This is a genomic window from Thioalkalivibrio sulfidiphilus, assembly GCF_000377945.1.
Classification (GTDB): domain Bacteria; phylum Pseudomonadota; class Gammaproteobacteria; order Ectothiorhodospirales; family Ectothiorhodospiraceae; genus Thioalkalivibrio_A; species Thioalkalivibrio_A sulfidiphilus_A.
The window spans coordinates 56,142-111,202 of the sequence record NZ_KB898925.1; the positions used below are offsets into that span (position 1 = coordinate 56,142).

General features: G+C 64.1%; 59 protein-coding genes (2 of these 59 cut by a window edge). 21 read left to right on the forward strand and 38 right to left on the reverse strand.

What is annotated here, in order from left to right:
* Together D580_RS0102975 and D580_RS0102980 are read right to left on the reverse strand one after the other, a co-directional pair.
* Positions 1–373: the 5' end (the start) of an endonuclease MutS2 gene (locus tag D580_RS0102975; RefSeq protein WP_018952954.1), read on the reverse strand. The gene continues 1,196 nt to the left of window position 1, outside the view; 373 of the gene's 1,569 nt are visible here — the first part of the coding sequence; it begins with the start codon at positions 371–373; the stop codon falls past the left edge of the window.
* Between the two features lie 85 nt (positions 374–458).
* The gene (locus D580_RS0102980) at positions 459–1,616 is read right to left on the reverse strand and encodes an aldo/keto reductase (protein WP_231363480.1); all 1,158 of its coding nucleotides are present in this window, start codon (positions 1,614–1,616) and stop codon (positions 459–461) included.
* Between the two features lie 128 nt (positions 1,617–1,744).
* Between D580_RS0102980 and D580_RS0102985 the strand changes: the two genes are divergently transcribed.
* A complete protein-coding gene (locus tag D580_RS0102985; protein ID WP_018952956.1) occupies positions 1,745–3,040 on the forward strand; it encodes an HD-GYP domain-containing protein in 1,296 nt (431 codons plus the stop codon).
* On the opposite strand, the gene D580_RS15120 is transcribed toward D580_RS0102985, so the two are convergent.
* The 4 genes from D580_RS15120 to D580_RS0103005 form a co-directional block, all read right to left on the reverse strand.
* Positions 3,027–4,235: an acetoin utilization protein AcuC gene (locus D580_RS15120; RefSeq protein ID WP_018952957.1), complete on the reverse strand. Its 1,209-nt coding sequence runs from the start codon at positions 4,233–4,235 to the stop codon at positions 3,027–3,029. The two genes, D580_RS0102985 and D580_RS15120, sit on opposite strands and share 14 nt — an antisense overlap.
* A gap of 171 nt (positions 4,236–4,406) precedes the next feature.
* Positions 4,407–6,935: a nitric oxide reductase activation protein NorD gene (locus tag D580_RS0102995; RefSeq protein ID WP_018952958.1), complete on the reverse strand. Its 2,529-nt coding sequence runs from the start codon at positions 6,933–6,935 to the stop codon at positions 4,407–4,409.
* 109 nt (positions 6,936–7,044) lie between these two features.
* The gene (locus D580_RS0103000) at positions 7,045–7,896 is read right to left on the reverse strand and encodes a CbbQ/NirQ/NorQ/GpvN family protein (protein ID WP_018952959.1); all 852 of its coding nucleotides are present in this window, start codon (positions 7,894–7,896) and stop codon (positions 7,045–7,047) included.
* A 96-nt stretch (positions 7,897–7,992) separates the two neighbouring features.
* Entirely contained in the window at positions 7,993–8,394 is a 402-nt protein-coding gene (locus tag D580_RS0103005) for a hypothetical protein (RefSeq protein ID WP_018952960.1), read from the reverse strand.
* 110 nt (positions 8,395–8,504) lie between these two features.
* Here D580_RS0103005 and D580_RS0103010 point away from each other — a divergent pair, with 110 nt between their 5' ends.
* Positions 8,505–8,822: a hypothetical protein gene (locus D580_RS0103010; protein ID WP_018952961.1), complete on the forward strand. Its 318-nt coding sequence runs from the start codon at positions 8,505–8,507 to the stop codon at positions 8,820–8,822.
* Between the two features lie 162 nt (positions 8,823–8,984).
* Here the strand turns inward: D580_RS0103010 and D580_RS0103015 are convergent, their stop codons facing one another.
* The 3 genes from D580_RS0103015 to D580_RS0103025 form a co-directional block, all read right to left on the reverse strand.
* On the reverse strand, positions 8,985–9,374 hold the full coding sequence (locus tag D580_RS0103015) for a hypothetical protein (protein WP_012638725.1): 390 nt from the start codon (positions 9,372–9,374) through the stop codon (positions 8,985–8,987).
* Positions 9,375–9,412: 38 nt separating this feature from the next.
* Complete coding sequence (locus D580_RS0103020; RefSeq protein ID WP_018952962.1) at positions 9,413–10,447, reverse strand: lipoate--protein ligase family protein; 1,035 nt, start codon at positions 10,445–10,447, stop codon at positions 9,413–9,415.
* Positions 10,448–10,639: 192 nt separating this feature from the next.
* Positions 10,640–11,050 carry a hypothetical protein gene (locus D580_RS0103025; RefSeq protein WP_018952963.1) on the reverse strand — a complete coding sequence of 137 codons (411 nt, stop codon included), beginning with the start codon at positions 11,048–11,050 and terminating at the stop codon, positions 10,640–10,642.
* 302 nt (positions 11,051–11,352) lie between these two features.
* On the opposite strand from D580_RS0103025, the gene D580_RS0103030 reads away from it, so the two are divergent.
* Together D580_RS0103030 and D580_RS0103035 are read left to right on the forward strand one after the other, a co-directional pair.
* Positions 11,353–12,954: a histidine kinase gene (locus tag D580_RS0103030; RefSeq protein ID WP_018952964.1), complete on the forward strand. Its 1,602-nt coding sequence runs from the start codon at positions 11,353–11,355 to the stop codon at positions 12,952–12,954.
* Positions 12,951–13,634, forward strand: coding sequence for a response regulator (locus D580_RS0103035; protein ID WP_018952965.1), 684 nt, complete (start codon positions 12,951–12,953; stop codon positions 13,632–13,634). Before D580_RS0103030 ends, D580_RS0103035 begins: the two co-directional genes overlap by 4 nt.
* 144 nt (positions 13,635–13,778) lie before the next feature.
* Here D580_RS0103035 and D580_RS0103040 read toward each other — a convergent pair whose 3' ends face one another.
* From D580_RS0103040 to D580_RS0103050, 3 genes are read right to left on the reverse strand one after another with little or no spacing between them, the layout of a single operon-like run.
* Positions 13,779–14,159, reverse strand: a complete 381-nt coding sequence (locus D580_RS0103040) for a S24 family peptidase (protein WP_018952966.1) — start codon at positions 14,157–14,159, stop codon at positions 13,779–13,781.
* Positions 14,156–15,625 carry a siroheme synthase CysG gene (gene cysG, locus D580_RS0103045; RefSeq protein ID WP_018952967.1) on the reverse strand — a complete coding sequence of 490 codons (1,470 nt, stop codon included), beginning with the start codon at positions 15,623–15,625 and terminating at the stop codon, positions 14,156–14,158. Before cysG ends, D580_RS0103040 begins: the two co-directional genes overlap by 4 nt.
* Before the next feature lie 2 nt (positions 15,626–15,627).
* Entirely contained in the window at positions 15,628–16,098 is a 471-nt protein-coding gene (locus D580_RS0103050; protein WP_018952968.1) for a tetratricopeptide repeat protein, read from the reverse strand.
* 226 nt (positions 16,099–16,324) lie between these two features.
* Here D580_RS0103050 and D580_RS0103055 point away from each other — a divergent pair, with 226 nt between their 5' ends.
* Both D580_RS0103055 and D580_RS0103060 read left to right on the forward strand, forming a co-directional pair.
* Complete coding sequence (locus D580_RS0103055) at positions 16,325–17,446, forward strand: anthranilate phosphoribosyltransferase (RefSeq protein ID WP_018952969.1); 1,122 nt, start codon at positions 16,325–16,327, stop codon at positions 17,444–17,446.
* A 52-nt stretch (positions 17,447–17,498) separates the two neighbouring features.
* The gene (locus D580_RS0103060; RefSeq protein WP_018952970.1) at positions 17,499–17,699 is read left to right on the forward strand and encodes an Alvin_2107 family globule sulfur oxidation protein; all 201 of its coding nucleotides are present in this window, start codon (positions 17,499–17,501) and stop codon (positions 17,697–17,699) included.
* An 81-nt stretch (positions 17,700–17,780) separates the two neighbouring features.
* Here the strand turns inward: D580_RS0103060 and D580_RS0103065 are convergent, their stop codons facing one another.
* From D580_RS0103065 to D580_RS0103095, 7 genes are all read right to left on the reverse strand, one after another.
* Positions 17,781–18,419, reverse strand: coding sequence for a hypothetical protein (locus D580_RS0103065; protein WP_018952971.1), 639 nt, complete (start codon positions 18,417–18,419; stop codon positions 17,781–17,783).
* Positions 18,419–19,198, reverse strand: coding sequence for a DUF3050 domain-containing protein (locus tag D580_RS0103070; RefSeq protein ID WP_018952972.1), 780 nt, complete (start codon positions 19,196–19,198; stop codon positions 18,419–18,421). The genes D580_RS0103065 and D580_RS0103070 overlap by 1 nt, the downstream gene beginning before the upstream one ends.
* Positions 19,199–19,317: 119 nt before the next feature.
* Positions 19,318–19,521, reverse strand: coding sequence for a hypothetical protein (locus tag D580_RS0103075; RefSeq protein WP_012638738.1), 204 nt, complete (start codon positions 19,519–19,521; stop codon positions 19,318–19,320).
* Between the two features lie 224 nt (positions 19,522–19,745).
* Positions 19,746–20,087 (reverse strand): TusE/DsrC/DsvC family sulfur relay protein, encoded by a 342-nt coding sequence (locus tag D580_RS0103080; RefSeq protein WP_026289659.1) that lies wholly within the window; start codon positions 20,085–20,087, stop codon positions 19,746–19,748.
* A gap of 44 nt (positions 20,088–20,131) precedes the next feature.
* Positions 20,132–20,821 carry a type I-MYXAN CRISPR-associated protein Cas6/Cmx6 gene (cas6, locus tag D580_RS0103085; RefSeq protein ID WP_018952974.1) on the reverse strand — a complete coding sequence of 230 codons (690 nt, stop codon included), beginning with the start codon at positions 20,819–20,821 and terminating at the stop codon, positions 20,132–20,134.
* Between the two features lie 13 nt (positions 20,822–20,834).
* On the reverse strand, positions 20,835–21,026 hold the full coding sequence (locus D580_RS0103090; RefSeq protein WP_018952975.1) for a hypothetical protein: 192 nt from the start codon (positions 21,024–21,026) through the stop codon (positions 20,835–20,837).
* A gap of 17 nt (positions 21,027–21,043) precedes the next feature.
* Positions 21,044–21,988, reverse strand: coding sequence for a TauD/TfdA family dioxygenase (locus D580_RS0103095; RefSeq protein WP_026289660.1), 945 nt, complete (start codon positions 21,986–21,988; stop codon positions 21,044–21,046).
* 360 nt (positions 21,989–22,348) lie between these two features.
* Between D580_RS0103095 and dsrA the strand changes: the two genes are divergently transcribed.
* From dsrA to D580_RS0103170, 15 genes are all read left to right on the forward strand, one after another.
* A complete protein-coding gene (dsrA, locus tag D580_RS0103100; RefSeq protein WP_018952977.1) occupies positions 22,349–23,614 on the forward strand; it encodes a dissimilatory-type sulfite reductase subunit alpha in 1,266 nt (421 codons plus the stop codon).
* A 69-nt stretch (positions 23,615–23,683) separates the two neighbouring features.
* Entirely contained in the window at positions 23,684–24,763 is a 1,080-nt protein-coding gene (gene dsrB / locus D580_RS0103105; RefSeq protein ID WP_018952978.1) for a dissimilatory-type sulfite reductase subunit beta, read from the forward strand.
* An 86-nt stretch (positions 24,764–24,849) separates the two neighbouring features.
* A complete protein-coding gene (gene tusD / locus D580_RS0103110) occupies positions 24,850–25,242 on the forward strand; it encodes a sulfurtransferase complex subunit TusD (RefSeq protein WP_018952979.1) in 393 nt (130 codons plus the stop codon).
* Positions 25,243–25,313: 71 nt separating this feature from the next.
* Positions 25,314–25,706, forward strand: a complete 393-nt coding sequence (gene tusC / locus D580_RS0103115) for a sulfurtransferase complex subunit TusC (protein ID WP_026289661.1) — start codon at positions 25,314–25,316, stop codon at positions 25,704–25,706.
* 20 nt (positions 25,707–25,726) lie between these two features.
* A complete protein-coding gene (gene tusB, locus D580_RS0103120) occupies positions 25,727–26,029 on the forward strand; it encodes a sulfurtransferase complex subunit TusB (protein WP_018952981.1) in 303 nt (100 codons plus the stop codon).
* A gap of 55 nt (positions 26,030–26,084) precedes the next feature.
* Complete coding sequence (locus D580_RS0103125) at positions 26,085–26,417, forward strand: TusE/DsrC/DsvC family sulfur relay protein (RefSeq protein WP_018952982.1); 333 nt, start codon at positions 26,085–26,087, stop codon at positions 26,415–26,417.
* Positions 26,418–26,487: 70 nt separating this feature from the next.
* Entirely contained in the window at positions 26,488–27,237 is a 750-nt protein-coding gene (locus tag D580_RS0103130) for a respiratory nitrate reductase subunit gamma (protein WP_018952983.1), read from the forward strand.
* A gap of 42 nt (positions 27,238–27,279) precedes the next feature.
* Positions 27,280–28,770 (forward strand): sulfate reduction electron transfer complex DsrMKJOP subunit DsrK, encoded by a 1,491-nt coding sequence (gene dsrK, locus D580_RS0103135; RefSeq protein ID WP_018952984.1) that lies wholly within the window; start codon positions 27,280–27,282, stop codon positions 28,768–28,770.
* Positions 28,771–28,827: 57 nt separating this feature from the next.
* Positions 28,828–30,774 (forward strand): NAD(P)-binding protein, encoded by a 1,947-nt coding sequence (locus D580_RS0103140; RefSeq protein WP_018952985.1) that lies wholly within the window; start codon positions 28,828–28,830, stop codon positions 30,772–30,774.
* 30 nt (positions 30,775–30,804) lie between these two features.
* The gene (locus tag D580_RS0103145; protein WP_018952986.1) at positions 30,805–31,266 is read left to right on the forward strand and encodes a hypothetical protein; all 462 of its coding nucleotides are present in this window, start codon (positions 30,805–30,807) and stop codon (positions 31,264–31,266) included.
* Positions 31,263–31,997: a sulfate reduction electron transfer complex DsrMKJOP subunit DsrO gene (gene dsrO, locus D580_RS0103150; RefSeq protein WP_018952987.1), complete on the forward strand. Its 735-nt coding sequence runs from the start codon at positions 31,263–31,265 to the stop codon at positions 31,995–31,997. The genes D580_RS0103145 and dsrO overlap by 4 nt, the downstream gene beginning before the upstream one ends.
* An 18-nt stretch (positions 31,998–32,015) precedes the next feature.
* Positions 32,016–33,260, forward strand: a complete 1,245-nt coding sequence (gene nrfD / locus D580_RS0103155; protein WP_038043077.1) for an NrfD/PsrC family molybdoenzyme membrane anchor subunit — start codon at positions 32,016–32,018, stop codon at positions 33,258–33,260.
* A 31-nt stretch (positions 33,261–33,291) separates the two neighbouring features.
* Positions 33,292–34,710, forward strand: coding sequence for a cobyrinate a,c-diamide synthase (locus D580_RS0103160; RefSeq protein ID WP_018952989.1), 1,419 nt, complete (start codon positions 33,292–33,294; stop codon positions 34,708–34,710).
* 35 nt (positions 34,711–34,745) lie between these two features.
* Entirely contained in the window at positions 34,746–35,111 is a 366-nt protein-coding gene (locus tag D580_RS0103165) for a HesB/IscA family protein (protein ID WP_018952990.1), read from the forward strand.
* A gap of 147 nt (positions 35,112–35,258) precedes the next feature.
* Complete coding sequence (locus tag D580_RS0103170; protein ID WP_018952991.1) at positions 35,259–35,933, forward strand: Fe2+-dependent dioxygenase; 675 nt, start codon at positions 35,259–35,261, stop codon at positions 35,931–35,933.
* 250 nt (positions 35,934–36,183) lie between these two features.
* Here the strand turns inward: D580_RS0103170 and D580_RS0103175 are convergent, their stop codons facing one another.
* The 19 genes from D580_RS0103175 to D580_RS0103270 form a co-directional block, all read right to left on the reverse strand.
* Complete coding sequence (locus D580_RS0103175) at positions 36,184–37,272, reverse strand: Sfum_1244 family protein (protein WP_018952992.1); 1,089 nt, start codon at positions 37,270–37,272, stop codon at positions 36,184–36,186.
* 306 nt (positions 37,273–37,578) lie between these two features.
* Positions 37,579–38,520, reverse strand: coding sequence for a hypothetical protein (locus D580_RS0103180; RefSeq protein ID WP_018952993.1), 942 nt, complete (start codon positions 38,518–38,520; stop codon positions 37,579–37,581).
* A 117-nt stretch (positions 38,521–38,637) separates the two neighbouring features.
* Positions 38,638–39,972, reverse strand: coding sequence for an OmpP1/FadL family transporter (locus tag D580_RS0103185; RefSeq protein WP_018952994.1), 1,335 nt, complete (start codon positions 39,970–39,972; stop codon positions 38,638–38,640).
* Positions 39,973–40,790: 818 nt separating this feature from the next.
* Positions 40,791–42,065: an OmpP1/FadL family transporter gene (locus tag D580_RS0103195; RefSeq protein ID WP_018952995.1), complete on the reverse strand. Its 1,275-nt coding sequence runs from the start codon at positions 42,063–42,065 to the stop codon at positions 40,791–40,793.
* 249 nt (positions 42,066–42,314) lie between these two features.
* Positions 42,315–43,466, reverse strand: coding sequence for a radical SAM protein (locus tag D580_RS0103200; RefSeq protein WP_018952996.1), 1,152 nt, complete (start codon positions 43,464–43,466; stop codon positions 42,315–42,317).
* A gap of 156 nt (positions 43,467–43,622) precedes the next feature.
* Entirely contained in the window at positions 43,623–44,717 is a 1,095-nt protein-coding gene (locus tag D580_RS0103205) for an NAD(P)/FAD-dependent oxidoreductase (RefSeq protein WP_018952997.1), read from the reverse strand.
* 1 nt (position 44,718) lies between these two features.
* On the reverse strand, positions 44,719–45,801 hold the full coding sequence (locus D580_RS0103210) for a lipoate--protein ligase family protein (RefSeq protein ID WP_018952998.1): 1,083 nt from the start codon (positions 45,799–45,801) through the stop codon (positions 44,719–44,721).
* Positions 45,802–45,805: 4 nt separating this feature from the next.
* Positions 45,806–46,996, reverse strand: a complete 1,191-nt coding sequence (locus D580_RS0103215; RefSeq protein WP_018952999.1) for a radical SAM protein — start codon at positions 46,994–46,996, stop codon at positions 45,806–45,808.
* Between the two features lie 91 nt (positions 46,997–47,087).
* Positions 47,088–47,525, reverse strand: coding sequence for a glycine cleavage system protein H (locus D580_RS0103220; RefSeq protein ID WP_081617228.1), 438 nt, complete (start codon positions 47,523–47,525; stop codon positions 47,088–47,090).
* A gap of 62 nt (positions 47,526–47,587) precedes the next feature.
* Positions 47,588–47,989: a DsrE family protein gene (locus D580_RS0103225; RefSeq protein WP_018953001.1), complete on the reverse strand. Its 402-nt coding sequence runs from the start codon at positions 47,987–47,989 to the stop codon at positions 47,588–47,590.
* Positions 47,990–47,995: 6 nt separating this feature from the next.
* Complete coding sequence (locus tag D580_RS0103230) at positions 47,996–48,442, reverse strand: glycine cleavage system protein H (RefSeq protein ID WP_018953002.1); 447 nt, start codon at positions 48,440–48,442, stop codon at positions 47,996–47,998.
* A gap of 121 nt (positions 48,443–48,563) precedes the next feature.
* Complete coding sequence (locus D580_RS0103235) at positions 48,564–49,475, reverse strand: CoB--CoM heterodisulfide reductase iron-sulfur subunit B family protein (RefSeq protein WP_018953003.1); 912 nt, start codon at positions 49,473–49,475, stop codon at positions 48,564–48,566.
* The gene (locus D580_RS0103240; protein WP_012638770.1) at positions 49,468–50,184 is read right to left on the reverse strand and encodes a 4Fe-4S dicluster domain-containing protein; all 717 of its coding nucleotides are present in this window, start codon (positions 50,182–50,184) and stop codon (positions 49,468–49,470) included. Before D580_RS0103240 ends, D580_RS0103235 begins: the two co-directional genes overlap by 8 nt.
* Positions 50,185–50,220: 36 nt before the next feature.
* Positions 50,221–51,066, reverse strand: a complete 846-nt coding sequence (locus tag D580_RS0103245) for a hypothetical protein (protein ID WP_018953004.1) — start codon at positions 51,064–51,066, stop codon at positions 50,221–50,223.
* A complete protein-coding gene (locus D580_RS0103250) occupies positions 51,041–52,090 on the reverse strand; it encodes a CoB--CoM heterodisulfide reductase iron-sulfur subunit A family protein (protein ID WP_018953005.1) in 1,050 nt (349 codons plus the stop codon). The genes D580_RS0103245 and D580_RS0103250 overlap by 26 nt, the downstream gene beginning before the upstream one ends.
* Positions 52,090–53,502, reverse strand: coding sequence for a heterodisulfide reductase-related iron-sulfur binding cluster (locus D580_RS0103255; protein WP_018953006.1), 1,413 nt, complete (start codon positions 53,500–53,502; stop codon positions 52,090–52,092). Before D580_RS0103255 ends, D580_RS0103250 begins: the two co-directional genes overlap by 1 nt.
* A 62-nt stretch (positions 53,503–53,564) precedes the next feature.
* Positions 53,565–54,239, reverse strand: coding sequence for a 4Fe-4S dicluster domain-containing protein (locus D580_RS0103260; protein WP_018953007.1), 675 nt, complete (start codon positions 54,237–54,239; stop codon positions 53,565–53,567).
* A 284-nt stretch (positions 54,240–54,523) separates the two neighbouring features.
* The gene (locus D580_RS0103265) at positions 54,524–54,754 is read right to left on the reverse strand and encodes a sulfurtransferase TusA family protein (protein ID WP_012638775.1); all 231 of its coding nucleotides are present in this window, start codon (positions 54,752–54,754) and stop codon (positions 54,524–54,526) included.
* Between the two features lie 150 nt (positions 54,755–54,904).
* On the reverse strand, positions 54,905–55,061 hold the end of the coding sequence (locus tag D580_RS0103270; RefSeq protein WP_018953008.1) for a rhodanese-like domain-containing protein. 200 nt of this gene lie beyond the right edge of the window; the window shows 157 of its 357 coding nt (coding positions 201–357); its start codon lies beyond the right edge, outside the window; its stop codon occupies positions 54,905–54,907.

The window sequence follows — 55,061 nt, forward strand, 5'->3', positions numbered from 1 at the left end:
CCTGGGGCGGCTTCAGTTCATCCAGGCTGCCAGGATAGATATCCGGCGTTTCGTCCAGCGCCCCGGCCAGCTGGCCGGCGGCACGCATCACCACCTGGATGTTGTGCATGGCCTGGGTGGAGAGCCGCGCGCCCGGAGAAGACGCCTGACGCAGGGCCGCACGGATGTCCGGCAGCTGTCCCATGAGCGGCATGCGCCCCGCATCGATGCGGGTGCGGGCCGCCGTGACCGCCCGCTGCATCTGACGGGCCACCGCCAGGGTCGGCGCCGGCTCCAGGGCACGCGCGGCATCGGCCCCATAGGGTGTGTGGGTCAGGCGTTCCAGCAAACGCCGGATGGAGTCGAACTCAAGGGGTTTCAGATCGGCTTGCATGAAATCAGTCTCAAGTGGCTAGTCTCAAGTGGCAAGGTAGAGCGGCTTTTCCTTGCCACTTGAGACTTACCACTTGCCACTGGTTTTATTCGGCCTTCTTATACATGGACAGGTAATCCTTGCGCTCCAGCGGCGGCAGCTTCGCCACCGCCAGCATGTCGTCCAGGTGCTCGGGCGTGCTCATGCCCACCAGGGAGGTGCCCAGGCCTGGGGTGGAGCGGTTGAACTGCATGGCCCGCTGGGCAGGGGGCAGGTCCGCGAAACGCTCCGCCACCACGTCCACGGACTGGCTGCCCAGGTGACCCTTGAATAGGGTGTGAGAGGCCATCATGTAGACCTCCAGCTGGTGGGCCGCCTGGATGGGGGAGCCCACATTGCCCTGGCCGGTGGCGGTGTTGAAGCGGGTGAAGCCCTCCAGCATCACCTGGTTGAAGGGCATCATCACGATCTTGAAGTGATGCCGGGCGTGATCGTCTCCGGTCACCTCCCGGGCGGCACCCTCGGCCAGGCCGATCATGGAGGTGATGGACTGGAACATCTTGGCGTCAGTCTCCACCCTGAAACCCTCGAAGGTGGTGATGCCGTAGGCGCGGATGCGCTTTTCATTGGCCGCTCTTTCCAGCACCTGGAAGACCTTGGCGAGCTTGCGGTTGGTGACCTCCTTGCCGATCACCGGGATGTGCACCTCCGGCTGGTCAACCAGGAAGGCGTCCAGGGTCTCCACGCCCATGAGACTGCGCGACAGCTCGATCTGGTAGTTGATGTACTCGGGCGCCAGTAGGTGCGCGCCCTTGGCCAGGTCGTCCTGGGTACCCAGACCCTGGGCGACGATCTCGGACTCAAACCAGGCGTTCATGTCCGCCGGCGGACCGCCTCGCAGGGTCAGGAAACCGCCCTTGGACATGAGGAACATGGCCTCCCGTGGCACCCCCACCTCGATGGCCGCGCGCACTCCCGCCCCCACCGCGGCCAGGGAGCGGCCGTAGCGGTAATGGGCGCCGGTGTCGATGACGTTGATGCCCCGGGTGAGTGCCTTGGTCACGATGGCGCTGATGGCCGCGTCGACCTGCGGGCTCGCCTCGCCGCCGAAGGTGCCCACACCGAGGCTGGAGAGCTGCATGCGCGCGCGCAGGAATTCACTGTAATGGCCCGGGGAGGCGTCACCGGAGGCGATGTGGGCCTCGGCGTAGGCGCGCGTGGCCTTGGCATTGGCGTAACCGGGGATCAGGGAGGCTGTGTTCATGGACTGTGACATGATTGAGTTCAAAGGTCGGAAATGCTACCAGAATCCGTGGCGGGACGGCGACCTGCCGGACGTCCCGTAGTACACTTCGAGACATATCGGATCTACGCACACAGCAACAGGATTCCATGTCATCCATCGCCGGCGAAACCATGCAGGATATCCGGGACTCACTCCCGGAAAACTGCGATGAAATCTACACCCGCCATGTCACGGAACTCGGTGAACAACGCCAGATTCAGGCCAGCGAGGACATCTTCAGCGCGACGGGGCACAAGCTGCTCGCCCGCCAGGCTCGAATCGACCGGGGCGTATTCGAAAAACTCACGCGTCACAAACTGCTGCGCCCGCTGGATCACAGCCTGTCCATCGAAGGCGCCGTTCAATCACCGGAACTGGTGACTGTCGGGCAAGAACTGGCGGAGCAGGACCCCCTGCTCCAGGCCCTCCACACCACCCTGAAAAATCCCCAGGCACCGCTGAATCACCTGGGCAAGGTGATCCTCGTACCGCCCCTGGCCGCGAAACTGACCGTATTCAGGGAACGGATGCCCGATCACTATCGCCACGCCGTGCGGGTCGCCCTGACCGCCTGTGCGCTGGCGGAGTCCGGCGGCGCCGAGACCGCGGTCCTGTCACGGACCGTCTGCACGGCGGGGCTGTTCCATGACCTCGGGGAATTGCACATCAGCCCAGAGATCTTCACCTTGCGTCGCCCCCTTGAACCGTCCGAGGAGCGGCAGGTGCGTGCCCACCCGGTGATCGCCTACCTGCTGCTCAGGGAGTTTCCGCAATACCACCCCGAAGTCAGCCGGGCCGTGCTGGAACACCACGAACGACTGGACGGCAGCGGCTATCCCCAGGGCCGCTCCGGCGACAGGCTGGCCATGGCAGGGCGCATCCTGGCGGTGGCGGAACTGTCCGTGGCCCTTTGCGATCGCGGCGGTGGAGAAAACCTGGCGGCCATCCTGAAAGGCCAGCCGGAAAAGCTCGATGCCCTGCCAGTGGGGCGTCTGCTGCTGGCCCTGCAGCACTGCCCCACATCAAATAAGCAGTCTAAACCTGCCATGCCGGAGATGATCATCGCCGATCTGCGCGAAGTGCTGGATCTGGTCCAGCAGGGCCTTGAGGCGACGCGGACCGACACCGGCGCCGCCGCGCGCTTGATCCATGAACGCCTCACGGATCTGGCCCGCTCACTGGATCGTGCGGGGATGCGTGCCGCCGCACCCGATCAGTGGCTGGAAGATTTACAAGAGTCGCCCGAGTTGAGTGTCGAACTGGCAGCCCTCACCCGCGAAGCGAGCTATCGGCTCAAAGGCATCGCCGCAGAAATCCAGCATCAACAGGTGGCAGTCAACGGCGATACCCGTAGTGCCACTCCCGCCCTCTCGGACTGGCTTGATCGCATCAGCCGGCTGTGACCGTCTTCTCGAGCATGATACCGCCACGGACCAGCGCCGGATGTGCCGACAGGAGGACATCGACACGCTCGCGCACTTCCCGTCGCACCTCCCCTTCCACCGGTCTGTCTAGCCGAGAGTTGAACAGGCCCTCGAAGTAATCCTCTTCCTCGTCCTGATCCCAGTCCACGGCGCGCAGCAGGGCCTCGCCCTCGGGCGGTATGGCCTCAGGCAGTTCGCGCCCCGAGAGCAGGCCCCAGACACCGGCCCAGCAGCGGGCGAGCATCAGGGGGTGGTAACCGCCGCCGCCCACCACCAGCAGCCGCGGCGTACCATCGGCGTGCCTGGGCGCATCGTTGATGACCCGCTCCACCACTTCCAGGAACAGCTGGGTGGAGATGTGGAACTTGCCGAGCGGATCCGGGCCAAGGATGTCGGTGCCTGCCTGGAGCACGATCACCTCCGGCCGGAAGGCCTCCAGCACCGCGGGCCAGAGGCGCCCGAACACGTGGCGGTACTCGTCGTCGTTCATGCCCTTGGGCAGGGGCAGGTTCACGGCATTGTTGAGCGGCCCGGTGTCCTCGATGCCACCGCCCTTGAAGGGATAGGCGTAGCTCGTGTCCATGTGCAGGGAACAGGTCATCACCTGGTCATCGCTGCGGAAAGCCGCCTCCACCCCGTCGCCGTGGTGGGCGTCGATGTCGAGATACAGGACGCGCAGGCCTTCCCGACGCAGCCGCAGGATGCCCAGCACCGGATCGTTGAAGAAGCAGAAACCCTGGGCCGCGTCCGGCGCCGCGTGGTGCATGCCGCCCGCCGGGTTGAAGGCCATGAAGCCGTCCAGCACCCGCTCGGCGCCCTGGATGCTGCCGTAGGTGGCGGTGGCGGGGGTGGCGAAGAAACCGGGGAAGTACGGGTTTTCGAAGTTGCCGATGTTGTGCCGCTGGCGGTAGCGGTCATAGACCTTGCCCAGGGCCTCGCAGCGCTGCATGGCCGAGACGTATTCGCGGGTGTGAAACCACTCAAGCTCTGCCGGCGTGGCCTTGCGCGAGACCTGGAATTCCTCCTCCGTGAGCGCGCCATAGGCCCGGATCAGATCCAGGGTCAGGGACACGCGCGGGATGCCCAGGGGGTGGTTATCCCCGTAGCTATGCCGCCGGTAGCGGGACGCGCCGATCAGCAGTGCCTTGCGGGTGGGTTCGGTGGCTATGGGCACTTGGTTCAAACCTTCAACGCAAAGGCGCGAAGACGCAAAGGACGCGAAAATTCTTTTGAATGAAAAAAAGCTTCAACATGACTCACCAATACCTGTTCATGAACTTCATACATAGACTTTTTGCGCCCTTTGCGTCTTCGCGTCTTTGCGTTGAAATCTTTTCAACCCCGATCACCGCCGCAGCCGCAGGTAGATCTCCGGCAGCCGCCGCGGCAGGTCGTCCACGTTGTCCAGGACCAGGTAGTGTCCCGGGCCGAAGATGGCCGGCAGGTATTCGGAGCCCGAGGTGTCCAGAGTGATGCAGAAGGGATGCACGCCCGCGTCCACCGCCTCCTTCATGGCCATGCGCGTGTCCTCGTGCAGGTAGCGGGAGTCACCCCCATCGTCGTAGTCCGCCGGTCGTCCGTCGGAGAGGATCAGCAGCAGGCGGTGATGGGCATCGGCCTGTTCGAAGCGCCGGATGCCGTGGCGGATGGCCGCGCCCATGCGCGAGGCTAGACGACCGGAGACCGCGGCGATACTGGCACGCACGTCGGGGCCGGTGTGCTCGTGGAAATCCTTGAGCACGTAGAAGTTCACGTTGTCGTGATGGCGCGAGGCGAAGCCGCAGATGGCGTAGGGGTCGCCCACGCTCTCGATGGCCTCGGCGAACATCATCAGCCCGGCGCGCAGCCGGTCCACCACCTTGCCCTGGCCGCTGGGATGCTTGGCCATGATGGAGGTGGACATGTCGGCCAGCAGCAGCACAGCGGTGTCCCGGTGCTGCACGGTGCGGCGCCGATAGATGAAGGGTTTGGGCGAGAGACCCGCCTTCTTGTCGGCGATGAAGCCGGTGACCGCCTCCAGGTCCAGTTCGTCGCCGTCCAGCTGTTTGCGCAGCGGCGCCACCCGGCTGGGGCGCTGCAGTTCCAGGGCCCGGCGCAGACGCTTGAGCATGGGCGCGTGTTCGGCCAGCAGCAGCTCGGCCCGATCCGGGTCGCTTTCCTCCAGGCGCTTCTCGTGCACCCGCGCCCAGTCGCTGAGGTAGCGCTGCTCGCGATAGTCCCACTCGGGATAGGGCACGCCCTCCAGGGTCTGCTGATGGGCGACGCCGCGCTTGTCCACCTGGGCAGGCATGGGGATGCCCACGCCGATGCGCCCGCCGCTGCCGGAGGTATTCTCCTGGGGCACGTTGATGTCCGGGTCCGGGTCGTTCTGGCGCTGCTCCGGGGCCTGGGGCGGCGGCAGCTCCGCCTGCTTCTCCTGCACCGCCTTCTGGTCGGCGTGGGCGTCGGTGTCCTCGTTGTAGCCGCCCACCGGCTCGCCCCGCTTGCGGGGATACACAGCCCGGGCGGTGTTCATGGACAGGCCCGGCAGGTAGGCCTGCTCCCTGCCCTCCACGTCGATCTCCGGGAAGGCCGCGTCCTCGAACAACGCGCAGGCAATGCGGAAACTGTCCTGGATGGTCGCGCCTTCGGACAACAGCGGTTGCAGGCGGGCATCCAGACCCTGCCCCGTGATCAATGACTCGTGCGCGGCCAGGGCGATCCGGTAGTACTCGCCAGCCGCGCCCTCGGGCGCAGGGTGGTTTCGCGCCAGGCGCAGCAAACGGGACAGGAACCCGGGCACCAGTCCCTGCAGGCGATGGTTCACCCGCAGGTCCTCGCACAGGTCGAACAGGAGCTGGAAGCGGAACATGCGCTCGGCGTAGGCGGCGAACAGGGGCCGCCAGGTAATGCGCTGGTCCTCGTCCAGGGGCGGGTGCGCCATGCCCATCGTTTGGAACAGGGCCTCGATATCCTCGCCGCAGTAGGTGTCGAAGTGCAGATGCCCGGCGGCATGCAGCACGGAGACCACTGCCTCGTCGCGGCTCTCCAGCACCGCCGGCAGGAACAGGCGCACACCGTCGGTCTCCACCATGGGACGGCCGCGCCCCGGGCGCCAGTTGCCGTCCTCCAGGGACACGTGGGCGCCGAACCAGGCCACCTGGATCAGGCGCAGGAAACGGCTGTGGGCCCGGGGCCGATAGCCCGGCAGGGTGTCCAGCAGGTGCTTGAGGCTCTCCTCGCTCTCTAGCCTAAAGTAGGCCTCGCCCCGGGAACGCCCGGTCTGCAGGATGTCGGCGCCGCGCCGCGCCCAGGCCTCCAGGCCCCGGCTTCCCACCATTGCCCGGGCGATGGTGGCACCGGCCAGGAACACGTCCAGGTTGAGCTTGCGTTCCGTGTACAGGGTCTCGGCGGGTTGCATGAGGCCTCTCAAGCCCTCGATGCCCTCGCCCCCGGCCAGCTCCCGGAAACCGGCCTCGAAGTAGGCACGCCCTTCTGGGATGCCCCGCTCACACCAGCGGATGCCCAGTTGATACCAGGCCTGCTCGCCCTCGGCGCCCCAGGCCTGCCAGACCTCTCCCGCCTGGGCCAGGAAACCCTCCAGGGCCCGCCAGCCGTTGACCCATTTGCCGAAGGTCGCCGCCTGTTCCACCCAGGGGCGCACCGTGCCGGTCTGTTCCACCATGTGCGGTGTGTGGCGCAGGAAGCTCTTGCCCCCTTCCCGGTCCCGGAAGAACAGGTCCCGGGCGGTCTCGATCCACAGCAGGGTGTCGGCGGCGCCATGGGGCTCCACCGACGGCATGGCCTCCTTCGTGTCCCGGTGGGCCACGAAGCTCACATGCTCCAGGTGCTGCAGCACCTCCTGGATCTGGACGAGTGTTTCGGCTTCGGTCATGGATTCAATCCGCAAGGATTTCGCCGCGGAGGCGCGGAGACGCAGAGAAGAACTGAAAGACTTTTCTCCATTTCCTCTGCGCCTCCGCGCCTCTGCGGCATGCCGTTTTCTACGATTCCGCCCCGAAGTGCGCCCGGAAGATCTCCTCCAGGGCCTCCACCAGTTCCGGGTCGTCGGTGATGGGGTGGATGAGCGCGGCGCGGCAGGCGTCCATGGGGGAGAGGCCGGCGTTCATGAGTTCGGCGGCGTAGCACAGGGCGCGGGTGGAGGTGGCCTCTTCGAGACCGTGGTCCTTCAGCCCCCGGGCCTTGCGGCCGGCGGCCACCAGCTTGTCCACCAGGGCCTCATCCAGGCCGCCGGACTCGGTCTTGACGATCTGGCGCTCGATATCCTCCTTCGGATAGTCGAACTGCAGGCCCACAAAGCGCTGCTTGGTGGAGGGTTTCAGGTCCTTCAAGACCGTCTGGTAGCCGGGGTTATAGGAGATCACCAGCATGAAGTCCTCGTGGGCGTCGATGATCTGGGACTTCTTGTCGATGGGCAGCTGGCGGCGGTGGTCGGTGAGCGGATGGATCACCACGGTGGTGTCGGTGCGCGCCTCGACGATCTCGTCCAGGTAACAGATGGCGCCCTCCTTCACCGCCCGGGTCAGCGGTCCGTCCTGCCACACGGTCTCCTCCCCTTCCAGCAGGAAACGGCCCACCAGGTCGGAGCTGGTCAGGTCCTCGTGGCAGGAGACGGTCACCAGGGGCCGGCCCAGCACGTGGGCCATGTGCTCCAGGAAGCGGGTCTTGCCGCAGCCGGTGGGGCCCTTGAGCATCACCGGCAGGCGCTTGGCATAGGCGGCCTTGAACACCTCCACCTCGTTGCCCTGGGGCAGGTAGAAGGGGGCCTCGCCCTCGACGGGCTTTTGCACGGCGTCCCGTTCCACGCCGCGCAGCTTGTTGAACAGGTTTTTCATCGGTCGGTGTTCCTTGGTCGGTCAGTCTGGGTCGGGCCGGTGCGTCTAGGAGCCTGTCGGACCTAGGTGCTCAGGGCATCTCGGTCCGACAGACTCCTAGAGGCGATGTTCCTGTTCGCAGCGGGAATGCAGGTACAGGTAAACGTGCCGCAGGGTATGCACCGCCATGCGCTGGGGGTTTTGCGGCAGGGCGTCGGCCCGGTCCATGGCCAGGCAGTTGCCGTAGTAGACCAGTTCGCGCACGTTGTCCCGCACGGCATTGAGGCTCGGGTCGCCCTTCACGAAGGCCTTGAACACCTCCAGCAGGTCGTCGGTGTCCGGGATGGCCTTGCCGGCGTGCTCGGCATAGGCCGTGAGCAGGCCCTTCATGATCCCGCCTGCCTCCCCGAGCAGATCGGCAAGGTCTGGCAACTCGCCGCCACGCACGGCGGCCTCCAGGGCGCCGATACGCCGGTCCAGGTCATCGAAGGCGGCGGCAAGCCGGGCGTTGGGATCCATGAAAGTCCTCTGGGTACAGAATCGAATTTGCAACCGGGATAGTATATTATTAATCTCTTAATCAAATCCTAGCAGAATACTCAGGTATAACCCAAGTCCGGGGAGCGGAGATGAAACTCGTGAAACTCATCAAACTGAACAACCTGCAGTACAACCTCAACCGTGATCCCGAGGTGTACCGCCGTCCGGTCAATCAGGAATTCCGGCTGCAGGCCCTGCTCAACGGCAGCGGCAGCGCCAAGGCCCGCTTCGAGGCCGAGGGCAAGGTCCTGGGTGAGGCGACCGTGAATCTGCCCGGCACCTTCGAGTGCAAGTTCAGCTACGACACCGCCGGCACCCGCGTGGGCAAGCTGGTGATCGAAGGCAACGGCGAGACCTTCCGCCAGAACATCCGCATCGACGTCACCGAGCACGCCTGGATCGGCTGAGTCCCGAACCGAACTGAACCGCGACGCAAAGACGCGGAGACGCAAAGGGGCGCAACCCCCCCTGCACAGAAAAAGAAAGAGCGGCCCCAGGCCGCTCTTTCTTTTTTCACTCTATAAAGCTTTGCGTCACTTCGCGCCTTCGCGTCTTTGCGTCGCGGTTATTCATTCCCCCCACCGATACTGCTCGAAGAAGCGCGGCAGCATCTCCAGCATCTCCTCGCGACTGAAGAACCGGTCCGCCCGGGCCAGGCGCATCTCGTCCTGGATATCCTCATCACCGCCGAAGCAGAACACCGGGATGTTGATCTGGTGTTCCCGGCGCAGGATACGGATCACGTCCAGGGGATCGAAGGCATCGAACTCGTCCAGGTCCATGACCAGGAAACGGTGCAGGAGCACCTCGTTCCAGGCGCCCAGGTCCTCCAGGTCCGTCACCACCACCGCCGTCCAGCCCTCCGGGGTCAGCGCCCGAAAACGTGCCAGCATGTCCTGATCCGTGGTCATGAGAATATAGCGGCGCTGCATGCGCGCCTCGATGGTGGGTTCAGCCATGGCGGGACTTCCTGATGTTCAGATGAGACATGAATGGATTACGAAGGAATGGAGGCATGCAGGGCCTCCAGACGGGATGCCAGATCGCTCGCCCTGGCCGCAGGCAGGGCATCACCCAGGACGGCCCGCAACCGCCCTGAGTGCGCCGGTTCGCCCTCGCAGGCCCGCAGTGCGGCCTGGCTGGCAGGATCGGCGCTGGCCACCCGGCGAATGATCCCGTCGTCCAGCAGCACCCGCAACCAGTCCCCCTCCCGATCCTGCTCCAGCAGGTAACGCAGGCCGTTGATCCGGATGCCCTCGGGCACATGGCGCCTGCCCGGCGATGGGTCCAGGGGCTCCGAGAGTTCTTCCCGGGCCTCGGACATGGACTCACGGGTGCGCGGGTCCGGCAGCCAGTCCGTGAAGCGCCAGCCGGCCTGGCCTTCGCAGGTCTCGCGCAGTCCCGCCTGCAGCAGCCCGGTGTCGGGGTCCATGCCCTGGCTGCGCCAATCGGTCATGCCCTCGGCCAGGGCCTCGGCCAGCCAGTCCCGGAAACCGTCACTGGGTGCCCGTATGCACTCGGCGAAGGACCGGGCGGGAAAATGCCGCAGCACGCTGGCGCCGAACACCAGGGCCTCTCCCTGGCTGGCCGCGCCGCTGCCCAGGATCTTGCGGGCGCCCAGCCACAGGTCCTGGCCACCCACGCGCCGCACCCCGAGGCCCATAGCTGCGAACCAGTGGGCCACCAGACCCAGACACCGATCGAACAGCCCGCGATGTCCGCCCGGCACCCGCTGGCGGGGCAGGATGAAGAAGAAGCACTCCTGGTCGCCGTCCACCCACACCGTACCGCCCCCCAGGGGCCGCTGGATCACCGGGATGCCCAGGGCCTCGCAACGGCCCAGGTCCAGGTCCGCCGCCGCATACTGGCTGGCCCCGATGCTCAGATGGGGCCGGTCCGATCTGGCCCAGAGCAGGACCGGCGCGTCCTCCGGCCCCATGGCCCGTGCCACGCCGGTGTAGGCGGCATGCAGCTCGACGTGGGCCAGATCGCCCAGATCCAGCCAGCGCCAGTGGGTCGGGAGGGTGGTCAAGAAGCTCAACTCTGAATGGACAGGATGAACAGGATTTCTGAGGATCTACAAGATCATAAAGAAATCGGACAGGATTAACATGATGTACATGATTTGAAAGCGTTTTTTATCATGTGAATCATGTTAATCCTGTCCGATCCCTTGCCCTTGATGTTTTATTATCCTGTTCATCCTGTCCATGATTCAGGGAAGTCAGTTACCCGACTCGCCCTCGGGGGCCTTGTCGGCGTCGGACTTGTAGAAGTGGCGGAAGTAGAAATCACTGCGGGACAGGTCCTGGTACAGGCGGGCGCGTTCCTCGACGCCCATGCGCAGGATCTTGATCAGGGCCTCGCCCTGCTCGCCGTCGACGATGTGCATCTGCCCCACCAGGTCCTGGTCCAGGTTCAGAAAATGGGCGGCCAGCTCGTCCGGGTGGTCGCAGTAGACCAGGAAGGAACTGCATTCCTTGTCTTCCGGATCCAGAGGCTGCATCACCAGCTTGCCCAGCCAGGCCAGGCGCGCCACCTGGTTGAACTGGTTGATGTCGAACTTCTTGCCCTTCTTGTACTTGTTGAGCTCGTTGCGAATCTCGCCCAGATTGCTGATCTTGAGTGATTTCATAAGGTTCCGGATTGGACTGGGGTCCGACGGACTGCCGGACCGCACAAAGTTGATTGGTTTAGTTGGTTATTATCCACCAGACCGAACCGGGAAGCAAAGCCCGGCGGGCTCGCCCGGGCGCACGCCGGGGGAGACACGCCAGCGGCGCCGTAATATGCTTAGGAATTACCAAATATTATAAGGTCACCGGGAATGTCCGTGGCCACAGGGCGTTCACCCCGCTGCGGGGCATGGGCGCACAGGAGGTTGAGATGAGGAAAGTTCACGCCAAGTCATCGCGTGGACCTGGTCTGGCCACGTGGATGATCCGCCCGGCCGATGGCTGGCGCCACAAGACCCGCGGTCTGGTCAAGAACCGCATGTTCCTGCTGCTAGGCCTGATCGGCGTGGCCTTCGCCGCGTCCCTGGCCATCAACGCCTGGATCCTGCTGTTCTTCTGGCCCCATCCCCTGCTCGGCATCCAGTCGCTGTTCCTGGTGGCGGGCCTCGCCGTGACCCTGACCTTGCCGGTGCTCATCTACCACCACCTGATCACCCCCCTGTTCCACCTGCGCCACTGGGCCCAGCGCGCCCGGGGCGGCAACCTCGCCGCGCGCATCCCCATCCCCAGCACCGGTGAATTCGCCGAACTGGCCCAGGACGTGAACGCCCTCACGGAGCAACTGCAGCGACTCACCCGGGAGATGCGCGACGAGGTCAGTGCCCAGACGGAACGCCTGGAGCAGAAGTCCCATACCCTGGAAGTGCTCTATGACGTGGCCGCCAGCATCAACACCTCCCGGGACCTGGACGACCTGTTGACACGCTTCCTCACCAGCCTCAAACACACCCTGGGCGCCCAGGCGGCCACGGCCCGCCTGATGACCCCCGACGGTCACATGCGCCTGGTGGCCAACCTGGGGTTTGAACCTGACGATCAGCGCTGCCGCCAGGTCCTGCCCCTGGGCAAGTGCATGTGCGGGCGGGTGGCCGACGGCGGTGATCTCAGCTGGAAGGCGGACATCCGGCAATGCGGCCGGGTGACCTCGGACTGCGACACGCAGGAAGACGAGCCCGCCATGATCACCATCCCGCTGCAGCATCGCGGCAAGACCCTGGGCGTCTACAGCCTGTTCCTGCACGAATGGCCGGAACACCTGAACGAGGACATGGACAACCTGCTCACCAGCATCGGCCGCCATCTGGGCATGGCCATCGAGAAGGCCCGGGTGGACGAGGAGGCCCAGCGTCTGGGCATCATCGAGGAGCGCACCCACCTGGCCCACGAGCTGCACGACTCACTGGCCCAAACGCTGGCCACCCTGCGTTTTCGCGTGCGCGCCCTGGACGAGACGGCCCAGGATGCCTCGGCGGAGTCACGACGCGAAATCGATCAGATCAAGGATGTGCTGAACCGCGCCAACGTGGAACTGCGGGCCTTGATCAGCCACTTCCGCGCCCCCATGGAGCCTCAAGGCTTCGTCGCCGCGGTAGAGAAGATGGTCGAGACCCTGCGCAGAGAGACCGGTATCAGCGTCTACCTGCAGAAGGAATGGCGGCCCCGCAAACTGCCCGCAGAGATGGAAGCGGAAGTGCTGCGCATCGTCCAGGAGGCCCTGTGCAATATTCGCAAGCATGCCCAGGCACAGCATGTGCGCGTGCTGCTGCGCAACGATGCCGACGGCGAATGCATGGTGATGGTGGAGGACGATGGCCAGGGCCTGCAGCCTGCCGAGCAGGGCGCGCCGGGTGAGCACATCGGCCTGAGCGTGATGACGGAACGCGCTGCCCGCCTGGACGCCGATTTCCGCATCGAGAGTGAACCGGGCGAGGGCACCCGCATCAGCCTCGCCTTCCGTTATCCCAAGCCACGGGTGGTGGAATTCACGTCCCGCAACGACCCGCCCGTGCAGGTGGCCCGATGACGCGCCGGGTCCTGCTCATCGATGATCACACCCTGTTCCGCGAGGGCCTGCAGGAGCTGCTCAAGCGTCACGGCATCGACACCGTCGGCGCCGTGGGCGACGGCGAGACCGGCATCGAACTGGCCAGGGACCTGCTGCCCGACGTCATCCTGCTGGACATGCGCATGCCCGCCATGAACGGCCTGGAGGTGCTGCGCCGTCTGCGCCAGGCCGGGCTCAAGATGCCCATCGTGATGCTCACCACCAGCACCGAGGAGCAGGACCTGGTGGAATGCCTGCGCAATGGCGCCCAGGGCTATCTGCTCAAGGAGATGGAGCCCGGCGACCTGGTGGATGCCCTGGAGGAGATCCTGCAGGGCAAGACCGTGGTGGCCCCCGATCTGGCTCAACTGCTGGTGCGGGTGGTGCAGGGAAAATCCAGCTCCGCCAACGAGCCCAGCCCCTTCGACGAACTGACCCCGCGGGAGGGCGAGATCCTGGCCCTGTTGGCGGAAGGTCAGAGCAACAAGGTGATCGCCCGTAACCTGGGCATCTCCGACGGCACGGTCAAACTGCACGTGAAGGCGATCCTGCGTAAACTCGGAGTGCACTCCCGGGTGGAAGCGGCGGTGCTGGCGGTGCAGCAGGGACTGCGCGGAGGCGGTCAACCGGACAGCGGCGAGGCCTCGGGGGAAAGGTGAGGTGGTCAGTTGTCAGTTGTCAGTTGTCAGTTGTCAGTTGTCAGTTGTCAGTTGTCAGTTGTCAGTTGTCAAAAGCCTGAATCAGGCTGACGCCGCGTCAAGAGGGTTTTCAACAACTGACCACTGACAACTGACAACTGACAACTAAACATAATGCTTGCGCTGTGAGCGCCGCGTCCCGGCCCGCTGGGAGACCACGCCGGCGATGGCATCCACGCCGCTGATCTCCAGCTTGCGGTGATCATCCTTGAGCGCCACCAGGTAGTAACGCCCCTCCTCGATCAGCAGCTGGCGGAACAGGTATTCCTCCTCGTGCTGAGCCACCACGTAGCTGCCCGACTCCACGTGCCCGGCGGGGTCGACGATGATGATCACGCCGTGCTCGAACTCCGGCGACATGCTGTCGCCCAGCACCCGCAGGGCGAAGGGCTCGCTGGTGGCGCAGCCGCTGCCCATGCCGGGGTCCACGTCCGGCGTCTCCACCCTGATCCGCTTGGGATCGAAAATACCGTAAGCGTCGCTCATGCCTCGGCTCCCTCGGTAGAGGATCGGGCTTCCACCACCTGACCCTGGCTGCTGAACAGGCTCTTCACGGTGTGGTCGGTGCCCGGCTGGAACCACTTCAGCCGCTCGTGCAACTTGACCACTTCGCCGACGATGATCAGGGTCGGCGGCTGCACGTCATAGTCCTTCACCAGGTCCGGCATGGTGGCCAGGGTGCCCACGATGACCCGCTGGTTCTGGGTGGTGCCCTGCTCCACCAGGGCCATGGGCATGTCCGGCGACACGCCGTGGGCCATCAGCTCACGGCAAATAATCGGCAGCCCAAGCAACCCCATGTAGAACACCACCGTCTGGCGCGGCTGGGCGAGCATCTTCCAGTTGAGATCGATGCTGCCGTCGCGCAGATGGCCGGTGGCGAACACCACGGCCTGGGCGTAGTCGCGATGGGTCAGCGGAATACCCGAGAAGGACGCACAGCCGGCGGCGGCGGTGATGCCCGGCACCACCTGGAAGGGGATGCCCTCCTGCATCAGGGTGTCGATCTCCTCGCCGCCACGGCCGAAGATGAACGGATCGCCGCCCTTGAGCCGCAGCACACGCTTGCCCTCCTTGGCAAGACGCACCAGCAGCTGGTTGATCTCCTCCTGGGGCAGGGTATGCAGGTTGCGCTTCTTGCCCGCGTAGATCATCTCCGCGTCGCGGCGCACCAGCTCGATGATGGCCGGCGAGACCAGGTTGTCGTAGACCACCACGTCCGCCAGCTGCATAAGGCGCAGGGCGCGGAAGGTGAGCAGGTCCGGATCACCGGGGCCGGCACCCACCAGGAACACCTCGCCGCCGGCATCGCGCGTATCGAGGCCCGTTTCGAGCGCCTTCTCAAGGGTCTCCCGGGCGGCGTCCTCGCGACCCGACATGAACAGTTCCGTGACCGGCCCTTCCAGCAGGCGCTCCCAGAAACGCCGCCGCAGTTCGGTGTCCGGGATACGCGCCTTGACCTTGAGCCGGTAGCCCTCCACCAGCGCGGCCAGGCGCCCGTAGGCGGCGGGGATGAAGCTCTCGATGCGTGAGCGCAGCAGGCGCGCCAGCACCGGCGAGGAGCCGCCGGTGGAGACCGCCACCTGTATGGGCGAGCGGTCGATCATGGAGGGGGTGATGAAGCCGCACAGTTCCGGCTGGTCCACCACGTTCACCGGGATGCAGCGCTCGGTGCACAACTCGGAGACGTGCCGGTTCAGGTCCTCGTCGTCGGTGGCGGCGATGACCAGCACGCGGGCGTCCACGTCGGCGTCCTCGAAGCCCCGGGGCAGATGCTCGATGGCATCACGGGCCTTCAGCGCGGCCAGCTCCGGACACAGCGCCGGGGAGACCACGGTGACACGGGCGTGGGCCTTGCGCAGCAGTGACACCTTGCGCAGCGCCACGGGGCCGCCACCCACCACCAGGCAGGAGCGGTCCTTGAGTCTCATGAATACGGGAAAGAAGTCCACGGTCAGTCGTTGCGACTGAAGGCGTCCAGTTCCGAGACATCGAAACCGGCCTTCTGGTACCAGCGGCGCGCGACCTCGGGATCACGCTCCACCCCGTTGCCTTCCTGGTACATCATGGCCAGGGTGGTCTGGGAGCCGGCCAGGCCCTGGTTGGCGGCCTTCTCGAACCACACGGCGGCCTGGCGCGGATCCTTCTCCAGGCACTCGCCTTCCAGGTACATGAAGCCCAGGCCGTGCTGGGCCATGGGATGGCCCTGCTCGGCGGCCACCCGCATCCAGCGCGCGGCGGCCTCGGGATTGGGGGCGCCGGCCAGACCGTTCTGGCACATGATGGCCACGCGATACTGCGCCTCCGCGTTGCCGGCCTCGGCAAGGGGGCTGAGCAGCTGCATGGCCCGGGAGAAATGCTTGGCCTCGAAAGCGGAGATGCCGCTTTGAAGATCCATGTGGTCATCGTCTTGCGAATGCATCATTGTTCTATGACACCCATGGTCGTGCAGCAGAGACACAAAGCAATAGGAGGCCTCCGGCTGATTATGCTCATGGCATGGTGAAGCAAAGCCCCACCAGCCGGAACCCTCTCAATGGGGATATACGCCGCCGCGAAGCCCCGTCGCTATAATCCGGCCGTTGCATGATGAATCGGTGCGCCCACGGGGACGCCCGCAAGCCCGCAGAAAGATCCACACAGGTTACCGAATGTCCCTGAGCCAGAACGCCGCCATCGACGTCGCCAGCGTCATCCGCCCCTGCATCCAGAAGGTCGCCACCGGCCCGGAGCTGAGCGAGGACCTGAACCGGGAAGAGGCACAGGCAGCGATGGAACTGATCATGCAGGGCAAGGTGGACCCGGTACAGTCCGCCGTGCTGCTCATCGCCCTGCGCATGAAGCGCGAGGCCATGGACGAATACCGGGGCATACTCCAGGCCATTCGCGACAACACCGCCACCGCCACCGCCGACGTGGACGAACTCATGGACGTGGCCGACCCCTATGACGGCTACGCCCGCGGCCTGCCCGCCACCCCCTTCCTGCCTGCCGTGCTGGCCGCCTGCGGCCTGCCCGCGGTCTCCCATGGCGTCGAGGCCATGGGCCCCAAGTATGGCGCGACCCACCGCATGATCCTGCGCGAGGCCGGCGCCCGGGTGGACCTCTCCCCCGCCGAGGCCGCCGAGCGCATCGCCCACCCGGACATCGGCTGGGCCTACGTGGACATGGAGGCCTTCTGCCCCGGCCTGCACAATCTCACCGCGCTGCGCAGCCAGATCGTCAAGCGCACCTGCCTGACCACCGTGGAGAACATCGTGGGCCCGGTGCGGGCACGCAACAGGACCCACCTGCTGATCGGCTACGTGCACAAGGCCTATCCGCCCATCTACTCGGAACTGGCGCGCTTCTCCGGCTTCGATTCCGGCCTGGTGGTGCGCGGCGTGGAAGGCGGCGTGACGCCCTCCCTGCAGCAGACCGGGCGCCTGTTCCAGTACAAGGACAAAGGCCCTGAGCAAGAGGTGCTCATCGAGCCCGCTGACCTGGGCATCCAGGCCGACGGCCGCGCCGTGCCCCTGCCCGAGGACCTCACCCCGGGCAAGCTCAAGGGCAAGAACCAGGAAACCGTGGACAGCGCTGCCCTGGCCCGTGCCGCCGCCGCCGCCGGCCTTGCCGCCCTGGAAGGCGCCGCAGGCCCGACCCGGGAAAGCCTGGCCTATTCCGGCGCCCTGTGCCTCTGGCACCTGGGGCGCGAACCCGACCTCAAATCCGCAGCGGACCGGATTCGTCGTTCACTGGACGACGGTTCGGCCCGGGCCCGTTTTCTTGCGTGACCCCCAAACCCATCAGACGCGGTCAACCGCACCTGCACCAGAGGAGATAGACATGGACAAGAAGACCTACTACGAAACCTCCAAGAAGATGGAAAGCGTGGGCGTCGACCCCGCCTACGTCCTGGGATGGCAGACCGGCTTCCTGCACAACCCCAAGCTGGAAGAGCAGCGGGTCACCGACGCCTACGACGCCGGCTACAACGACGGCCTGGAAGGCAAGACCGACGGCTTCAGCAGCTGGACCAAGCAATAGCCTGTCAGTGGTCAGTTGTCCTTGGTCAGTCGTTTCTGCTTCTCTTCCAGCTGACCACTGACAACGGACAACTGACCAGCCTCAATCCTCCGCCATCGGCCGGATCGGCCCCTCCTTGCCCGGCCCGGCACGGTCGTCTGAACCCGCCAGCAGCGCGTCCAGGGACGCGGTGTACTTCTCCACCGCCTCGGGCCCCTCGATGGTCAGGATCTGGTCGATGGCCCATTCCCGGTTCTTCGGCCCCAGGGCATCACTGACCCACTCGGCAAACGCGCGCATGAGCTTGAAGCCGGGCCCCTCGATGGGGCTGTAGCTGCATTCGGCATAGACCGCGTTGCGGGCATTGAGCTTGTCGATGAAGATCCGCTTGAAATCCGCCGGCGTCAGATGCTGCTGGTCTTCCGGCGCCTTGTTGTCGGCCCGGTTCTCCTCCACGAAGCCGGCCAGTCGCAGGGCCATGGCAGTGACGAACCGGGCCCGCTCCTCCTCGTTGAACTTGCCGTAGACCTGGTGATCGGTGAGGTGCAACAGGAAGATCACGAACTCCTCGATCACGTCCAGGCGCTGGTACTGGGAGCGGGTCTCGAATCCCTCGTTCTCCAGGCTGAGCACGCCATTGCAGGCCACCCGCCAGGCATTGGCGGCGCTCACCGTGGCCACATCCTCCAGGGTGCGGGCCCGCTCACCCTGTTTCCAGCGATTGCGCAGTCGCAGTGCCATCAGGAGATCTCCAGTCGCTTGGCCACATCGTCCCAGAAGCGGATGCGCGCCTCGATGGCCGCGCAGGCCGCCTGCTCCGCCTCGCGCCGTCTCTGCGCGTCACCGGCGCAGAGCATGTCCAGCATGCGCAGGGACAGGGGGCCGTGGAAGTCCTCATCCAGGTGGATGTGGCGTTTCAGGTAGAAATGAAACATGGGGGCATCCTGCTCGGTGATGCCCATGCGGGCCAGCAGGCTGCGGAACATGCCGGGGATCACGTGTTCGCGTCCGAGGGCCAGGGCCGCCGCGACCACATGGGGCTGGCCGCTGCGGATGAAGCCGAAGGTGCTCTCCATGAAGCGGCGTGACGGCTCGGGGGCGATGCCCGAGGCCAGCGCCGCGTCGATGCCCTCACGGGCGGCCAGGGCCACGAAGGCCTGGGGGCCGGAGGGATCCGCGCCCAGTTCGCCCATGGCGCCGCAGTAGAGCTCGAAATGGCTCAGGCAGATCTCCTCGCCGTCGGGCCCAGGGATCTTGTCGGACTCCTCTTCCAGCACCAGTTCGTTGATGAAGCGGCACACCGCCGCATCCGGACCCGGTGCCCAGGGATAGCGGGCCGGCGCGATGTGGTGCTGGAGAAACTTGATCAGGGACATGAAATCCCACACCGAGTAGATGTGGCATTCCATGAAACGACGCAGGTCGTCGAGATCCCGCAGGCCGTAGACGGGATGCTGGTCGAGGCGCTCGCGCAGGGGCGCGATGATGCGGGGATCGAATGCGGGGGGTGGGTTGGACATGGATGATGTCTCTGGCTTGGGAACACCCGGCATCATACAGAACCGCGCCCATGCCCGGCAGTGCGGGCATGGGCGCGAGATCGGTCAGGCAGCGGAGACCCGGCGGGTCTCCCCCATCATCAACGATGGGAGCCCTTTTCCGCGTGGGCGATGTCCACCAGCTGCATGGCGATATCGCGGTACTTCTGGCGGTACTGATGCAGGGGATGGCCCTCGGGGGCCAGGTAGTACTCCTCGGGGGAGACGCCGTTGGCATGTTCATATTCCATGAACATCTTCTGCATCTCGAGCATTTCCTTGATCAGTTCCTGCTTGTTGCTCATTGCTTTCTGACCTCCGATGGATCGCTGTGGCGGGCCGCCTATGACAAGATATTTGTCAGATAGACTCCTAGGGACTGCCAGGACTATAGCACCGGCCATCCGGGCCCCTTAACCCCCCTTAGGGGATAGAAGGGCAGTGGCTAGTCTCAAGTGGCTAGTGGCAAGGAAAAGCCAGGGTGATTTTGACTTTCCTTGCCACTTGAGACTAGCCACTTGCCACTGTCTCAATAGCCGCCCTTGCGGCGGCTCTCCGGAAGGCCGGCAACACGGCCGCCCTGCTTGCTGGGGTCCAGGGGGAACAGGTCGTAGAGGGTCTTGGCATCCACGCTCTTGTCGTCCCACTTGGCCGACATCGCCTTGACGATGGTCCGGGTGTTGGGCTGGTTTTCGTTGTTGTTGAAGTATTCGTCGCGCAGGTAGTTGATCAGGTCCCAGTGCCGATCGGTCAGCTCGATGCCTTCCTTCGCGGCAATGGCCCTGGCCACGTTCTCGCTCCAGTCGGATACGTTTTCCAGGTAGCCGTTGGCATTGGTTGCGATGGTGACGCCGTCCACTTCCAGACTCATTGAGCCATCCTCCGTCTCGTTGCAGTTGATGATGTCGTGATGCTTCAACTCTCGCCCGGTATGCGTTGTACCGGCGCGACGTCCTTGTGACCGATGAACAGGCCGCAGCCCATGAGCCGCATCGGCCCGAGGCCCTGACGCTGCAGCTCCACCGAGCCGTGGGGATCCAGGTCGGCCACCATCAGGCTTCGGGTATGCACCTCACCCTCGGGGGTGCGCAGCACGTGTTCCCGGCCGCACAGGAGCTTGGACACCGGCACGCCCAGTTCCCGCAGCGCCCCGGCCGCCCGGGCCAGGAAATCCGCCTCCGCCTCCGCGGGATCGGATACGACGTAACGGGCCATGAGCGCCGGCAGGGGTTGCAGGGGCAGGACACCGGCCTCGCCGATGAGCAGTTCATGGCCCTCCAGGCGCAGGGCCTGACCCACCAGGGCCCGGGCATCCTCCAGCCGGGTGCGGGGCACGCGCAGGCGGAAGCGGGCACGCCGGGACAGGTGCAGCAGGTCATGCTCCGGGTCCTGGGGCCGGTACCAGCCGTTGCCGGATTCCGCCCCGTGGATCAGGTGCACGCCGGCGGCGGGTTCCTCGCTCATCCACGGCAGGGCCGCAAGCACCGCGCTGGACAGGGCGTGGGCGTGGTCCAGGGGCAGGCAGCGACAGTCGATGCGGTAGGACACATCGACGATGTCATCGGGCAGATGGGGGTCGATCTCGGTGTCGTCGTCCCAGAACATGGCCTGGCGATCCTCAGGACATGGGCGAGGTGAAGGTGGCCTCGACCCGCTCCTCCCAGTCCGACGGGGTATCCGGGAACGGAGGCTTGACGTCGGAGCTGAGGAACCGCTCCCCTGCCCTTGCGCGCTCGCGCACCAGTTCCAGCATCTCCTCGAAGGACTGCAGGTCCTGGTTCTGCATCAGCAGCTCACTCAACCACAGCATGGGGACTCCTCGGGGTTTCAGGTCCCGGCCACCCGGTCCAGGTAGCGGGCACGGTAGATCAGTCGTGTCTGGCCGGCCTGCGGGTCGTCGCGAAAACCGGTGCGGTTGTGCAGCACGTTGTTGCACAGGATGCCCTCCCCGGGGGAAAGGCGATATCGGATGATGCCCGGCATGTCGGAGGCGAGCAATTCCCGGATGCGGGCTGCCGCCTCGCGGGTCAGAGGGTCATCACGCCAGTGCACGTTGCGTTCCCGGGCGGTGTAGCGCAGGTGCAACCGGCCGGTCTCCGGGTCCACGCTGAACACCGGGCCGGACTGGGCCTCCCGCAGCACCACGCCGTTCTCCACGTTCTCCGGGATGGTCATGGCCTGCGGGTGCATCAGGGCCTCGATCCAGTCGGGATTCTCGTCACGCAGGCGGATATACAGCAGCTCATGATCCAGCAGGGCGTTCTCGCCACCCTCGGCCGCGTCCGTGACGCAGTGCAGCAACATGGCCCGGATGCGCCGCTCGGGGGGGTTGTAGTAACCGTCGCAATGCCAGCTCAGCGGCCGGTTGGTGTAGGGGATGTAGTCCGCCTGGCGACCGCCGGTGCTCACCTGCAGCTCGCTGACCCCGTCCTCCTCGCTGCACAGGTTGCTGTCCAGGCGCGAAAGGCCCAGGGCCAGACCGAAGGCCCGCACCGTGGCCCGGTCCACGCCGCTTGCTGCACCGCGGTAGAGCACAAGGTTGTGCTGCCGGAGATGGTCGGTCAGGGCCGCGCATTCCTCGGCGGTGGGCCGCGCCAGATCAGCCACACCCACGCGCAAGGCCTCGATGGATTCGGGCTGGCGGGCGAGTTTCGCCTCACGCCAGGCCTGGTAGGCCGGCACATCGCCCAGGTCGAAGGCGCGGGCATCCCGGTGCGCGCCCCTCGCGGAGCCGTACCGATCGATCACGCCGGATGACTGCCGTGTTGTCATGGGTGGTGTTTTCATCGCCTCGTAAAGAATTGATGAAGCAGTGTAATGGTGCGGCCAGACAGCACAACCTTCCTTCCGGGATAGGCCGGGCCAAGGGCCGCCGGGGCGGCGTTGATGCCCCCCTTCTCTGTCTCTATCCCCAGTGGGATATGCCCGGGTAGGGATCCCCCCCCATGAGTAGGGTGTTCACTCCGAGCGGCCGGTCCTAGAGTCTACCGCAGCAAAAAGAACCATCTGGGTCACGGCTTGCCGTCAGACCCCGACCAAAACCAGGACCGGGACGTAGCCGCGGCGCAGTTTCCAGGCACCCAAGGCTGACGCACACGGTCCCACGTCCCCAGACCCGAGAAGGAGACTGTCATGGCGAACAATCAACACCAGACCCCGATGCTCGACGAGCTGGAAAACGGCCCCTGGCCGAGTTTCATCTCCGGGATCAAGCGTCTTCGTGACGAACACCCCGATGAGCGCATCCGCGGCATGACCAACGACCTGCTCGGTCAGCTGGAGCACTCCTACGAGACCCGCAAGGGTTACTGGAAGGGCGGTACGGTGTCCGTGTTCGGCTACGGTTCCGGCATCATTCCGCGCTTCTCCGAAGTGGCCAAGGCCTTCCCGGAGTCCCGCGAGTTCCACACCGTGCGCGTGCAGCCCCCCGCCGGCAACTTCTACACCACGGACATCCTGCGCCAGCTGGCCAATTCCTGGGAGAAGTACGGTTCCGGCCTGATCACCTTCCACGGCCAGACCGGTAACGCCATGTTCATCGGCGTAAGCACCGAGAACACCCAGGCCTTCTTCGACGAGATCAACGAGTACGGCTGGGACCTCGGCGGCGCCGGCCCCTGCGTGCGTACCGGCATGTCCTGCGTGGGCTCCGCCCGCTGCGAGCAGTCCTGCGCCAACGAGCAGCGCATCCACCGCACCCTGCTCAACCGCTTCACCGACGACGTGCATCGTCCGTCCCTGCCCTACAAGTTCAAGTTCAAGGTCTCCGGCTGCCCCAACGACTGCGTCAACTCCATCGAGCGTTCCGACTTCGCGGTGATCGGCACCTGGCGCGACGACATGAAGGTGGACCAGGCCGAGGTGAAGGCCTTCATCGAGAAGAAGGGTCGTGACTACGTCATCGACAACGTCACCACCCGATGCCCGACCCAGGCCATGACCCTGAACGCCGACGACACCCTGACCATCGACAACAAGGGCTGCGTGCGCTGCATGCACTGCCTGAACGTCATGCCCAGGGCCCTGTCCCCCGGCGACGACAAGGGCGTCTCCATCCTGGTGGGCGGCAAGCGCACCCTGAAGATCGGCGACCTGATGGGCACCGTGATCGTGCCGTTCATGAAGCTCGAGACCGAGGAAGACTACGAGAAGCTCACCGAGCTGGCCGAAAACATCATCGAGTTCTGGGCCGAGAACGGTCTGGAGCACGAGCGTTGCGGCGAGATGATCGAGCGTATCGGCCTGGTGAACTTCCTCAAGGGTATGGGCATCGACGCCGATCCCAACATGGTCAATCACCCCCGTCAGAGCTCCTACATCCGCATGGACGAGTTCGACGAAGCGGCCGAGCAGTACCTGCGCCGCAAGATGGAACAGAAGCGGTCGGCGGCCAACTAAGGCCGCCCCAACCCAACAACCATCCGATTCCACCACGGTAGTGGATCTATAAAAGGCAGGAGTTGAGCAATGTCACAGGCACAGGCCATGCGTCCTCCCATTGAATCCGGTTGCCCGGACGGCTTCCAGTACATGCATCCGGTGATGCGCCGGAACTTCGGCATGTGGAAGTACCACGAGCATCCCCGCCCCGGCGTGCTGCGTCACGTCGCCGAGTCCGGCGAAGACATCTGGACCGTCAAGGCGGGTACCCAGCGTATCCTCGACGTGTTCACCATTCGCAAGCTGTGCGATATCGGTGACCAGTTCGCCGACGGCTACGTGCGTTTCACCATCCGTTCCAACATCGAGTACATGGTCGACAGCGAGGCCAAGGTCGAGCCCCTGATCAAGGCCCTGGAAGATGCCGGCTTCGTGGTCGGCGGCACCGCCAACTCCGTGTCCATGATCTCCCACACCCAGGGCTGGCTACACTGCGACATCCCCGGCACCGACGCCTCCGGCGTGGTGAAGGCGATGATGGACGAACTCATCGACGAGTTCCGCAACTGCCGCATGCCCAACCGCGTGCACATCACCACCTCCTGCTGCCAGATCAACTGCGGCGGCCAGGGTGACATCGCCATCAACGTGCAGCACACCAAGCCGCCGAAGATCAACCACGACCTTGTGGCCAACGTCTGCGAACGCCCCTCCGTGGTGGCCCGTTGCCCGGTGGCGGCCATCCGTCCCGCCCTGGTGAACGGCAAGCCCTCCCTGGAAGTGGACGAGAAGAAGTGCATCTGCTGCGGCGCCTGCTATCCCCCCTGCCCGCCCATGCAGATCAACGATGCCGAGCACACCAAGCTGGCCATCTGGGTGGGTGGTAATCACTCCAACGCCCGCGGCAAGCCCACCTTCCAGAAGCTGGTGGCCTCCGGTATCCCCAACAACCCGCCGCGCTGGCCGGAAGCGACCGCCATCGTCAAGAACATCCTCAAGACCTACCAGGAGGATGCCAAGGACTGGGAGCGCATCAACGACTGGATCGAGCGTATCGGCTGGCCCGAGTTCTTCGAAAAGACCGGCCTGCCCTTCACCCGATTCCACGTGGAGAACTGGAGAGGGGCGCGCAACAGCCTGAACGCCTCGACCCACATTCGCTTCTGATCGGGAAGCGAGCCTAAATCCATGTGACCTGCCCGTCCGGGCGGCCTGTGGCCGCCCGGACCCGAACACCACAGGACAGTCGAGACATGAAATACGGCATTCTGGTCAACGAAGGACCCTACCAGCATCAGGCCGCTGATACGGCTTACCAGTTCTGCAAGGCGGCCATCGACCGAGGCCACGAGGTCTTCCGGGTCTTCTTCTATCACGATGGCGTGAACAACGGCACCCGCTTCGCCGTGCCGCCCCAGGACGACCGCAACATCACCGTGCGCTGGACCGAACTGGCCCAGGCCAACAACATCGACCTGGTCATCTGCATCGCCGCCGCCCAGCGCCGCGGCATCCTGGACGAGGGCGAGGCCAAGCGTCAGGGCAAGGACGGCAACAACATCGCCCCGGGCTTCCGCATCTCCGGTCTCGGCCAGCTGATCGAAGCCGGCATCCAGTGCGACCGCCTGCTGGTGTTCGGCGACTGACCCAGACGCGCAAACAGGCCGGCATCCCCACGGATGCCCTCCTCCCACAAGACACATTAAGGTGAATGAAGATGTCCGAACCTTGGGAAGATGAAGGTCCCGGTGAAGTCAAGAAGTTCATGTACGTCAACCGCAAGGCCCCTTACGGGACCATCTACGCGCTGGAATCCCTGGAAGTGGTGCTGATCGCGGCGGCGTTTGAACAGGATGTGAGCATGGTGTTCATCGATGACGGCGTCTACCAGCTCAAGAAGGGTCAGGATACCCAGCAGATCGGCATGAAGAACTTCTCGCCCACCTATCGCGCCCTGGAGGGCTACGACGTGGAAAAGCTCTACGTGGAGGCCGAATCCCTGGCCGAGCGCGGGCTCACAGAAGAAGACATGCTGGTGCCGGTGGAGGTGATGTCCCGTGACGACCTCGCCCGGCTCATGGACGAACAAGACGTTATCCTGAGCTTCTGAGGGGGAGTCAATCAGTGAGCATGCTGCATACCGTCAACAAGTCGCCCTTCGAGCGCAACACCCTGAAGTCCTGCATCGGTCATGCCCTGCCCGATTCCGCCATCCTGCTGATCGAGGATGGCGTGATCGCGGCGGTGCGCGGCACGGCGCACGAGGGCACCATGCGCGACGCCATGAACGGCCGCAAGGTCTACGTGCTCGGCCCGGACCTGATGGCCCGCGGCCTGAGTACCGACCAGGTCATCGATGGCATCGAGGTGGTGAACTACGAGGGCTTTGTTGAACTGACCGAGAAACACGACAAGGTACAGGCCTGGGTCTAGCCCACCGGCCCCCTTCATCCCACGAACCGGAAACAACAGCAGGAGGAATATCCCCATGCCAATCGAAGTCAACGGCAAGAGCTACGAAACCGACGAAGAAGGCTACCTGGCCAACCTGAACGACTGGAACCCCGACCTGGCCACCGCCATGGCTGCCGCCGACGGCACCACCCTGGACGAGAACCACTGGGAAGTGATCAATTTCCTGCGCGAATACTACGAGGAATACCAGATCGCCCCCGCCGTTCGCGTGCTGACCAAGGCCATCGGCAAGAAGCTCGGCCCGGACAAGGGCAACAGCAAGTACCTGTACGAGCTGTTCCCCTACGGTCCTGCCAAGCAGGCCTGTAAGTACGCCGGGCTGCCCAAGCCGACCGGCTGCGTCTAAATCACGCAAAGCTGTTTCCGGGTGTGGCCCGCGAGGGCCGCACCCGGATCTCTGACCTGGAGGATGCCCCGTGTCGTTCGCGACCGTGTTCTATGCCCTGCTGTTCTATGCCGCCACCGCCATCTTCCTGATCGGCGTGGGCCTGCGCATTGCCCGGTACGCGCGTACCCCGGCACCTCTCAAGATTCCGACCACCCCGGCCCCCACCACCCGCAGCGGCGTGGTCCTGCGCATGGGCACCGAGGTCGTTTTCTTCCACAGCCTGTTCAAGGCCAACAAGTGGATCTGGATTCTCGGCTGGGCGTTCCATCTCGCCCTGCTGCTGGTGGTCCTGCGCCACCTGCGCTATTTCATCGAGAACGTGCCCACCTGGGTGGCCCTGATCCAGCCCTTCGGCATCTATGCCGGGTTTGCCATGGTGGCCGCCCTGTTCGGCCTGTGGGCCCGCCGGCTGTTCGTGGAGCGCATCCGCTACATCTCCTCGCCGTCCGATCACCTGATGCTGGTGCTGCTGATCCTGATCGGCGCCAGCGGCCTGGCGATGAAGTACATCTGGCACACGGACATCACCGCCGTGAAACTGTTCTTCCTGGGCCTGATGCGTTTTGACATCCAGCCCCTGCCCACGGATGCCATGCTGCTGATCCACCTGAGCCTGGTGGCTGCGCTGATGATCATCTTCCCGTTCAGCAAACTGCTGCACGCCCCCGGCGTGTTCTTCAGCCCGACCCGCAACCAGGTGGACAACCCACGCGAGCGGCGTCATGTGAGCTGGATCGCCAACAGCGAAAAACCCGCCGCCAGCGGCAGCAAACAGTAAAACAACGGACCGCGCCCCAGCCGATCCCGAGGACACGAGACCATGGCCGATTTCAAAACCCCAGAGGTGAAGGAATACCTGGAGATACCCGCCCTGGAAGCCGGGGTCATGTCGCACAGCGCGCCCTTCGTCTCCAAGGAGCAGTTCCAGGCCCCCCTGGGCTTCCCCGGCGAGTTGGTGGACAACTGGCAGCAGGTGGCCATCGACAAGCTGGGCGAACTGCTGGAGACCAACCGCGGTCTGCAGGTGTTCATGGACTCCTGCGTGAAGTGCGGCGCCTGCACCGACAAGTGCCACTACTTCCTGGGCACCTCCGATCCGCGCAACATGCCGGTGGCCCGCCAGGATCTGCTGCGTGGCGTCTACCGACGCTACTACACCCTGCCCGGAAAACTGTTCCCCAAACTGGTGGGCGCCATGGACCTGACCGAGGAGGTGCTGGACCAGTGGTACAGCTACTTCCACCAGTGCTCCGAGTGCCGCCGCTGCTCCGTGTTCTGCCCTTACGGCATCGACACCGCCGAGGTCACCATGGCCACCCGCGAGATCATGAACGCGGTGGGCAAGGGCCAGAAGTACAGCAACGAGATCATCGGCAAGGTCTTCAAGATCGGCAACAACCTGGGTCTGCCCGAGCCGGCCCTGCGCGACACCCTGGAAGGCCTCGAGGAAGAGGTCAAGATGGACACCGGCGTGGACGTGCGCTACCCGCTGGACGAGAAGGGTGCCGAGGTGCTGCTGGTGACCCCTTCCGCCGACTTCTTCGCCGAGCCCCACGTGGACGGCCTGATCGGTTATGGCAAGGTGTTTCATCAGGCCGGCATCTCCTGGACTCTGTCCTCCCACGCCTCCGAGGCGGCGAACTTCGGCCTGTTCATCGGCTCGCCCGAGAACATGAAGCGCATCGCCATGCGCATCCGAGAGGCGGCCCTGGATCTGGGCGTGAAGCGCATCGTGTTCGGCGAGTGCGGCCATGCCTGGCGCGTGGCCTACAGCTTTCTCAACACCCTGGCGGGTCCCTTCGACTTCCTGGACCCCCGCTACCCGGTGCCGCAGCACATCTGCGAGGTCACCTATGACCTGATCCAGCGCGGCGCCCTGACCCTGGACAAGAGCGCCAACGACCACCGGCGGGTCACCTTCCACGATTCCTGCAACGTGGCCCGCGCCTCGCGCATGGGCGACATGCCCGGCGGGCAGTTCGTGATCCCCCGCGAGATACTCAAGGCGGTGTGCAATCACTACTACGACATGGCCCCCGACACCATCGGTGAGTCCACCTTCTGCTGCGGCGGCGGTGGTGGCCTGTTGACCGACGACCTGATGGAGCTTCGCGTCAAGGGTGCCCTGCCGCGCATGCAGGCCCTCAAGCACGTGGTGGAAGAACACGGCGTCAACCAGCTGGTGGCGATCTGCGCCATCTGCAAGAGCCAGTTCTCCAAGGTACTGCCCTATTACGGATTTGAAATGGATCAGATCGTGAGCCTGCATCAGCTGGTCGGCGATGCACTCGTGATGGATTCCAAGCAGTAATAAAACAATACAGATCGCAATCAGGCCACTGGCCCGACATCAATCAGGAGAAGACCCATGGCGACTTCCAGCGATGACATGAAACTGACTTTCCGCAGGTTCCGCGATGGCGACCACAATCGCCGCAGCTGGAAGGACGCCATCTTCGAAGGCGACCACTCCCACAAGTGCCCGGTCTACGTGCACCGCACCCCGCCCTGCCAGGGTTCCTGCCCCTCCGGAGAGGACATCCGCGGCTGGCTGCAGATCGTTCGCGGCATCGAGAAGCCCCCGGCCGACATGAGCATGCAGGAATACGCCTTCCGCCGCTCCACCAGCGCCAACCCCTTCCCCTCGGTGATGGGCCGCGTGTGCCCGGCCCCCTGCGAGTCCGGCTGCAACCGCAACGAGGTGGAAGACTTCGTCGGCATCAACTCCGTTGAGCAATTCATCGGTGACTCCGCCTTCAACCAGGGCTTCAAGTTCGAGGCTGCCCCCGCCCTGTCCGGCAAGCGCGTGGCCATCATCGGCGGCGGCCCCGGCGGCATGTCGGCGGCCTATCACCTGCGCAAGCGCGGTCATGCCTCCACCATCTTCGATGACCACGAGGAACTCGGCGGCATGATGATGTACGGCATCCCCGAGTACCGGGTGCCCCGCAACATCCTGCGCCACGAGATCCAGCGCATCCTGGACCTGGGCGGCATCGACGTACGCCTCAAGACCCGTGTTGGCCGTGACGTGAGCATAGAGGACGTGGAGAAGGAATTCGACGCCGTGGTCTGGGCCGTGGGCTGCCAGACCGGCCGCAAGCTGCCGGTACCCGGTGGCGATGCCCCCAACTGCATCACCGGTGTGGACTTCCTGGAGGCCTTCAACACCGGCCGCATCAAGGTCCTGAGCACCGACAACATCGTCTGCGTGGGCGGTGGTGACACCTCCATCGACGTGGTCTCCGTGGCCCGCCGTCTGGGCCGCATCGAGGCCGAGAACATCACCGATAACCCGGAAGACATGATCCACGGCTACGTGGCGCACGACAGCGCCATGAGCGCCATGCGCACCGGCGCCAACGTGACCCTGACCTCCCTGTTCCCCAAGGAGAAGATGACCGCCGCCGAGCACGAGGTGCACGATGCCCTGCACGAGGGTGTGACCATCCTCGACGGTGTGATTCCGGTTGAGGTGGTGCTCAACGACAAGGGCCGCGCCGTGGGTCTGAAGATGGCCAAGTGCGAGTTCGAGGGCAACACACCCAAGGCCGTACCCGGCACCGAGTTCGTGCTGGAGGCCAATCTGATCGTGTCCGCCATCGGTCAGGGTGGTGATCTCAGCGGCCTGGAATCTCTGGACAACGGTCGCGGCTTCATCGACACCGACAAGTTCTACCAGGTGCCCGGCAAGCAGGGTCACTTCGTGATCGGCGACATCATCCGCCCCCACCTGCTGACCACCGCCATCGGTCATGGCGCCATCGCCGCCGACAGCATCGATCACTACCTGTCGCACGAGGAGCCCATCAAGCGCCCGCGCGTCGACGTGCATCACTTCAAGCTGCTCAACAAGCTGCAGGAGGTGGGCCTCGACCCAGAGCCCTACTCCGGTGAACAGATCCGCGGCACCTCCGAGAGCAAGTTCGCGGTGCACAACTTCGAGGACCGCTCCGCCCAGGAGATCATCTCCCACGAGAAGCTGTTCAAGGGCCACTTCCCGTTCACCCCGCGCAACAAACGCAGCGAGCACGGCCCCAGCGCCGACGAGGTGATCGGCCACTTCCAGGAGCGCATGGACTGCCTCACCGAGGAACAGGCCGTGGCCGAGGCCAAGCGCTGCATGAGCTGCGGCATGTGCTTCGAGTGCGACAACTGCGTGATCTACTGCCCGCAGACCGCCGTGTACCGTGTGCCCAAGAAAGAAGCCGCCACCGGCCGCTACGTGGCCACCGACTACGCCAAGTGCGTGGGCTGCCACATCTGTGCCGAGGTCTGCCCCACCGGCTACATCGACATGGCCATGGGTGACTGAACCATGGGGCGAGGCATCTCACTTGTCCGTATGATCCTCGCCGGTCTGCTGCTGGCGGGCGCGGTCTTCGCGCTCGCCGGCTGCAGCCCGGTGGAAGGTCCGCAGATGATGCAGGCCCGGGGTGACCAGTGCGTGGAGCCGCTGGAAGTCATCCGCCGGGATCACATGAAGCTGCTCAGCCACGAGAAGGATCAGGCGGTGCTGTTCGGCGTGCGCAACCCCAACCACAGCATCCGGGGTTGCGTGGAGTGTCATGTCTCGCCCACCGCCAGCCGGGATGACCCCAGCAGCCACTTCTGCCTGAACTGCCACAGCTTCAACGCGGTGCGCATGGACTGCTTCCAGTGTCATGCGGACAAGCCCGCCAATGACTACCACTTCCATGCCCTCAACCCCCACGGGCCGGGCTTTGGTTTCGATTCCGCGGCGGATTCCGCCAGCCTGGCCCGGGACCTGGAGTCCATCATCGCCCTGGAGACGCAGAAACCATGAGCCATGACTCCACGCCTGATCTCTCCCGCCGCCGCTTCATCACCGGCGCGGTCGGCGCCGTGGCCAGCCTCACGGTGGCACCGGGCATCTTCCTGATGCAGACCAACGCCCAGGCCGGCACCAAGCCCGGTGCCCGCTGGGGCCTGCTGATCAACACCAATGTGTGCGGCGACTGCAACGCCTGCGTGACCGCCTGTCACAAGGAAAACGGCGTGGGCAGCATGAACCGGCCCACCACCGACGCCCAGTGGATCCGCAAGGTGAACATCACCGACCGGGCCACCGGCCACAGCCGTTCCCTGCCGGTGATGTGCCAGCACTGCGAACACCCGCCTTGCGTGGACGTGTGCCCCACCGGCGCCTCCTTCCGGCGCGCGGACGGCATCGTGCTGGTCAACAAGCACACCTGCATCGGCTGCCGCTACTGCATGATGGCCTGCCCCTACAAGGCACGCTCCTTCATCCATGAACATCTCACCGACCAGGTGCCCCATGCCCCCCGCGGCAAGGGCACGGTAGAGAGCTGCACCCTGTGCGTGCATCGCATCGACAAGGGCGAGCGGACCACCGCCTGCGTGGAGGCCTGCCACACCGAGGGCAACGGCGCCATGGTGTTCGGTGATCTCAACGATCCCAATTCCGAGATCTCCCGCCGCCTGGCCGAGTACGGCGGGGCCGCCATCCGGGCCGACCTGGGTCTGAACCCGGGCGTGCGCTACCAGGGACTCTGATCCGAGGCTATGACAAGCATGAAAGCGATGACCCACTTCCGGGAGATCGAGGGCAGGAGCAAGGGCTACTACGGACTGCTCGTGCTGCTGTTATTCGGCATCGGCCTGGGCCTGGTGGCCGCCGCCCTCAAAGGCACCTATGGCCACCACATCACGGGCATGAACAACCACGTGGTCTGGGGGCTGCCCCACGTGTTCGCCATCTTCCTGATCGTGGCCGCTTCCGGGGCCCTGAACGTGGCCTCCATCGCCTCGGTGTTCGGTCGCAAGGCCTACAAGCCCCTGGCGCCCCTGTCGGGCCTGCTGGCCATCACACTGCTCGTCGGCGGTCTGGCCGTGCTGGTGCTGGACCTGGGCCGTCCCGACCGGCTGATCGTGGCCATGACCCATTACAACTTCAAGTCCATCTTCGCCTGGAACATCTTCCTCTACACCGGCTTCATCGCCATCGTGGCGGTGTACCTGTGGTTCATGATGGAACGGCGCATGAACCCCCACAGCACCAAGGTGGGCTACCTGGCGTTCATCTGGCGCCTGATCCTGACCACCGGTACCGGGTCCATCTTCGGCTTCCTGGTGGCCCGCGAGGCCTATGACGCCGCCATCCTGGCCCCCCTGTTCATCGCCCTGTCCTTCTCCCTGGGTCTGGCGGTGTTCCTGCTGGTGCTGATGGCCGCCTACAACTGGACCGGACGTCCCCTGGGTGACGCCATTCTCAGGCGCCTGAAGAACCTCCTGGGCATCTTCGTGGCCGGCGTGCTGTACTTCGTGGCCGTCTACCACCTCACCAACCTGTATGCCACCCGCCTGCACGGCGTGGAGGCCTTCCTGCTGGTGCACGGCGGCATCTATCCCTTCCTGTTCTGGTTCGGCCAGATCGCCCTGGGCAGCGTGCTGCCCCTGGTGCTGTTGTTCCACCCGGTGTGGAGCCGTTGCCGGGCGGTGATCGCCGCGGCCTGCGGCCTGGTGATCCTGGGCGGCCTGGCACAGCTCTATGTGACCATCATCGGCGGTCAGGCCTACCCGCTCGACCTGTTCCCCGGCCATGACGTGAGCAGCAGCTTCTTCGACGGCGTGGTGGCCCCCTACACCCCCTCCGCCGTGGAGTGGATGCTGGGCATCGGCGGCGTGGCCCTGGCCCTGTTCATGGTGACCGTGGCCATCAAGTTCCTGCGCTTCCTGCCCGAGAGCCTGGCCGACGACAAGGTGGATCCGCACCACGCCGCGCAGGCCGCCGCCGGGGCCGAACCCGCCAAGGCATGAGGCCTGTGACACTGCCCCGCGGCGCCTGATCATGACGCGCCTGCTCGTCTCGGCCGCCCACAAGTCCTCCGGCAAGACCACCGTAGCCACAGGCCTGTGCGCCGCCCTCGCGGCGCGCGGCCTGCGGGTACGGCCCTTCAAGAAAGGTCCCGACTACATCGACCCCCTGTGGCTCGGCCATGCCGCCGGCCGTCCCTGCGTGAACCTGGACTTCCATACCCAGGATCACGACGAGATCCTGGCCATGGCCGCCCGTTACGAGCGGGACACCGATGTCACCCTGGTGGAAGGCAACAAGGGCCTCTACGACGGCGTGGACCTGGAGGGCAGCAACAGCAACGCCGCCCTGGCCAAGCTGCTCGAGACCCCGGTGGTGCTGGTGGTGGACTGCCGCGGCATGACCCGGGGCATCGCCCCCCTGCTGCTCGGTTACCAGGCCTTCGATGCCGGCGTCCGCATCGGCGGCGTGATCCTCAACCGGGTCGGCGGCGCCCGCCATGAATCCAAGCTGCGCGCGGTCATCGAACACTACACGGACATCCCCGTCCTGGGCGCCGTGCACGAGGACCCGGCGCTGCAGATCATCGAACGCCACCTGGGGCTGGTCCCCAGCAACGAGCACCAGAAGGCGGACAGCCAGATCCGCCGCCTGGGCGAGGCCATCGCTGCACAGGTGGACCTGGAGGCCGTGCTCAAGATCGGCACAGACACCCGCACGCCCCTGCCGGCTACGCCCTCGCCCGTTGCCGAGGCCGAAGCCGGTCCGAAGGTACGTATCGCGGTCGCCCGGGACGCCGCCTTCGGTTTCTACTACCACACGGACCTGGAGGCCCTGGAGCAGGCCGGTGCGCAGCTATGCTTTTTCGATGCCCTGCATGACACACAGCTTCCCGAAGCGGATGCCCTGTTCATCGGCGGCGGTTTCCCCGAAACCCACCTGGAGGCCCTGGAGGCCAACGCCCCCCTGCGCGGCGCGATCCGGGATGCCATTGAGGCAGGCCTGCCCGCCTACGCCGAGTGCGGGGGACTCATGTACCTCTCGCGCAGCATCCGTTGGAAAGATCAGTGCCACACCATGGTGGGCGTGATCCCGGGCAACGTGGTCATGCATGAACGCCCCCAGGGCCGCGGCTATGTGCGCCTCGAGGAGACCGGCGCGGGCCTCTGGCCGCTTCAGGATGCGGAAGGCAAGCCAGCCGCCTTCCCTGCGCACGAATTCCATTACTCGGCCCTGGAGCCCCTGGGCGCTGAGACCGTGTACGCCTACCGGGTCCTGCGCGGTCACGGCGTGGACGGGCGTCACGACGGCATCGTCCGCCACAATCTGCTGGCCAGCTACAGCCACCAGCGACACACCCGCCGCAATCCCTGGGCCTCGCGCTTCGTGGCCTTCATCCGTCATCAGCTACAATCCCGTTCAGCGACACCGGCCCGCAGCACAGCCCCCTGAATGCGTCGCGCCTCCATGCACACCAGGAGTTATCCATGATCACCATCACCCCCAACGCCGCAAAGCAGATCATCGAGTCGGCCAGGCAGAGCGGCCTCGAGAACACCCCCCTGCGCATCGCCGCACGCCGCCATTCCGACGGCGCCATCGAGTACGGCATGGGCTTCGACGACACTGGCCGTGACGAGGATCTGACCTTCAAGAGCGAGGGCGTGAGCCTGGTCATCGACCCCATCTGCGTCGACCTGGTAAAGGATGCAGTGCTGGACTACGTGGAGATGAACCCGGGCGAATTCCGCTTCATCTTCATGAATCCCAACGATCCCCACTACCGCCCGCCCAATTCCGCCGCCGGCGCCCCGCCCGCCAGCGTGAGCGGCACCTGGTCACCGGAGAAGTAAACGGACGAAGCAAACCGCAAAGGCCGCCAAGGTCGGCGCGAAGGACGCGAAGCCTATCTTGATGAATACACCTCGCGGCCTTAGCGCATACCTTCGTGCCCCTCGCGGTTCGCTTTCCCTCGCACCCCAACAGGGTCGTAACCAGACATGCTTCTGACCATTCCTGACCTGCTGGATGCCGCGCAGCTGGCCGAGATTCGGCGGATGCTGGCGGATGCACCGTTCACTGACGGCCGCTACAGCGCCGGCGCGGATGCCCGGCGCGTGAAGCACAATGAGGAAGTGGATCCATCGGATGCCCGTGTCAGGACGCTCAACCAGCTGGTGCTCATGCCCCTGTACCGGCATGAGACCTTCCAGGCCGCCGCCCTGCCCCGCAAGCTCTCCGGCGCCTTCTTCGCCCGCTACCTGCCCGGCATGCAGTACGGTGCCCACGTGGACGACCCGGTCATGGGCCCGGAGGGCGGCCGCTACCGAACGGATGTATCCGTGACCGTGTTCATCGGCGAACCGGAAAGCTATGAGGGTGGTGAACTGGTTGTGGAAACGGACTTCGGTGAGCAGCAGGTGAAACTGCCGGCGGGACATGCCGTGATCTATCCCTCCTCCAGCCTGCACCGGGTTGCGCCGGTCACCCGCGGCGAGCGACTGGTCGCTGTCGCCTGGGCGGAATCCATGGTGCGCGACCCTGCCCGGAGGCAAATGCTCTACGAGCTCTACCAGGTCCATGAGGCCTTGCGCAGGGACAATCCCGATGCCGAGTCGACCCGGCGTGCCGGACACGTACGCGCCAACCTGATGCGCATGTGGGCGGACGTTTAGTCCGAAGTGCCAAAGGAAGAAGTGCTAAAGGAAGAAGTGTGAATTGGGAAGTGGGAAGTTAAACCCAATGCCGTAGGTTGGACTGAGCGCAGCGAAGTCCAACGGCTCGGACAAGAGAAAACCTGTCCTCTCGCAAAGAGAAAGAAAAACATGTTCCTCTCACGGGGACACGGAAGCACGGGGAAATCCTATTTGATCAGGTTTCCTCCGTGTCCCCGTGCCTCCGTGAGAGGATTGGTTCTGATTTGGATTACCCCAACCTACGCCCGGAGAAGTCCGGACACAGGGAAGGCAAGGCCTCGTCGCTGACCGGCCAGGTCTCGGGGGGCTCGCGCAACAGGCGCGCTGCCACCCTCAGCCAGTGCTCACGGGCAGGGGCGATCAGGCGCTTGAGTTCCTCCAGCGCACCGCCCTTCACCCATCCCTCGTAAACCTCACGCAACTGGGGAAACAGCAGCGCACGCATGCCGCCCAGATTGGCGAAATAAAAATGCAGCGCACCCTCAGGTGCGTCATCCAGCAATGCGGGCAAGGTGGCAAGACAATCGGCCAGGTGATCCCGCACGGCACGCATCACCCGCTCGGCCCGGCTTCCGGCCACCGTCATCACCCGCTCCTGCCACTCGGGTCCCAGCAGGCGTCCGGCCATCACCTCGCCCACCTCGTGCCACACCGCGGACTCCACCTCGGCGTCCACCATGCGCTCCAGGCTTTCGTCATTGCCCGGATCATGACCATAGGCCCGCAAAGCCCGTCCCAGAGAATCATCGGCAGGCGCGCCACGCATCTGCCAGGCCTCGATCATCTCGAACACCATGCGGCGTATGGATTCCCGGCGCACGAAGATGCGCTCGCCCCGGGACATGGCCGGCGGTGAGGAAAGATCCCGCGCCATCTCCTGGCCCACCACATAGATACGGTAGCCCTCGTAATCCTCAAGCTTGATCAGACTGCCCAGGAAGAACAGCGGGCGCGCGCCGCGACCATAACCTGCGCCATAGACCAGTCCGTGGGGACTGAGATGCTGATTGACCGCCTCGTGATCGAAGGGATCAAAGCGGCGCTCACCCAGGGTCAGGGCGTCCAGGTCCTGTGCCTCCAGCCCTTCCCAGCGCTGTTCCCGGGCCACCACCCAGTCGCCCACCTCGCGGCGGTCCAGGGCCATGGAATACGGCAGGCCCCGCTCCCATCGGTAGAACTCGCGCATCTTGAGCAGATAGGTGCAGAGGGTATCGTTGCCCGCATAGCGCGCATCGGCGATGTCGCAGTTGCGCTGTACGGTCTCGCGCAGGTCGCGCCATTGCGGCGCTGATGCCTGGGTGGTGTTCAGATCACTCATCGCGGCTCACACCCTGATGATGGCTCGATGACGATCCCATTGTCCCCCAGAAAACCGTCGAAGAAAACGTTATCCGCAGCAGGGTCAAGCCCACCCCGTAGGAGCGACGACCCCGTCGCGAACCAGCGTGATCAAGGGTGCAAACCATTTCTCTCACGGAGACACGGCGTCACAGGGGTAAATGTCTCGTTTCTCCGTGCCCCCGTGTCTCCGTGAGAGAACACGCTTTGCAAAGCCATGGCGCATGCGGGCAAAAAAAACCCCGGCCAAGGCCGGGGTCCAATGGGCCGGTATGCGCCCGATCAATCAGAAACGCTGGACCTCGCCACCTGCTGCCTTGGTCAGGGCCTCGCCGATGGCATTGGGAGAACGGCGCAGGCGCATGAAGCTGTTGGCGCCCATCATCCTCAGGTCAGGGAAATGCACCGCCATGCGGAAGCGCATGTGCAAGGCCTCCACGTCGCCGCCGATCACCAGGATCTCGTAAGGCAGGTAGGCAGTGGACTTGATGCCCTGGAAATCCACCACGGACATCTGGTGGGCATCATCCATGTGTATGCTGGCGCCACCCCGGGCCTGGCTCATGGAGACGCCGAACACCGTCATCTGGGTGCCGGGGATATCCAGGCGGTAGACCTTGGACACACCACCGGCATTGGTTGCCAGGCCGCGCTCCACCGCAGCCACCGCATCGGCGTGGCTGCGGTAGCTGGCCAGGCGATAGGGGTCGGTGAAGTATTCCATGCCGAAGGTGTAGTTGTAGCGCTGCAGCTGATCCGGCGGCAGGCCTTCCTCGGAACCGAAGAACTCACGCTGGCCCAGGGCGCCCGCCAGACGGGCGGAGACCTGGAACAGTTCGCCATTGAGCCGGTAAGCGTGGCGCAGATACAGCGGATTCACATAGGCCACCTGGGTGTTGCCGCTCACCTCGGTGAGTGACACCCGCAGCGGCGCGATGTAACCGCCCCGCTCGCTGGCTGCGGCCACCTGCAGCAGTTCGTCGCTGGTGACGATCAGGATATGGGCACCGTCGTAGGGTTGATGCTCACCCACGATGCGGAAACCCTGCCCTTCCAGGGCAGTGCGGGTATTGTCCAGATGCGCCGAGATGGGTCCCTCATAGACCCCGCCCAGCACGAAGGGCTTGAGGTTCTCGCCATCCTGGGCATGAACAAGGGAGAAGGACAGCAACATCCAGACACAGGCGGCCCGGATGAGCCAGGAAAACGGAATACGGGAATGCTTCATGATTCAGACACCTCGCGGGTCATGCGGTCGGGATACCGGCAGGCGCCCCCTCTGAAGTTGCGACTGCCGGACCAAACGAAACAACGGGGCCACGCGGGCCCCGTTGCTGCGACGTGCCTAGAACTTCCAGGCGTAGCTCAGTTCCAGATCGAACTGATACATCTCGATTTCAATGGTCTGAGCCGGATCAAGCGGGTTGGGGCCGCTCACCTTCTTGGTCGGCGCATACATGGCCGCGAAGTTCAGCTCGTTGTTGGGCCCCATCTGGCGTGTGAAGCCAGCCGTCAGGTGATGCTCGATAACCGCAGGAGCCAGGATGTTGAACAGCACTTCGGAGTCACGGATAGGCTGCTTACCGTAGCTGTAGCCAAGACGCCAGGTCATGTCTGGGCTGGTCTGCCACTGATAACCGATCTTGGCGATGGTCATGTCCTTCCAGCCGAAGCCGGCACCACCATCATCACCCAGTTGTGCCTGCATCAGATTAGGCATCAGCGGGTTAGCGATAGACTTAACGTCGCTATACCAGATGTGCTGGATATCGAACAACAGGGTCGAAGTCGGGGACACATCCCAAGCCAGACCGACAGTCATGTTGGCCGGAATATCGAAGTCGCCCTGTTCGGCGAATAGGCCTTTGTACTTGTCAAATTCTTCGGCAAAGATCTTGGATTGGTAGGAGGCGCCCAGACGTACACCAGGCGCGACCTCACCCTGAACGCCAAGACGGACACCGAATCCCCAGGAGCTGTCATAACCACGGTCGGACAAATTAGTAAAATCACTACTGTTAGGGGCAAAAGTGCCAAGTCCAGTAGCCTTAAACCGCTGGTAGGCAATAATGGGAGTCACACCCCAGGAAGCGGTGTCGTTGAACTTGCGAGCATAGGTCGGAGCGATAAACAGCTGCATCAGATCCACGCCGGCGGTGCCGCCACCATAGGTACCTTCCGGACTGACGAACGCATCTGGGCCACCCATCGACGCAGGGAAGAAGAAGGTGGCGTTTCCACCCTTATACTCGGTGTTCATGCCACCGTTGCCATAGATTGAGATGCCGATGCTGCTCCGGTCATCCAGCATCTTGTTCCAGCCGAAATGAGGAACCAAGAAATAGTTGTTATCGCTACTGATAGACTGAGGCCCAATACTAAAGGAACAGTTCGGTCCATCACAAAACTCACTCGGCCCACCCGTAGTGGTGTACTTTCGATGCGGCGAGAACAAGGCAGCACCCAGATCGATCCGATCACCGACATTCACCATGCCTGCCGGGTTGGTGGCGGCCGCCAGAGAATCCTGAGACAAGGCCACGCCCGCACCCGCCAGACCCTTGCTGGTGGTGCCGTAGCCGTGAGAGAAGTAACCGTTGGTGGCGTTGGCCACCCCTGCAACGCCCAGCCCGGCGGCAACGGCAAACAAGACAGTCGACTGTCTGACAACCTTACGCATGAAATCCTCCTCCGATCACACGCTTAATGCGTGTCTTATTGATTAAGTGAGACAGGTGCACAACCCAGCCTTTGTTGTTGTTTTTATGGCCGAGAGTGAGCATCGGAGAATTCGTTCCCAGGGTCCAAACATAAAAATTAATATACGATCAGTAATATGTATGTTAGCTATACTGATTATTAATATTTTCTAATCTCCAAATTTTCAGGATCTCTCACTGATCGTTGACGAAGCGCGAAGTCTGGCGAGACTGCCCCAAGTTCACGTCCTTGAATCGCAGAATCACGGTTTGCTTGCCTCCATTTCTCAACATTAATGCGCTGACGCATTGGCATCTTCCGGGCTTTTCCTGTGTCACAAGCCAGGGCGCAACAACGCGGATCGCCACGCCAGCCCCCTGGGGATTGGCGTTCAGGTCTCCTTGAACACCCGATGATGCAATCTTTTGTGACTGTTTCAGTCAACGGCAGCCAGATTTGCACTAACCGACGGGGCCGCGTCCTTGGCTCACATCAGATAACCGAAGCGGCAAAGTCACTGAGCGGCGACCCCGCCGCGAACATGCCCCAGCGTGGATTTCATGCGCTGCCAGTGTCGAACGACGCTGCCTTTAACTGATTCACCGAGACGCGATGAGCGCAGTGACAACGCCGCATGCAAGCCATTGCAGGCTCCGCCTTCCACCTTTCGGCGCAAGCGGATAACCGGGATCAGGGCTGTTCGGCCCGGGGTCGGGCCTCCTACGGAGCCCAAAAGAAAGCCCCGCCGAGGGGCGGGGCTTGAGTGGCCATCCCTGGCCGCAAGACATGCTCCTGGGATCAGAAGCGATAGCCCAGGTTCACACCGAAGGACTGCTCTGACAGGGAGATCTTGCTGCCGGGCAGCAAGGGATCGTCACCGGGCGCCTGGAAGGTCTTCTCGGGCACGTACATGTAGTGGAAGGCCAGTTCCCAGTTGCCGTCCATGTTATAGCCGGCACCCAGTGTGTAGTGGGTCTCCACCACGGCCGGCAGGATCAGGTTGCGGCTGACGTCCTCGTTGCCGATGGGGGACTTGCCGTAGTTGAAACCGGCCCGCAGGTTGAGGCGGTTGTTCACGGCCCAGTCCACGCCCAGGGCGTAGACGGTCTGGTCGTCCCAGCCCGGATCCATGGGCACGGAGATTCCGCCGGGACCGGTCACGGCCAGCTTGTCCATGGTGTCGGACCAGTTGATCCACTTCACGTCAGCGGAGACGGTCACGGCCGGTATGGCGCGGTAGGCAAGACCCAGGGCAAGCTGCTGGGGAAAATCCAGGCCCAGCTTGTAGGTGCCGGCGGGCAGACCCTGATAAACGCCGGAGCCATCAGTTTCACCAATATCGCCCTGGGCCAGGTTGTACTCGTGATCCCCGAACACCTGCTTGCTCTTGTAGGCGGCGCCCAGGGTGAGCCGGTCGTTCACATCGAACAGCAGGCCGAAGGACGCCCCAATGCCAAAGGCACTGGAAGAGCGTGACAGGTCAAAATTGTTCACCACATCACCCTGGTCATCGATGAAGCGCTGCTTGAACGCCACGGACTGGTAATTGATGTTGAGCGAGGCGCCGAGGGTCAGGCGATCGTCCACCTGCCAGGCCAGGGTCGGGGCCATCTGCCACAGCATGACGTTGCTGTAACCGTCGAATGACAGATCGGGCATGACCTCGGTTTGCGCGTAGTCCACACCCATACCCGATGTGCCGTACATGCCGCCGCCGAACCACAGGTCATCGCGCCCGTTTACCGGCGCGGTCCAGCCGATGGCCGGGATCCCGTACAGATCCACGGAGCTCTTGCCGGTCTCGCCGCCCGTGGCGGTGAAATCCACAGAGCGCTCCGGCATGAAGGCCTCCATGGAGAAGTCCGCGCGCTTGCCGATGCGTGCCATGCCAGCGGGGTTGGTGATGGCGGTCATGGCGGAGCCGGGATTGGCGGTCACCGCGCCACCGAGGCTCTTCTGGTAGGCACCGATACCGATGAGCTGGTAGCCGTTGGTGGCCTGGGCGACGCCCGTGGCGGCGAGGCCGGAGGCCAGGCAGATGAAGACGCCGGAGCGCCGGATGGACTGATACATTGCATTCCTCCACTGAGATTGGGGCATGGCCCCGGTTGATCATCTTATGTTGATCGGGTTGTTGTTATGGTTATCCTGGTGCTTCAAGCGAGTGTCCGAAGGAACACACGCGGGCCTGCACCTGGTCTCACAGAGACCGGGCAGTCGGATTCATTGAGGGAACGGCTGTGCAGGCCTGACTACAGCCACCCGACACAGAAAACCCCGCTCACGCGGGGTTTTCTGTTTGGCAGCAGATCGAAAACCGACTCAGTTGTCGGCGTCGTGATCGAAGGTGCCCACCTTCTCGCCGTCCATCTGGCGGCGCACGAACTCCACGTCCTTGCCGTTGAGCGCAAACGGGAAGCTCAGGATGTCCGTGGGGCTGGAATCGCCGTAGGGGCGGTTGCAGGCGGAGACCTCCTCGTCGGACTTGCCGGGGCAACCGGAGGTCTGGAAGGGCTTGCCGGAGCTGATCAGGTCGTTCAGTTCCTTCTCGTCCAGACCGAAGTCGACCACCTGACCCTGCTCGTTGAACTTCATGTCATCGATACGGCCACCGGCATAGTCGATGATGAAGCGGGCCAGCTGCACGCGGCGCCACTGGTCGCGGGGCACGGGGTTCCAGTCTTCCATCAGGGAACCCTGCTCCGGGAAGAAGGCGAACATGTGGTTGTGACCGCCCATGTCGCGGATCTTCTGGCAGACGGCCAGGATCTCCTGCTCGGTCTCGCCCATGCCGCAGATCAGGTGCGCGCCGAACTTCTCGGGGCCGAAGATCTCGGCGGCCCACTCGATGGCCTGCCAGTACTTGTCCCAGCGGTGCGGGCTGTCCACGGTCTTGCCGCGGGTGCGCTCGAAGATCTCGGGGGTGACCGCATCCAGGGCCACGGTGAAGATGTCCGCGCCCTTGTCGCGCAGGTTCTTCAGGTCCTCGTAGCTCATGGTGGTGGGGTTGGAGAGGATGGACACGGGGATGTGCGGGACTTCCTTCACCCACTTCTCCAGCAGCACCACGGTGTCGTGGTCGGAGTTGGGGTGGGTGATCATGGAGATGCACATGCGCTCGAACTGGCCCTTGTCGGCGTTGTTCTTCACGCGCTCGATGACGTCGTCGTAGCGGGCGGTGGGCCAGTCCACGCGGATGAAGTTGCGGTCCGCGTAGTCGCGGGCCTCTTCACGGTGACGGGCGAGACCGCAGTAGCTGCAGTTGGCACGGCAGCCTTCCGGGTAGGTCACCAGCAGGTTCAGGCAGTGGGTGCAGGCGGTGCGGTGCATGGTGCCGGGCACCAGGCCCAGGGTGATGGCCGCGGCGGTGGACATCTGCACGTAGTCCGGGGAACGCATCTCCGGGGTCTTGATGTGATAGTCGGGCCGGTAGAATGTCACCGGAGAGACCATGGACTCGGCACTGGCACTCATAAGAACCTCCAGGAAAGATCAGATACACGTTTCAAGAGGCAAGATACAAGTTAAAACCCCGACCCGCTTGTATCCTGCCGCCTGACTCTCGCCGCGCCGGCACACAGCCGCCAACGCGAACCAAACCCTCGAACGCCGCCCCGCTGGGTCTCGAGGCTATTGAACCGCAGCGCTCTCGAAATATTCATTGAATGCGATCCAGCCCTTGCGCTGGGTGGCGTCCTCGTTGGCCGCCCGGGTGCGCCAGACCTGCGCCAGCTCATGGCGGCGCTCCACGGCGCGGCTCACGGCGGTCTCGAACTGGTCGCGCACGTCTTCCTCGTAGTCCTCGAAGGCGTCCTCGTCGCCTTCGAGCCAGGCCGCGGCGGCCTTGCCGGCCAGCTCGCCGGAGACCACGCCGGCGGCGATGCCGGCGCCGGTGATGGGATGGGTCAGACCCGCCGCATCACCCACGAACAGCACGTCGCCCACCACCAGGTGTTCTCGCAGACCACCGACCGGAATGGCCCCGCCGGTGCGGTAGAGGATCTCCTCGCCCAGCAGGCCCGCCTCCACCAGCTGGCGGTGCAGACGATCCAGGGGTTCCTTCAGGTTGTCCTCCCAGCGCCGGTCGGCACCCAGGCCCAGGTTGGCCAGTTCGCCCTTGGGGAACAGCCAGGCGTAACCGCCGGGATAGTCGTCGGACAGCCAGATATCCGTGTCCGCGTAGGGCTTGAGCAGGGGCACGGTGTACTGGCGGGTCTGCACCACTTCCAGGGGTGTGAGGCCCAGCTGCGCGGCCACCGGGGAATGGGGGCCGTCGGCGGCGATCAGCACCTTGTAGCGCAGCTTCACCTCGGCGTCCTCGCGGCGCACGGTGGCGATGTGGGCGTCGGCGTCCAGGGCCACCAGGGGCGAGCGGGTCCAGAGCTCGGCGCCCAGGCGCTCGGCCTCCCGTGCGATGGCCCGGTCGAACTCGGCCCGGTTGATCATGAGCCCGGGAAACTCGGATTCATGCACCGTGCCCGAGGGCAGGATGCTCTTCATGCCGGTGATGCGCTGCAGCAGCACCTTCTCGGCCTTGGCATAGCCGCCCATGGGGGTGGGGATGAACTCGGCGCACTGCACCGGCTCACCCAGCACCTTGTTGCGCTCCACGGCCAGCACGCTCAGTCCGGCCGCGGCGGCGGTGCGGGCGGCGCTGGCGCCACCGGGGCCCAGGCCCACCACCAGCACGTCCACGGACTTGATGCTGTCCACCCCGGCGTTCATCTCAGGCCCTGGCCTCTTCGGCGTCAAGCGCGGCGCGGATGGCGGTGACGAAGTCCTCGGGGGTCAGCATCAGCATCTCGGCGGGATGGGCCTCGAAGAAGGCCTTCACGTTGGCCTCAAGCGCCTCGATGGGGGTGTTGCGCAGCGCACCCTCCAGGTCCACCACCAGGCGCTGGGGCTTGACGAAGAAATCACCGGTGATCCACAACTGCTTGAGCTGGTTGCGGGCCGGGTCCACGGCCACGCCCACGCGCATGGTGCCGCCCTGGGAACGGGTGATGGCCTCGCGCATCGTGGCGTCCGTGGCGGGACGGTTGTGCTGGTAGATCCACTCGGGGGTGTCGATCTCGGCCAGGGCCTCCTGGAAGGCCCCCTCCTCCGCCGCGTTCATGGCGTCGGCCCATTCGAGCTTCACGTCGAAGGCCCTCGCGAAGGATTCGGCCAGGCGTTTCTGCACCTCGTCAAAGCTGGGCATGTTGCCGCCCAGCAGGTCCTTCAGATTCGCCACCCGGTCGCGGGCCGATTCGATGGCCTTGTCGGAGAGCTTCTCCGCAGGGATGCGCAGCACCCGCAGCATGCGCTCCACGTCGAAGTCGATGAGCAGCGTGCCCTGGTACATGATGGAGTCGCCGTCGAAGGCGCCGCCGGTGCCGGAGATCTTGCGCCCGTCCACCTCGATATCGTTGCGCGGGCGGTAGCGGGCGTCCACACCCAGGGCGCTGATGCCCTCGGCGGCCGCCTCGCAGATCTTCCGGGCGATGGCGCCCATGTCGGCGGTGCCCAGGAAGGCCTTATCGAGATACAGCTCCCAGCCGATCTGGGTCTCATCGAAATAGATGGCGCCGCCGCCGGTGATACGGCGCTGGATGTCGATGCCGTGCTCGGCGCAGTAGTCGGTGCGCAGTTCCTGCTCCACGTCCTGGTGGAAGCCCAGCAGGGCGCTGGGGGTGAAGCGCAGGAAGCGCAGGGTGTGGGGCGAGGTGCCGGCCTGATGGGATTCCAGCAGGGCGCGGTTGAGCGCCATGTTCTCGGCGGCGCGGCGCAGGCCCGTGTCCAGTACCCGGAGTGTCTTGGCGTCTCTCATGGCATCAGGCCCCGCAGCAACCGCCGGAGGCCGCCATACCCGCACCCACCTGGCTCACCACGCGGATACCGCCCAGCCCCGAGGCGGACACCCGGGCCAGTTCGCGGCGCTTCTTCTCTTCCGCCAAAATGGTATTGAGGTCCAGTTCGATACCGGAGTTGGCGCCTTCCACGGCCATCACCTCGTCGCCCACGGCAATGGAGCAGCAGGCGGGCGTGACGCGGATGCGACGCTCAAGGCGCGCGGCCAGTTCCACCACGCCGTCGGAGGGATGGGCGATGCCGTTCAGGCCGGCCATCACCGCGTAGGTGTCGATCTGCAGCTTGGCCTGGCCCGGCGGACGGGCGCAGCCGAGCAGCAGCGGCGTCTCCGGGAGGGCCTTGCGGGCATCCATGAAGAAGCGGCCCACGGCCTCGGTGTCCGGGGTCACGAAGGGACGGCTCTCCGGCGCGTAGAAAGGCATCACCACCACCAGCACCACCGCGTCGGGCAGGTGGCGCTGGATCATCTCCAGCGCATTCCACTCGCCCAGCAGGCGGCCGTAGTGCAGGCCGATGACGATGTGGGGGACCACCTTCATGTTGGTCTTCACCAGGCTTTCCAGGGTCGCCTCGAAGTCATCCACGCTGCGGCGCAGGTGGTAGACCTGGGTGATGGTGTCCTGGGAGCCGATCACATCCATCATGGCGGCGTCGATGCCCGCCTGTTCCATGGACAGGGCGATGTTGTCGTCCACCAGGGCCGTGTGCATGGCAATGCGGAAATCCGGGAACTCATCCTTGATGCGCCGGATGGTGGAATAGTAGTTGTCGTACTCCACTTCGTTGCGGTGGTTGGAGCCGCCGGTGAGCAGCATGCCCTGGGCACCGTCCTCGATGATGCCGTTGACCACGCGCCACAGATCCTCGGGCGTGCGCGCCGGGATCATGGGCTCCAGGATCTTGGCCTTGCAGTGGTCGCACTGCAGTTTGCAGTCGCCGCCGGTGATGGACACCGCGGGCCAGGCGCTCTTGCCGCAGTCCTTCAGTTCGGAGGTCTGATAGGACTTGAAGGTGGGTGTGTAGAAATGCACGGGCGGGATGTCGCGCCCAGCCAGGCTCGCCCAGTCGGACTCCAGGGACTGCACCAGGTCACGATCCAGAGGCAGATCCTCCAGAGGTTCCACATGCTGGACCAGGTCGTACCAGTTGGACATTACCGACACCCCACATCAGAATTCTTCGGTCATTCGAAAAGGCCGTCTCCACCCGGGGCGGAGACGGCCTTGAACATCACATCAAGGCCGATCAGCAGCCGCCGAAACCGTCGGCATCCATCTTGGCTTCGAAGGCGGCCAGCGCGTCAGCGCCGGTCTTCAGATCGCCGGACTCGCCGTCCCAGTCGGTGGGCTTGATCTTCACCAGCCAGCCTTCGCCGTAGGGATCTTCGTTGATCAGGCCAGGCTTGGCGGCAACGGCATCGTTGATGGCAACGATTTCGCCGGTCACGGGGGTCTTGGCCGGACCCACCCACTTGCCGGATTCCACGGTGGCGCAGGACTTGTCCTTCTTCACTTCCTTGCCCACCTTCTTGGGGGTGTAGGACACGATCTGGCCCGCCAGGGAGCCGGCGTAGGAGGTCAGGCCCACGGTCGCGGTACCATCGCTCTCCTTACGCACCCACACGTTGTTGTCGATGCTGTACATCAGGTCTTCAGGAATATTACAACCCCGTACTGCGCCCATGCTTTCCTCCAGTACTCTTGTGGATGAAACAAAAAAGAGCCGGTCCGTAGGGACCCGCCCGGTTAAAAGGTAATCAGCTTATCGCACCTCAGGATGAGGTCAGCCAGCACGCTGGCCCTCGAGACGTGATCAGCCTCCTCGATGATGTCGGCCGACTCGTCGATTTTATACCCCGGCAAAGCGGGCTGGCAAACGTGCAGGATCACCCCTGCCCGCTTGGCATCCCGAATGAAATCAATGATCTTCTTGCCCCCTTCCATGGCCACCATGTTCTCGGCCACCCCCTTCTCCATGAGCCTGACGCCCTCCATGGTGAAGAAGATGTGCACCTCCACGTCCATGGAGGCAAGGATGGAACCCAGATAGAACGGCGTCGCGCAGCGATGCGGCGTGCTGGGACCGCTGGTCATGAGGAAGACCACGGTCTTTTCGTCGTTATCCAGATAATAGTCGTCTTGGGACATGTCTGCTTAGCGAAGCGTGCGCTGACAATGGATGTCGTCGCGCTGGGCGCGGGCGCAGTAGCCTTTGTGGGCCTCGTCACCGGTGACGAAAGTCTCCAGGGCCTTGTCGGCGCCGTCGGTGGCCTCTACCCGCGCCACCCAGGCGTTGTACGGGTCGGAATTGAGCAGCACCGGATTCTCCAGCACCTCGGGGTTGCCCTCGATGATCACGCAATCGATGAAATTGGGGATCGGACCGGCCCACTTGCCGCTCTCGATGGTAGCCACCGGCTTGCCGGGGGGGCGACGGGTGCCGGGCCTGCGCACACGCACGTGCAGGATCTTGCCGGCGATGGTCTGGGACAGGTCGGTCATGCCCACGGTCAGGGTGCCGTCGTCCTCACGCCGGACCCAGATCTGGTATTCGTCGTCGTAGAACAGTTCGGGATGGAATTCGCAGCCGTTGCAGTCCATGGAACTCGCTTCGGTCAGTGTCAGGGACTCACCCGCCAGCCCTCGGCGAATGCCTGTCGATTCTTATAGTCTCTACAAACAGCAACGGGGGCGGTTGCCCGCCCCCGTTGTGCGCCAGGCGTCAGATGACGCCCTTCTCCTTCAGGAAGCCAATGGAATCACTGACGTTGTCCTGAATGCCCAGCTTGCGCGGGGACAGGCCCATGGCCAGGCCCAGCAGCTGGGTAAAGTACAGCACCTTCACGCCGGTCTTGATGCCGAACTCCACCTCGGCACGCACCTGGTGCATCTCCAGACCGGAGTGGCAGGTGGGGCATTCGGTGGCGATCACCTCGGCGCCGGAATCCTCGGCGGCCTGCAGGATGTTCAGCACCAGCTGGGTGGATGTGTCGGAGTCGGACAGGGTGTGGGCACCACCGCAGCAGGCGGTCTTGAGCGGGAAGTCCACGTTCACGGCACCGGCGGCACCCAGCAGGTCGTCCATGAAGTGCGGCTTGTAGCTGGACTCGGAACCGGGACCCTGATCCTTCTCGGGGAAGATCTGACGCGGACGGGTGTACATGCAGCCGTAGTAGTTGGCTACCTTGATGCCGTTCAGGCTCTTGGTGATCTTCTGCTTGATGCCCTCGGGGCCAAGCTCTTCCATCAGCCACTCGAGCAGGTGCAGGGTACGCACGTCGCCGTTGTAGACCGGATCATCGGCCTTGCGGGCCAGGTCCTGCACGGTCTGCATGGCCTTGGCGGAGGTGGCGGTCTCGTACTCGGCCTTCTTCAGGTTGTGGTAGCAACCGTTGCAGGGGGCCATCACCGCGTCCAGACCCATCTGCTCGCTGGCGATGGCCAGGTTGCGGGCAGACAGGTAGGTCTGCAGCATGGGGTGGATGTTCTTCACCTCCATGGCGCCACAGCAGTTGTAGTCGCGCAGGTTTTCCATTTCCAGGCCCAGCGCCTTGACCAGCACGCGGGTGGACTTGTCGTAGGGGCCGCCGGAGCCTTCCAGCGCGCACCCGGGATAATAAGCAACCTTAGCCATGAGCGGCCTCCTTCTGTTCCTGCACGTAGGCCTTGAGCACTTCACCGGTCTTGCCCCAGGACTTGGTGCGCGGCGTGTGCACGGTGTTCCAGCCCATCTTGATCAGGTGGGAGATCGGCAGACCTTTCATCATGCGCAGCACGAACACCTTGAGCCAGTCCTGGATCAGGGGCTGGCCGGTCTTCTTGAAGAAGTTCTGCATCACACGGCTGTCCTCGATGCGGCCGGTCTTGTAGATCTGATCGGCGAACTCTTCATCGAAGATGGAAGACGGGGTCTTCTCGGTGATGCCTTCCTCTTCCATCCAGTGGGCCAGGGCCTTCATCACGCCTTCGGGACGCACGTCCTTGGGGCAGATGTTGGTGCACTTGTTGCACGAGACGCACTGCCAGACGATGTCCTTGTCCTTGATGATCTCTTCCTTCAGACCCAGACGGGTCAGGTAGATCCAGTAACGCGGGTTGAACTGCACGTTCTGCGCATACATGGTGCAGGAGTTGGTGCAGGAACCGCACTGCCAGCAGCGGTGCACGTTCTCGCCGCCACCCAGCTTCTGGATCTTTGCCTCGAAATCGTCGTCGTAATCCCTGATCGTGCGCGGCGCGATCATCGTGTTCCAGTGACCCGAAACGTCGACGCCATCCACCACGAGGGATTCGTGGTTGAGAAGGCGTTCCGGCTCGATCAGCGATTTTTCATGAATAGCCATGGTTCTCTCCGAAACTCTACCTACCGGCCCTCAGGCCTAGTGAAGTGTTTTCTCGTCTGCTCCGGCCTTCCTGGCAGGCCTTTCCTCGATACCCAACAACTTGACCAGAAACTCGAGCGGGTCCTGCTTGGCACCCAGTTCTGCATTCACCATGCCCACGCCCATGGACACCGCCTTGACGTAATCCGCATAGGCCTGTCCCTGCAACAGATCCACCAGGTACGGCAGATCGCGATACAGGCCATCCTCGGACAGCCGCTCGGCGAACCAAGCGCGCACGCCCTGGAAATCCTCGGGGCGCGTACCCATCGGGATCTCCCTCAGGGTGTCGTTGCCGCGAATAAATTCGCGCACGGCGCCGGTCATGGTGCGCGTGTCCCAGACCCAGCGGGTCATCAGGGGCACGCGCTCCGGGTCCCTGAAATGCAGCAACTCTGCCGCCAGATCCCAGATGGCGCGACGGGCCTTCTTGTCCGTCTCCGGAATCAGCTCGCAGAACGCGTTGATGCGCTCTTCGAGACGACCTTCGCCATAGACCAGTGCCAGCACGGCATCGGACAGGGCGGCATCATCCAGGGACGCCAGGTGGGATTCCAGCTTGCGGCGGGCGGGGAAGATCACCGCCAGCAACAGCATCACGTCATCCCGGCTCAGGTACTGCGGCTTTTCCGCCGGCAGCACCCTGGCGAACAACTCGTGTTTCGAACGCAGCGCCTCCAAGAAGAATTCGATGGTGGTGCCGCGCTCCTCGATCTGTTCCAGCAACGTGCGGAACTTGCTCGAGGCAATCTCCTTGTCGAGCGTGATCTCGAGATCGGCGGCGGCGATCTCGTCGCCGCCGCCGGTCTTCTGACCCTTAGCCTGCTTTCCGAACCAGAGCATGCAGGTCCGCGACGGCACGCGCACCGGCGGCGGCACCCTGGGAGATGGAGTCGTCGATGGTCTCCGGCCCATAGGTGGCACCACAGGAGTAGATGCCCTTGCGGGTGGTGCCGCAGGTGTTGGTGTAGTGCTCGGCGCGCTCGATGAAGCCGTGCTTCTCCAGGCCCACGCCGAAGATGCGCGAGATCTCCGGGTTGTCCTCGTTCGGGTCCATGCCGATGGCGTGCACCACGATGTCGAACGGGATGATGATCGGGCGCTTGACCAGGGTGTCCTCACCCTTCACCAGCAGACGACCGTCACCCGAGGCGGTCACTTCGGCAATACGGGCCTTGACGAACTTGGTCTTGAACTCTTCCTGGGACTTCCAATAGAACTTGTCCTCGTAGAGACCGAAGGTGCGGATGTCCATGTAGTAGATGAACACGTCGGTCTCGGGAGAGATCTCCTTGATCTCCATGGCCAGGTTCGCGGACACGGTGCAGCAGATCTTGGAGCACCACTCGCGGCCGATCTGACGGTCACGGGAACCCACGCACAGCAGGATCGCCACGCGCTCGGGCACACGGCCGTCGGAGGGGCAGGCGATCTTGCCGGAGGCGACCATCTGCTCCATCTGGGTGGTGGTCAGCACGTCTTCATAGGTGCCGAAGCCCCACTCGGGCTTGTTGATGGAGTCGAAGTGGGTGAAGCCGGTGGCCAACACCACGGCACCGGCGCTGACCTTCTCGCCGTTGCTCAGGGTGGCGGTGAAGTTGCCCGCCTCGCCGTCCAGCTGGGTCACCTTGGTGCTCTTGTACACGGTGATGTTGCCGTCCTGCTCAACGCGGCTCACCATGCGACCGATGGCATCCTTGGCCCATTCACCGGAGGGGACCAGCTTGGCGTAGCCGGAGAGGATGGGCGCGCCGCCCAGCACTTCTTCCTTCTCGACGACCACGGCCTTGTAGCCGGCAGCGGTAACGTTAGCGGCAGCGGAAAGCCCGGCAGGGCCCGCGCCGACGACCAGTACTGTGTCCTGCATTACGCCTTACCCCCATATGCAAGTTCGGGATTGTAGAGATACTCGATATTGCCGGCCTCAACTTCCTTGAGGTAATCCTGGAAGTTCTTCTTGGCCTGATCCCAGGAGATGCCCATCTTCTCGACCAGATCCTCGCAGGGCGAGGCATGCCACTGAAGCTGAACGATCTTGAACGGATCTGCACCGCAGGCGAGCGCCGCGAACTGAACTTCGGCCATGATCGGAATGGAGAAGTTCTGGTCGTGGGCCTTGCCGATCCACTGGTTCTTGTCCATGGTGGTGACGCAGCCGGTGTCGTTGGCCAGCATCACGTCCGCATTGGCCTCTTCGCGGGCCACGCGGATCTTGCGGTCCATGGTGAAGGAGCGGGTGAACTCACGCTCGGAGATGATGTGGCGGAAGCCGAAGCCGCAGCAATCGTACCAGGTGGAGTAATCGATCACCTGGGCGCCCAGGGCCTGGGCGGTGGAGGTGATGATCGCGGTACGGTTGCCGCCCAGAACGGTGGGATCGTACACCGCATCCTCGTGCACCATCTTGTAGTAATGGCAGGCCACGTGGGCGGTGGCACGGATGTGGGAGACGTCGATGGTCTGCAGCTCGGAGGCGATGCGGTTGCGCATCACGTGCACCCACTCGGAGTAGTGGATCAGCTCTTCGGGGATGACCAGCTTGCCGTCGACCAGGCGACCCAGCTTGCCCAGGATCTTGGTGACCTTCTCGCGCAGCTCGGCGGATTCCACCAGGTACTTACGGATCTCCTTGTAGTTGCCGAAGGAGGTGCCGCAGTGGATCAGCGGGTAGAAGTGACCCAGCTCGAAGCCGTGCTGCTTGCCGGACACGTAGGCCTGGTGGAAGTTACGCAGGAACACCGCGGCCAGGGACTCCACGTTGCCGATACCGGAACCGTGGTAGTTCCAGGCGGTGCAGGAGGTCTGGTCGGTCTCGTCCAGGTAATCCTTGCCGGGCACGAAGCCGAACTTGTTCATGAACCACAGCAGGGAGGTGGGGTAACCGGGGATGTTGCCGCACTGGCCGCAGGACTTGTGGTGCCACAGCTGCTTGGTGGGGACCTTCTTGTCCCAGCCGAACAGGGTCTTCACCGACTGCGGCTCATGCTGGTCGCCGATGCGGTGGATGATGATCTGGCCATCCTTCTCGAGCTCGTACATGTGCTCGCGGATGTCGTCCATGCGGTCGCCCAGATCGACGGTGCGGCGGTCGACGTGCTTGCGCACCCAGTCGGTGGCGCGCACGGCATCTTCCTTGGACAGGTCGGTGGCCTGGAAGAAGGATCCGTGACCGGCGATGCCCTGACCGTCGGTGTTGTGGAAGCCGGGCTTCATGGCGCCGGCGCCGGCACCCTCACCGGAGGTGTTGTGGTTGCCAGGGGTCTGGTCTGTCGGTTTCATATTCGGTTCTCCTCGTACGCTCGGATGTTTCAGCCGAACAAAGTGTCAGGTCAGGCAACGACTCAATCGTCGTCGTCTTCTTCCTGCTCTTCGAGCCAGTCCTCGTAGTCTTCACGCTTCTCGTCGATGAAGTCCTCGATCACGTCGAAGAGGTTCTCGTCCATCAGCTCCAGGGACTTCAGCACACCGGTCATTTCCCAGATGGTGTACATCTCCACGGAGGTCTTCAGGGACACTTCCCAGGCCGTTTCCACGGTCTGCAGGGTCTTCACGGGGATGGCCTTGCGCAGGATGCGCAGATCGCCTTCCACCTTCTGGATGTTCGGACCCCAGTCCGGGAAGTGGTCCGGCTGGATCATGTCGGGGGAGAGCTGGTTGCCGGTGGTGATCAGCTTGAGCATCACGCGGCCGAAGGGACGCAGCACGTCCTTGGCGGACTGCATCTCGTGCTTGATGGCCACCTCGCGCATGATGGCGACCAGGCCACCAGGGGAGTTCTTGAAGGGGCAACGGGCCGCACAGGTCATGCACTGGGCACAGGCCCAGATCTTTTCCTGCATGGCGTCATAGATCTGCTCGACGTTCTCGGTCCACAGCAGCTGCACGATCTCACGGGGGGAGTAGTCGTAGAACTGAGCTGAGGGGCACGTTGCGGTGCAGATCCCACAGTTCAGGCAGCCATTCAATTCGTGGTCGTAACGGAAGTCGCCACGAATGTCATCATAGATCTGCTGCATCTCGGCATAAGTTGCCATTTTCACACCTCGCTGGCAGAAATCAGTGCTCGTTTAAAACCCCAGTATTTAAGTCAACTTTTGGGTTTCGACGAGTATAGATCAGGAATTCGGACCCGGACTATTGCCCACAGTCGCGCCGTCGTTATTAAGTTCGATCGGGTATCTTCAAGCCACTCCGGGGACCCGGAGAAGCACACTTGCCTGGTGCCTGAAAGGTCCATCCGGCCTGCCCTCTTTCGGGTCGAGGGCCAGACCGGACGGCCCTGAAGAAGAATCCTAGCGGATCAGCCCTTCTTCATCAGGAAGTAGAACTTGCCGCCTTCCTCACGGTGCTCCATCAGCTCGTTGCCGGTCTGCTTGGCGAAGGCCTCGAAGTCCTTCACAGCGCCCGGATCGGTGGCGATGATGTGCAGCACCTGGCCGCTGCTCAGGGAGGCCAGGGCCTTCTTGGCGCGCAGAATCGGCAGGGGGCAGTTCAGGCCGGAGGCATCGAGTTCCTGATCGAAATTAGCCATGTTTCCAATCTCCTTAGTCTTTAAGGTTAATTATTGGGACTTCTTCACTCGGCACACAAGGCAAAGCTTATATTCTTATATTCAGGGGCCATCAAACTACAGGTCCATGACGCCCCCAAACCACTCAAAAATTTTTATGGATGTACCAGCTTAGCTTATTCCGACAGCCATTGCAGGGGCTTCATCCAGGTTTGCCAGGGGCAGTCCGGATCCGGCCCACCCCATGATGCCGCCACGCAGATTGTAGACCTCATCCAGCCCGTGCTGGGCCAGGAAAGCACAGGCCTGGGCCGAGCGGGCGCCGCTC

What these genes read in the sequence shown, in the direction of transcription:
- D580_RS0103035 (WP_018952965.1), top strand. Translation starts at nt 12,951, where the DNA reads ATGACGCGCCGGGTCCTGCTCATCGATGATCACACCCTGTTCCGCGAG.
- D580_RS0103050 (WP_018952968.1), bottom strand. Translation starts at nt 16,098, where the DNA reads ATGATGCATTCGCAAGACGATGACCACATGGATCTTCAAAGCGGCATC.
- D580_RS0103240 (WP_012638770.1), bottom strand. Translation starts at nt 50,184, where the DNA reads ATGGCTATTCATGAAAAATCGCTGATCGAGCCGGAACGCCTTCTCAAC.
- D580_RS0103230 (WP_018953002.1), bottom strand. Translation starts at nt 48,442, where the DNA reads ATGGACTGCAACGGCTGCGAATTCCATCCCGAACTGTTCTACGACGAC.
- tusD (WP_018952979.1), top strand. Translation starts at nt 24,850, where the DNA reads ATGAAATACGGCATTCTGGTCAACGAAGGACCCTACCAGCATCAGGCC.
- tusB (WP_018952981.1), top strand. Translation starts at nt 25,727, where the DNA reads ATGCTGCATACCGTCAACAAGTCGCCCTTCGAGCGCAACACCCTGAAG.
- D580_RS0103200 (WP_018952996.1), bottom strand. Translation starts at nt 43,466, where the DNA reads ATGAGTGCCAGTGCCGAGTCCATGGTCTCTCCGGTGACATTCTACCGG.
- D580_RS0102985 (WP_018952956.1), top strand. Translation starts at nt 1,745, where the DNA reads ATGTCATCCATCGCCGGCGAAACCATGCAGGATATCCGGGACTCACTC.
- D580_RS0102995 (WP_018952958.1), bottom strand. Translation starts at nt 6,935, where the DNA reads ATGACCGAAGCCGAAACACTCGTCCAGATCCAGGAGGTGCTGCAGCAC.
- D580_RS0103145 (WP_018952986.1), top strand. Translation starts at nt 30,805, where the DNA reads ATGATCCTCGCCGGTCTGCTGCTGGCGGGCGCGGTCTTCGCGCTCGCC.
- D580_RS0103140 (WP_018952985.1), top strand. Translation starts at nt 28,828, where the DNA reads ATGGCGACTTCCAGCGATGACATGAAACTGACTTTCCGCAGGTTCCGC.
- D580_RS0103075 (WP_012638738.1), bottom strand. Translation starts at nt 19,521, where the DNA reads ATGAGCAACAAGCAGGAACTGATCAAGGAAATGCTCGAGATGCAGAAG.
- D580_RS0103245 (WP_018953004.1), bottom strand. Translation starts at nt 51,066, where the DNA reads ATGCTCTGGTTCGGAAAGCAGGCTAAGGGTCAGAAGACCGGCGGCGGC.
- D580_RS0103210 (WP_018952998.1), bottom strand. Translation starts at nt 45,801, where the DNA reads ATGAGAGACGCCAAGACACTCCGGGTACTGGACACGGGCCTGCGCCGC.
- D580_RS0103015 (WP_012638725.1), bottom strand. Translation starts at nt 9,374, where the DNA reads ATGGCTGAACCCACCATCGAGGCGCGCATGCAGCGCCGCTATATTCTC.
- D580_RS0103040 (WP_018952966.1), bottom strand. Translation starts at nt 14,159, where the DNA reads ATGAGCGACGCTTACGGTATTTTCGATCCCAAGCGGATCAGGGTGGAG.
- D580_RS0103265 (WP_012638775.1), bottom strand. Translation starts at nt 54,754, where the DNA reads ATGGCTAATTTCGATCAGGAACTCGATGCCTCCGGCCTGAACTGCCCC.
- D580_RS0103165 (WP_018952990.1), top strand. Translation starts at nt 34,746, where the DNA reads ATGATCACCATCACCCCCAACGCCGCAAAGCAGATCATCGAGTCGGCC.
- cas6 (WP_018952974.1), bottom strand. Translation starts at nt 20,821, where the DNA reads ATGTTCTGGGACGACGACACCGAGATCGACCCCCATCTGCCCGATGAC.
- dsrO (WP_018952987.1), top strand. Translation starts at nt 31,263, where the DNA reads ATGAGCCATGACTCCACGCCTGATCTCTCCCGCCGCCGCTTCATCACC.
- D580_RS0103170 (WP_018952991.1), top strand. Translation starts at nt 35,259, where the DNA reads ATGCTTCTGACCATTCCTGACCTGCTGGATGCCGCGCAGCTGGCCGAG.
- D580_RS0102980 (WP_231363480.1), bottom strand. Translation starts at nt 1,616, where the DNA reads ATGAACACAGCCTCCCTGATCCCCGGTTACGCCAATGCCAAGGCCACG.
- D580_RS0103185 (WP_018952994.1), bottom strand. Translation starts at nt 39,972, where the DNA reads ATGCGTAAGGTTGTCAGACAGTCGACTGTCTTGTTTGCCGTTGCCGCC.
- D580_RS0103255 (WP_018953006.1), bottom strand. Translation starts at nt 53,502, where the DNA reads ATGAAACCGACAGACCAGACCCCTGGCAACCACAACACCTCCGGTGAG.
- D580_RS0103000 (WP_018952959.1), bottom strand. Translation starts at nt 7,896, where the DNA reads ATGAAAAACCTGTTCAACAAGCTGCGCGGCGTGGAACGGGACGCCGTG.
- D580_RS0103090 (WP_018952975.1), bottom strand. Translation starts at nt 21,026, where the DNA reads ATGCTGTGGTTGAGTGAGCTGCTGATGCAGAACCAGGACCTGCAGTCC.
- dsrB (WP_018952978.1), top strand. Translation starts at nt 23,684, where the DNA reads ATGTCACAGGCACAGGCCATGCGTCCTCCCATTGAATCCGGTTGCCCG.
- D580_RS0103025 (WP_018952963.1), bottom strand. Translation starts at nt 11,050, where the DNA reads ATGAAATCACTCAAGATCAGCAATCTGGGCGAGATTCGCAACGAGCTC.
- D580_RS0103235 (WP_018953003.1), bottom strand. Translation starts at nt 49,475, where the DNA reads ATGGCTAAGGTTGCTTATTATCCCGGGTGCGCGCTGGAAGGCTCCGGC.
- D580_RS0103125 (WP_018952982.1), top strand. Translation starts at nt 26,085, where the DNA reads ATGCCAATCGAAGTCAACGGCAAGAGCTACGAAACCGACGAAGAAGGC.
- D580_RS0103070 (WP_018952972.1), bottom strand. Translation starts at nt 19,198, where the DNA reads ATGTCCAACCCACCCCCCGCATTCGATCCCCGCATCATCGCGCCCCTG.
- D580_RS0103055 (WP_018952969.1), top strand. Translation starts at nt 16,325, where the DNA reads ATGTCCCTGAGCCAGAACGCCGCCATCGACGTCGCCAGCGTCATCCGC.
- D580_RS0103030 (WP_018952964.1), top strand. Translation starts at nt 11,353, where the DNA reads ATGATCCGCCCGGCCGATGGCTGGCGCCACAAGACCCGCGGTCTGGTC.
- D580_RS0103180 (WP_018952993.1), bottom strand. Translation starts at nt 38,520, where the DNA reads ATGAAGCATTCCCGTATTCCGTTTTCCTGGCTCATCCGGGCCGCCTGT.
- D580_RS0103220 (WP_081617228.1), bottom strand. Translation starts at nt 47,525, where the DNA reads ATGGGCGCAGTACGGGGTTGTAATATTCCTGAAGACCTGATGTACAGC.
- D580_RS0103065 (WP_018952971.1), bottom strand. Translation starts at nt 18,419, where the DNA reads ATGGCACTGCGACTGCGCAATCGCTGGAAACAGGGTGAGCGGGCCCGC.
- dsrK (WP_018952984.1), top strand. Translation starts at nt 27,280, where the DNA reads ATGGCCGATTTCAAAACCCCAGAGGTGAAGGAATACCTGGAGATACCC.
- D580_RS0103010 (WP_018952961.1), top strand. Translation starts at nt 8,505, where the DNA reads ATGAAACTCGTGAAACTCATCAAACTGAACAACCTGCAGTACAACCTC.
- D580_RS0103250 (WP_018953005.1), bottom strand. Translation starts at nt 52,090, where the DNA reads ATGCAGGACACAGTACTGGTCGTCGGCGCGGGCCCTGCCGGGCTTTCC.
- D580_RS0103215 (WP_018952999.1), bottom strand. Translation starts at nt 46,996, where the DNA reads ATGTCCAACTGGTACGACCTGGTCCAGCATGTGGAACCTCTGGAGGAT.
- nrfD (WP_038043077.1), top strand. Translation starts at nt 32,016, where the DNA reads ATGAAAGCGATGACCCACTTCCGGGAGATCGAGGGCAGGAGCAAGGGC.
- D580_RS0103095 (WP_026289660.1), bottom strand. Translation starts at nt 21,988, where the DNA reads ATGACAACACGGCAGTCATCCGGCGTGATCGATCGGTACGGCTCCGCG.
- D580_RS0103175 (WP_018952992.1), bottom strand. Translation starts at nt 37,272, where the DNA reads ATGAGTGATCTGAACACCACCCAGGCATCAGCGCCGCAATGGCGCGAC.
- tusC (WP_026289661.1), top strand. Translation starts at nt 25,314, where the DNA reads ATGTCCGAACCTTGGGAAGATGAAGGTCCCGGTGAAGTCAAGAAGTTC.
- D580_RS0103160 (WP_018952989.1), top strand. Translation starts at nt 33,292, where the DNA reads ATGACGCGCCTGCTCGTCTCGGCCGCCCACAAGTCCTCCGGCAAGACC.
- D580_RS0103005 (WP_018952960.1), bottom strand. Translation starts at nt 8,394, where the DNA reads ATGGATCCCAACGCCCGGCTTGCCGCCGCCTTCGATGACCTGGACCGG.
- D580_RS0103060 (WP_018952970.1), top strand. Translation starts at nt 17,499, where the DNA reads ATGGACAAGAAGACCTACTACGAAACCTCCAAGAAGATGGAAAGCGTG.
- D580_RS0103080 (WP_026289659.1), bottom strand. Translation starts at nt 20,087, where the DNA reads ATGAGTCTGGAAGTGGACGGCGTCACCATCGCAACCAATGCCAACGGC.
- D580_RS0103260 (WP_018953007.1), bottom strand. Translation starts at nt 54,239, where the DNA reads ATGCAGCAGATCTATGATGACATTCGTGGCGACTTCCGTTACGACCAC.
- D580_RS0103205 (WP_018952997.1), bottom strand. Translation starts at nt 44,717, where the DNA reads ATGAACGCCGGGGTGGACAGCATCAAGTCCGTGGACGTGCTGGTGGTG.
- D580_RS0103225 (WP_018953001.1), bottom strand. Translation starts at nt 47,989, where the DNA reads ATGTCCCAAGACGACTATTATCTGGATAACGACGAAAAGACCGTGGTC.
- dsrA (WP_018952977.1), top strand. Translation starts at nt 22,349, where the DNA reads ATGGCGAACAATCAACACCAGACCCCGATGCTCGACGAGCTGGAAAAC.
- D580_RS0103195 (WP_018952995.1), bottom strand. Translation starts at nt 42,065, where the DNA reads ATGTATCAGTCCATCCGGCGCTCCGGCGTCTTCATCTGCCTGGCCTCC.